We start from the raw sequence: 57,671 nt of genomic DNA on the forward strand, positions 1-57,671 counted from the left end.
CAGGGCTCGATCTGCGAAAAGACCTCATGCATTTTCGAACGCTTGACCTTGCGCGAGATTGACCGGCCGCCCTCGCTCTCGAGCCCATGAACCTGAAAATAGTTCTTGCCCAGATCAATCGCCGCTCTGATAAACTTCGCCATGGACGGCTCCCCTCTTTGTGGCGCTCCGGCGACCACGTTTTGGCACTTGATGCCGTTCAGGTGGGGCCGTCCACAACATCATTGCGAGCGAAGGGAAGCAATCCAGACTGTTTCGGCGGAAAGATTCTGGATTGCTTCGTCGCAAGGGCTCCTCGCAATGACGGGAGAAAGCGATCCCTGCCCTACTCAGCTCGTGGCCCGGATGGAGCCCAGCCTGTAGGATGGGTTGAGCTCTTCGCGAAACCCATCACCACCGCGGCCAAATCAATCGTTTCGCTTCCGCTCTTCCCATCAAACCATCCAGCCGATTTGGCGGGCAATCGGTCAGATGATGACCGCGACTGCGGAGAGCGGCGACCGGGAAGAGATGGGTTTCGCAAGAGCTCAACCCATCCTACGAAGATCGCTCCGCCCCAACGAAAAAGGCCCGGTCGCACGACCGGGCCTTGTCTTCGTCAGCTCTGCGCCCCCGCTCAAGCCGCCTTCGAAACCAGCGCCTCGCTCTCGATGAGCTCCGTCCCGATCAGATAGTCCCGGCAGCCGCGCAGCGACCGCAGCGCGCGGTTGAAGTCGATGCCGGTCGAGACCAGCGCATGCAGGGTTGCCGGATTGCGCACGATGCCGCGCAGCACGGCGGCGAGGTCAATCTGGCCGTTCGGCTTGATGGCGGCGCGGGCGATCGCCGGCAGCGCACGGTGGGCGGGGTCGCTGATGACGCGGACCGCGGCGAAGGGCAGCCCGGCCTCGGCGGCGTAGGCGGCCGCGATGTGGCTTTCCATGTCGACGGCGGCAGCGCCCGTCTCCGAGTGCAGCGCCGCCTTGCAGGAGCTCTTGGTGACCACTTCCTCGGCACCGGCGAGGCTGCCGCGCACCACGCGGCGGCGGCCCGAGGTCAGGCGGTCGATGAGGTCGTCGCCGAGCGACAGGCCGGCGGCCCAGCGGGCATCGCCGGACAGCACCTCGGTCGCCAGCACGACGTCGCCGGAGCGCAGCGTCGGGTCGAGCCCGCCGGCCACGCCGAACGAGATCACGCCGCGAATCGTCTCAGGATCCACCACCGTCAGCAGCGCCCGCAACTGGGTCGGGCTGCTGGACGAGCAGATGACGGCCATGCCGGGGCCGGCCGCGATACGGGCCTCCTGAACCAGTCCAGTCACGATCAAGATCGGCCGCGGATCAATGGCATTGCCCGCGGTAAGATAGCCCCCCGTCCCCAAAGTCACATTCCGACCCCTACCACCCTGCTGTTGGTGTTCCGCAAGTTCCGATACCGCGCCAGCGCCCACAGCGGGAAGAACTTCGGGTAACCATGATACCGTAGATAGAATACACGGGGGAAGCCTGTGGCGGTGTACCGCTGCTCGTCCCACAGTCCTTTTTCGTTCTGTGTTGCAATCAGGTACTCCACCCCGCGGGCGACGGCCGGGTGATCAACCTCGCCTGCCGCCATCAGGGCAAGCAAGGCCCATGCCGTTTGCGAGGCGGTCGAGGGGGCGGCCTCCCAGCCCCGGTAGTCCAGCCGGTAGCTGACGGCGTCCTCGCCCCAGCCGCCGTCCTTGTTCTGGATCGACGCCAGCCAGGCGGCGGCCTTCCGGATCATGGGGTCGTCGTGGCGAACACCGGCCATGTTCAGGGCGCAGAGCACCGACCAGGTTCCATAGATGAAGTTCATGCCCCAGCGGCCGTACCAGGAGCCCTCGGGGTGCTGGGTCTTCCTGAGGTAGGCGACCCCGTCGGCAACGTGCTTGCTCGTCTTCTCGGTCTCGCCGAGCTGAGCCAGCATCGAGATGCAGCGGGCCGTGACGTCCTCGGTCGGCGGATCCAGCAACGCGCCGTGGTCCGAGAACGGGATGTTGTTGAGGTAATATTCGAGATTGTTGACGTCGAAGGCGGCCCAGCCGCCGTCGTCGCTCTGCATGCCCTCGATCCACTCCCGGCCGCGGTCGATCGCCGCATCATAGCCGGTCGCACCGTGCTCCCGGCGCATGCGGTCCATCGACATCACCACCACGGCGGTGTCGTCGAGGTCAGGATAATGCGCGTTGTTGTACTGGAAGGCCCAGCCGCCCGGGCGCACGTCGGGCCGCTTCGCGGCCCAGTCGCCCTTCACCTCGAGCTCCTGCTTCGGGATCAGCCAGTCGAGGCCCTGCTTGGCCGCCGGCACCGCCTTGTCGCCGCCGGCTTCCAGCAGCGCATGCGCCGTCAAGGTCGTGTCCCACACCGGCGAGACGCAGGGCTGGCAATAGGCCTCGTCGTCGTGGATCACGAGCAGCTTGTCGATGCCCCGGCGCGTGATCGCGCGCGGCGGGAAGCTCTCGTCCTTGCCGAGCGCGTCGTACATCATGACGATGTTGGCCATGGGCGGATAGATCGCGCCCATGCCGTCTTCGCCGTTGAGCCGCTCCTCGGTGAAGGCGAGCGCGGCGTCGATCGCGCGCTTGCGCAGGCTCTTCGGAAACATCGGCTCGATGACGCGCAGGATCGCATCGAGCGACCTGAACAGCAGGAACCAGGCCATGCTCTGGTGCGGCGCCTTGGCGGTCATGCCGATCGAGCGCGGGTCCTGCAGGAACAATTCGTCGATGCCGACGCCCTTGGGATTTTTCGCGAGCGGCTTCAGCGCGGCGAGCACCATCAGCGGCACCATGGTGGTGCGCGCCCAATAGGAGATCTTGTTGAGGTGGAACGGCGACCAGAACGGCAGCAGCACGATCTCGATCGGCAGCACCGGCACCGCGCGCCAGGTCACGACGCCGTACATCGCGAGCAGGAAGCGCGTGAAGACGTTGCTGTTGATGGCGCCGCCGCGGGCATGGATCGCCTCGCGCGCGCGCACCATGTGCGGGCTATCTGTGGAATCGCCGATCATCTTCAGCGCGAAATAGGCCTTCACGCTGGCGCTCATGTCGAACTCGCCGTCATGCACCAGCGGCCAGCCGCCATGGGCGCCCTGCACGCGGCGCAGATAATTGGCGATCTTGGCTTCGAGCGCGGTGTCGACGGGCTCGGCGAGATAGTGGCGCAAGAGAACGTATTCGGCCGGAATCGTGCAGTCGGCCTCGAGCTCGAACACCCAATGGCCGTCGGCTTGCTGGAAGCCGATGACGCCTTGCGTGGCCGACGCAATGCTCGAGTCCAGGATGCTCGATTCCAGGACTTCGCGGCTGGTCGCGTTCACGGAATCCATCACGCTCGATTGCTCCGATAGTTGATTTGAATTGACCGGGACTTTGCCCGTCAGGGCCGCATTTCAAGATCTCTTGGCGGCCAAAACCAGATCGGCGGCGCGATCGCCTGATCGAACCGATCCCTCGATGGTTGCAGGCAATCCCGTAGCAGTCCAGTCACCGGCGAGGAACAGGTTTTTCAGCGCGGTGACCGGCTCCGGACGCAGGGCATTCTGCGCAGGCGTTGCCGCAAATGTGGCACGGCGCTCGCGCACGATCTGCCAAGGGGGCAGCTCGCCGGACACGCCGCCCGCCTTGCAGACGTCGCTCCAGATCGCCTGCGCGAGTTCCTCGCGCGGCATCTCGACCAGGCGGTCGCCGTTGCTGATGGTGACGGACAGCCGGTTCGGGAACGCAAACAGCCATTCCACGACGCCGCCGATCACGCCGAGGATCGGCGGCGAACCCGGCGGCGGTGTGATGCGGAAATGCGCGTTCACGATGGCGCGGAATTCGGTCGGCGTCTTCACCCCCGGCAGCAGGCTCGCGGCCGCGCGCGGCGGCACCGCCATCACGACGACGTCGCCCGCACCCAGCTGGATCACATCCTCGCCGCCGAAATTCAGCGCGCTCGCCTTGCCGTCAGTGCTGACGAACGAACGCAGCTCGTGGCCGAGCTGAACGCTGTGGCCGCGCTCCTGCAGAAACTTCACGGCCGGCTCGATCAGCACCGCGCTGAGACCGTCGCGCGCGATCAGGGGACGGCAGGCCTGCCCGCCGGCGAGCAGCGTCTCGCGCACGATGGCGCCGGCGAGCCCCGCCGAGCCCTCGGGCGGATCGACGTTGAGCGCTGCGAGCAGCAGCGGCTGCACCAGGCGCTGATAGAGCACGCCTTCGCACGGAATGGATTTGCCGACCAGCGTCTCCTCCGACGCCCAGATCAGCGGCGCCAGCTTGAGATAGTCAGTGAGGCCGGTGTCGGGCACGCGGCGGCCTTCGTCGAGCACCCAGGTCGGCAGACGACCATTGCCGAGATCGATCTGCCAGCGCTGTCCGGTCTTGATGTCGACGAAGGGAAACTGCGCGCTCTCGGGGCCGACGAGACCCGCCTCGGTGCCGATCGAACGCGCATAGGCGCGCGCATGGCTGTTGCCCGACAGCAGCAGATGATTGCCATTGTCGATGGTGAGATTGGTGGCGCCGTCGAAATAGGAACGGCAGCGACCGCCGGCCTGGTGCGTCGCCTCGTGCACGGCGACCTTGAAGCCGGCATTGGCGAGCCGCACGGCGGCGGAGAGGCCGGAAATCCCGGCGCCGATGATGTGAGCTGTGTTTTGCATCAGATGAAAGCGTAACGGAGCAGGATGGCGATGCGTGTGATCTTCGACACACGCACCGGCTCGCGCGGCGCGTTGAACCCGCGGGCGATCAGGAGGTCCAGAATGGAGTGGTAGTATTTCGACATGATCCGCGGCGCGCGCACCGCGCGGCGCTTGTTGCGGTTCATGATCTCGTCCGACTTCTCGAAATGCGCTTTCGCACGCTGCGTCAGCGGCAGGCAGACCTTCGGCAGCGCGCGCTCGGTGATCACGCGGTTCGGATCGTTGGAGGTGATGCCGGCATGCAGCAGCGCCTCGCGCGGCAGATAGAGCCGGCCGAGGCCGGCGTCCTCGTCGATGTCGCGCAGGATGTTGGTGAGCTGAAGCGCGCGGCCCAGATGATAGGCGAGCTGGATGCCGTCCTCTTCGGGCAGGCCGAACACCCGCACCGACAAACGACCCACGGCGCTGGCGACGCGATCGCAGTACAGATCCAGCGTCGCCATGTCGGGCGCGCGGATGTCCTGCGGCACGTCCATCTCCATGCCGTCGACGATGGCAAGAAAATCCTCGCGCTTCAGGCCGAAGGTCTTCACCGAGGCGACGTAGTCCTTCAGCCGCGGCGGCGGATTGCCCTGGTAGAGCGCGTCGATGTCGTTGCGCCATTCCTGCAGCGCGGCGAGCCGCTCGTCGCGCGGACCGTCGGAATCGGCGATGTCGTCGACCTGGCGGCAGAAGCTGTAGATCTGAAACATCGCTTCGCGCTGGTCATGCGGCAGGATGCGCATCGCGGCATAGAAGGAGCTGCCGGATGCGGTCGAGCCATAATTGGCGCCGGGCGAGGCCGCCTCAAGCGTCATGTGCAGTCCCCGGTCTGGAAATGGCCTTGCGTCCGATCGCGCGGCGGCCGACTTCGCCGATCATGCCGGCGAGGCTGAAGGTGAGAAGCTCGAACTTGTTCAGGTGCACGCGCTCGCGCAGGGGATCGCGCATCTTCAACAGGCGCACGATGCGGTCGGCATAGGCCTGGATCACCGCGACGTCGATGCCGAGGCGGACATCCCGGATCTCCGCAGCCAGCGACCTGCCCTCGTCGAGCAGCGCTTCGTTGCGAACGGCAAGCGCCTGCAGGCAGGCCAGCATCGCCGGCGGCGATTGCGTCAACCCCAATTGCTCGACCGAGGCGCCGTGTGCTGCCAGCGCATCGCGCGGCAGATAGGCGCGGTTGAGCTCGCGGAAATCCTTGCCGCAATCCTGAAGGTGGTTGTTGATCTGAAGCGCGGCGCAGAGCGCATCCGATGCGGCCCAGGTCGCGGTGCTCTCGCCATGGACGTCGAGCATGAAGCGGCCGACCGGCATCGCCGAATAGCGGCAATAATGGATGACCTCGTCCCAGTTCTCGTAGCGCAGCTTGGTCACGTCCATGCGGAAGGCGATGAGCACGTCCAGGGCATGGCGCGGCGCCATGCCGCGCTCGGCCAGCGCGCGCCGCAAGGTGACGGCCTCAGCCTGGGTGTCGCCCTTGCCGAGCAGCTCCGCCTCGAGCAGGTCGAGATAGGCGAGCTTCTGGTCGGGGGGCAGGGTCGCGTGGTCGGCGATGTCGTCGGCGGTGCGGACGAAATTGTAGTACGCCAGGATCAGGGCGCGATGACGCGGATGAATGATCCAGGACGCGACGGGAAAATTCTCGTCGCGGTCACCCTTGCCGGATCGCAATTCGCTCGCAGAGGTCATCGAGGGCTGGTCTACAATCGTTTGGACAGGAAGGGCTTTTTCGCTCGCGCGGGCTCATGCCGGCGATGCCCGCCGCGGCCCCCATATAGGGGAATACGGCCGCAAAACCAATCCTGTCTCTCGATGGCAGCCCTGCCGGATCCGGCCCGAGAAAAGGCGGCCCCGTGGCCGCCTTCGTGGGCCAGTGGCCGAGCTTACTGGTTGTGGTTCTTCAGGACCTGGTCGCAGGCCTGCGAAATCTTGGCCCGGTTCTCCTTGAGGCAGGCCAGGATGGTGAAATCGCCCTGGTCGATGACCGGACGGCAGAACTTCTGCACATCGCGCGTGCAGGCCTTCTGCTCGGAATCCGTGCCGCGTCCTGCCTGGGCGAATGCCGCGGTCGAAAGGGATGCCGACAGCAGGGTGAGAGCGACGAGAAGCTTACGCATTGTATTCCTTCATTCTGACGGCAGAATCGCACCGATCCCGGACAGCACAGGGCGGACGACCGGAACGGATTGTTCTGATGGCAAGGCGCCGCGAAAGTGGCGGCCTCGGAGAAGGCACAAGCACTGGCAAATGCGGCCAAATTGGCGCCGCACCGCCAGATCAGGTCTTCCCTGCATCTTCCTTGGCAGATGTAAGAGGTTGATACTACGTCATAATTCAGGAGACCTGCGTTTTACTGCAGACCTGTTGCAGAGCTGCATCTGTCCCACCTGACTTTGTCGTCAGAAACATATCGAAACACGGCAAATTGCCGTGTTTGACCATGGCGCGAGGCGCCGTGAACCGCCATCTCTGGCGGCCGGGCTTTGAACCTGACACCGGCTCGGAGCACTAAACCTTCGATGTGGCGAGACGTTCTTCATCGGAAGCGAACGTCGTTCCAAAACGGGATATTTTGAGATGAAATTCTTTGGGCGATCTGGACTGGCAATCAAGGCGGCCGGCATCGGGGCGGCGCTGTTCTTCTCGGTTTCGGCAAGTCAGGCTCAGTCGTCCGGACCGTTTGCCGGTTTCGACGGCGCGTGGACCGGCACCGGCACGGTGTCGCTGTCCGACGGCTCCACCGAGCGCATCCGCTGCAAGGCCGACTACAAGGTCGCGGGCAGCGGTCTCAACCTGAAGCAGGCGCTGCACTGCGCCTCCGACAGCTACAAATTCGACCTCACCAGCGACGTGACGAGCCAGGGCGACCGCATCTCCGGCAACTGGAGCGAGGCCAGCCGCAACATCTTCGGCAATCTGCAGGGCACCGCCGGCGGCGGCCAGATCGAGGTGTTCGTCGAGGCCAACGGCTTTGCCGCCAATCTGTCGCTGCGCACCAACGGCACCAAGCAGACGGTGCAGATCTCTTCGAAGGGCGAGATCCGCGGCGTCAACATCACGATGACGAAGGGCTAACGCTCTTCCCACGTCGGACGGAACACGCCCCCGGTTCTCGCGAGCCGGGGGCTTTTTGCTGACATCGTTGCTGACATCGTTTGGTGACATGGACCCAATTCGCAGACATCTGCTCAAGGCCGTCGGCCTGTTCGCGGCCAGTCGCGCCTTCGCCGAAGATCAACCGTCAATCCAGCGAGGGGCGAACATGCAACCGTCGTCCGTAAAACCGCGTCACGTGCTCTGCTTTCTCGGCAAGGACGAAAGCCTGCTGCAGCCGCCGAAGGCGGCGGCGCGGGCGATCGCCGATTTCAACTTCGAGATCGACCGCACCTATTCGCAAGCGAGGCCCGATCCGCACATGGAGCGGTCGTTCGGCGTGTGCTGGGACCGCGTCTTTCCGAAGGCGTGGTCAGCGGCGGACGAAGCCGCCGTGGCCAACCACAAGGCGGTGCTCTACGTGCTGAGCCCGCCGCTGGAGCAGCAGAAGTCGGTGGCGTATTCGGCGGCGGCCTTGCGCATCGCCGAGGAGATGATCGAGGCCGGCGCCACCGCCGTGAAGGGCGAAAGCGCGGGCGTCGCCCATGGCCTCGCGCGATGGCGCAGCCTCGCCGATCAGGCGCGCAAGGGCGCGAGCACCGGTCAGGATCTCGCCGTGACCCCGGCCCTCGCCAAGGCGTGTCGCCTCGCTTTCGCCAAGCGTCCGCTCGGCGGTAACAGCTACTACGAGACCGTCGGCTATCACCTCGTCGGCCTGCCGGAGGTCTATGTCGCGAAATCGCGCGGCAACGAATGGACCGCGGTGATGCTGATGGAGGAGATCGCCAACGCGATGGTCGAGCGTGGGATCGATGCAACGCTGCGCGACCGCAAGCTCTCGCTCTCGCGCGAGCAGGACTACGCCGAGGACGACTTCAAGTTCAATCCGTACGGAATCATCCGCGTCGAGGCGTGAGTGTGGGGCCGCTTTCGCGGCCCCACCGCTCAGATCGCCCGCTTGTCCGCGCCCTGCAGCTTGGCGTGCAGGTTGATCAGCCACATCGCCGTCGGCCGCAGGATGAAGAGGTCGGCGACGAGTGCCATCACCATCGAGAAGGCGCTGAGCCAGCCGAACAGCCTGAGCGAGGGCAGGTCGGAGAACACGGTGACGACGAGGCCGCAGGCCAGCACCACCGTGGTCAGGATCAGAGCCGGGCCGACCAGCACGGTCGCGCGCTCCACCGCGAGCGCCGAGCCGACGCCCGGCTTGCTCTCGAGCCTGAGGCGATTGAGGAAGTGGATGGTGGCGCTTAAACCCAGGCCGAACGAGACGGTGAGCGCGACGACGCTGGCAAATTGCAAGCCTTCGCCCATCGCCCACAGCACCGTTCCCGACATCACCACCGGGAAGATGCCCGGCAGGATGCAGGCGAACATCACCACCCAGGAGCGGAAGGCGAGGCCGATGAAGATCGCGACCAGCGCGAATTCGACGGTGAGGCCGCGGTTCAGCTTCTCGATCATGCTGGCCGAGTTGCGCGCGGCGATCGCGGCAAGACCGGTCACTGCGACCTCGTAGCCGGGATGCTTCTTGCGGACGGCGTCGAGCTCGGCATCGAGCTTGTCGACGATCGGCAGGAGCTGACTGGAATCCTTGTCCGGCACGCGGCCGGCGACCACGACGGCGTCCTGCTCGGCGTCGATGAAGCGCCGCACCAGATGCTCGGGAATGACGCTGACATATTCCTTCAGCGTGGCCACGTCGGCGCTGCCGGCCTTTTCCGCGAGCCAGCGGCGCAGGGTCTCGACCGACCAGACGTTGCCGACACCGGCCGCCTTCTCCACCGTCGCATGCACGTCGGCGATGGTCTGGAGCGTCTCCGGCGAATAGAGCGTTTCACCCTTGGGGAACTGGACCAGCACGTTGACCGGATTGGCGCCGGTGAGCTTGGCGTCGAGCCGGTCGCTGGCGGCGACCGCCTGGCGCTTGTCCGGCACCTGGTCGGCGAGGCGATAGCGCGGCTCCAGATTGGCGTAGATGACGCCGAGGCCACCGACGAACAGCACCGCGATCAGGCTGAACAGGCCGGGCCGGCCCACCATGCGGACCGCGATCCAGTAGCAGAAATTGCGCAGCGCCTGCACGCCGGCATCCGCGCTCTGGAACTTGACCGCGAACGTCTTCTCGTTACGGACCAGCAGCACGCCGAACACCGGCACCAGCGACAGCACCGCGACCAGCGCGATGATGGTGGCGGCAAGCCCCGCCTCGCCGAACTTGCGGATCAGGTCGGAGTTGGAGAACTGGAGCGCGATGAAGGAAATGCCGGCGGTGCCGTGCGTCAGCACGCAGGCCGGCCCCACCACCAGCACGGCGTTCTTGAAGGCGGTGAACTTGTCCTGGCCCGCGATCAGCCGGTCACGCGCGGCGAAGGTGAGCTGCATCGAGTCAGAGAAGCTGATGACCATGATGAGCGGCGTCATCACGTTCAGGAACATGTTGAGATTGAAATTGGCCCAGCCGAGCGCGCCGAGCGCCAGCAGGATCGCGATCATCGGCGGGAACGCCGCCGCCACCATGAACGAGATCTTGCGGAAGAAGATGATGGCGATGATGCAGCCGGCGAGGATGCCGAGGATGTTGTAGGTCAGCCCGTCGCGCTCGACGGCGTTGCGGATCTCGAGCTGCATCACCGGCACGCCTGAGAGCTGCACGTTGAGCCCGGTGTCGGCGAGATCCTCCTTCATTAGCGCGCGGATGTCGCCGACGGTCTTGGTCAGCTTGTTGGAGGCGACCACCTCCGGATCGAGCGACAGCACGATCAGCGCGAGCGTGCCGTCCTCCGACAGCAGCTTGCCGCGGATGATCTCGTTGTTTTTGACGGTCTCGATGAACTTGTCATAGGCCGCGCCCTCGGGCAGCTCGGCCGGGAACAGCGCCGCCGGAAGCTTGCCCGGCGCGGGCGCCTGGCGCGCGGAGAACAGCGAGACCAGGCCGCGCGTGCCTTCGACCAGCTGCACGTCGGTGATGAAGTCGCGCAGCTTCTCGAGGTTGTTGCGTGCCAGCAGGGTCTTGCCCTCGACCACGACGAGGACGTCAAATTCCTCGGCCGGGAACTTCTTGGTCACCTCTTCATACTGGTGGAATTCGCGGCTGTCGGAGCGGAACAGCTGCGAGAGCGAATCGTCGATCTTGATCCGGTAGATGCCGAACACCGCGCCGACGATCAGCGCCAGCAGGACGATGCAGGACAGGATCGGCGCCCGGACGGCGATCAGGCCGATGCGCTCCAGCCCGAAGGCGATCGAGGACGCGGGCCCCTGCTCGACCTTGTCGACATGAACCTCATTCTCGCGGTGCTTTTCGAGCATGCCTTGTCCAGTTCCTAAATCGGCTCGGTTTGTGAGCTTATTGCGCCCCGCGAACGGCTTGAAAACGCCATACCAATGGGAGGCTTGCCCGTTGAAAATGCGCGGAAAATCGCCGGCAGCGGTTTAGCAGGTCCATCACCCTTCTCGCAAGCAGGGCAAGTGTGGCCGAATCGATCAAGATGTGGCGATTTTACGGGAATGCCCGTCATTCGGGCAAAGCCGTGCCAATTCGACGCGGAGCCCGGTCCGCGCTCTCGTCCTTTAGCGCCACGCCCGTGGCCTCCCGGGCCAGTCCCTCGCGGACCAGCCAGGCGATCTTGAAGGCGGCCTCGTCATAGCTCAACCCAGCGTGGTGGATGTTCGACACGCAATTTCGTTCTGCATCGGTGCGGCCGGGCTTGGGCGCGAAGGTCAGATAGGCGCCGAGACTGTCGGGCGCCGACAGGCCCGGCCGCTCGCCGATCAGCATCACGATCATGCGCGCGCCGAGAATGGCCCCGATCTCGTCGCCGAGGGCGACGCGCGCGCCTGAGGCGACGATGACATGGTCGATCGCGACGCCATCGTCAGCCGCGAGCAACGGCAGCAGACACTTCACCACCGCCACTGCATGGGCGTGGACCGCCGCCGCCGACAGGCCGTCGCCAATCACGACCGCGAGCCGGCACGGCCCCGGGGCACCTCGTGCCAGAAGCTCCGCCGAGCCGGCATCGAGCTGCCGTCCCAGATCGGGACGCCGCAGATAGTCGCGGCGGTCGACCGCCTGGCTCCTCGCCTCGGTGACGACGAGCCCGAGTGCGCGGAGATCGGCGAGGAGCCGCGGCGCATCGAAGGCGGCATGCACGGCATCGCGCGCGCGGGCATGGTCCAGCGTGAAATCCAGCAGCGCTCTTGTCGGCACGCTCGCGCCGCTGCGTCCCAGCGCGACGCGCGCAGGCGTGAGCGACCGCAGATCGAGGGTCGGGCGGCGCGGGACGGCCGAATCAGACATGTCGCATCATTCGGCGGGAACGGAGGCCTCGCGCAGCCGCAGCGAATAGTTCGAGGCGTTCTGCTTGCCGCTGGAGGCCGCGCGCGCAAAGGTGATGAGATGGTGCGCGATCAGGGTGCAGCCGATCAGGCCTTCGAGGTCGCCGCGCTTGATGCGACCGAGGGCAAACTTCCAGAACACGCGCTTGTAATCGCCGAGCACGCCGACCTTCCAGAAAATGTTGCGCAGCATGACGAGACCGCGCCTGATGTTGGGCCAGGTCTTCATCTCGTCCGGCGTCGGCATCTTGAGGCGATGCACATAAACCTCGTCGCATTGATACTGGAAGCGCGCGTAGACCTTCTCGGGCTCGTAGGCGACGCCCATGGCGTGCTTCCAGGAGGCGACGACGTCGTCATAGGGCAGCAGGAAGTCGACGTTGGAATCGCGCCCCTCGTCCTCGATCAGGCGCCCTTCCCGCTCCAGCCGGTCCCACAGCGGCGTCTTCGGCAGCGCCTGAAGCAGGTTGATGGTGAGCAGCGGAATCCGGGATTCCTCGACGAAGGCGAGCAGCGCCTCCGAGGTGTTCGGCTTGTCGGTGTCGAGCCCCATGATGATGCCGGACACGACCTCCATGCCGTAGGAGTTGATGGTTTGCACGCCCTCGAGGATCGGGACCATCATGTTGTGGTCCTTGTGCATCGCCTTCAGCGCATCGGGGTCGGGCGTCTCGATGCCGCAGAAGATGGTGATGAAATAGGCCTCACGCATCTTCTTGAGGATCTCGGGACGCTTGGCGATGTTGAGTGTCGCCTCGCAGGCGAGCCGCACCACGTAGCCGGTCTTCTTCTGCCATTCGATCAGATGCGGCAGCAAATCCAGCGCCGCCTTGCGGTTGCCGATGAAATTGTCGTCGACGAAATAGACCGTGTCGGTCATGCCGCATTCGCGCAGGCGGTCGAGCTCCGCGATGATCTGTTCCGGCGTCTTGATGCGCGGATTGCGGCCATAGAGGCCGGGGATGTCGCAGAACTCGCACTCATACGGACAGCCGCTGGAATACTGGATGCTGCCGAGGAAGTATTTCTTCACGTCGGCAAGCTCGTAGGCCGGGATCGGAAACTCCGTCATCGGCACGCGGTCCTTGGTGGTCAGCACCACCTGGGCCTCGGGACGCGAGGTGTCGCGCGACAGTATCTCGAGGAGCTGATTGGTGGCATCGCCAAGTTCGCCGACATGGAGATAGTCGAACGAGGGATAGTAGTCCGGACAGGCGCTGACCGAGGGACCGCCGAGCGCAACAGGCAGATCGAGCTCATGGGCGCGGCGGCAGATGTCGTTCATCTGCTGGCGCTGGATGTGCATGCCGCTGACGAACACCGCCTCCGCCCATTCGAATTCCTCTGTCGTCGTGCGGCGCAGGTTCTCGTCGACGAATTTGACCTGCCAGTCTTCCGGCAGATAGGCCGCGAGCAACAGCAATCCCTGCGGTGGCATGAAGGCGCGGACGCCATCGGTCAGGGGATAGGAGTGCTCGAAGGTCCCGAACGAGGATGTGTAACGCGGAAACACGCAGAGAATCCGCCGGGCCGTCCCGTTGCTTTCAGCTCGCATCAAAGCTCCCCCGCCACGCTCGACCTGGTTGCGGAAATTGCCAGCCAGACACATAGCGTAATGCTGTCGCCGGAATTTCTCAATATTGTGGCCTGAGCATAATTCCGAGGGAGACCAATGGTTTCCCAGGGGGCCGGAGGCCCCGTGGCGTCACGCGATCAGCCGCGAGGCAAAATCGGGCAGCAGGCCTGCGTCGCCGGCAAGACGGAAATCGGCGCCCGCAAGGCCCGACTGCACCAGCCAGTCGTCGAATTCCGGCGCGCGGCGCAGCGAGAAGACGTCACGGACATAGAGCGCGTCGTGAAAGGACGTCGACTGGTAGTTCAGCATGACGTCGTCGGCGCCGGGGACGCCCATGATGAAGGTAACGCCGGCGGCGGCGAGGAGCGTCAGGAGATTGTCCATGTCGTCCTGGTCCGCCTCGGCATGGTTGGTGTAGCAGATGTCGATCCCCAGCGGCAGGCCGAGCAGCTTGCCGCAAAAGTGATCCTCCAGCCCCGCCCGGATGATCTCCTTGCCGTCGTACAGATATTCCGGACCGATGAAGCCGACCACGCTGTTGACCAGCAAGGGCGCAAAGGCGCGGGCCACCGCATAGGCGCGCGCCTCGCAGGTCTGCTGGTCGACGCCGTGGTGGGCGCCCGCCGACAGAGCCGAGCCCTGCCCGGTCTCGAAATACATCACATTCTCGCCGACCGTGCCGCGCTTCTGCGACAACCCGGCCTCCTGCGCCTCCTTCAGAAGCGAAAGGTCGATGCCAAAACTGCGGTTGGCAGCCTCGGTGCCGGCGACCGACTGGAAGACGAGATCGACCGGCACGCCCTGCCCGATCAGCGACAGCGTCGTCGTGACATGGGAGAGCACGCAAGCTTGCGTCGGAATCTTCAGTCGCGCGATGATCTCGTCGAGCAGCCGCAGCAACTGCCCGATCACGGCCGGATCGTCGCTCGCCGGATTGATGCCGATGCAGGCGTCACCGGCACCGAGCAGAAGGCCGTCGAGGATCGAAGCGGTGATGCCCCTGGCGTCGTCGAACGGATGGTTGGGCTGGAGCCGCGTGCTCATCCGCCCCCTCAAGCCGATGGTGTTGCGGAAGGCGGTGGTGACCTCGCATTTCCGCCCCGCCAGGATCAAATCCTGGTTGCGCATCAGCTTTGACACCGCGGCCGCCATCTCCGGAGTGATGCCGGCTGCCAGCCTGCGCAAGATTTCGGGCGTGGCGGCATCCGACAGCAGCCAGTCGCGAAAGGCGCCGACCGTGAGCGAGGCCACCGGCGCGAAGGACGTCGCGTCGTGACTGTCGATGACGAGGCGGGTCACCTCGTCGGCCTCATAGGGGATGACGGCTTCCTGCAGGAACTGGGCGAGCGGCACATCGGCCAGCGCCATCCGCGCCGCAATCATCTGCTCGGCGCTGGCAGCGGCAATTCCGGCCAGCCGGTCGCCGGAACGCGGCGGCGTGGCCTTGGCCAGGAGGTCGCGCAGGTCGGGGAAGGTGTAGGTCGTGGCGTCGATGGTGTGGCGGTAGACCAAGGGTGTCTCCGGGGTGCGTCGGCCAACGGCCGACTGCAAGACTATCCTGAAACTATACCTTCGGATCAAGACGCTGAAATATCTACCTTTCCTTCGACCAAGGACCAAGGCGGTCAAACGGGCGCGTTAACGCCCCATCCATCTTCGTTCTGCATAGTTTTGCATCAATTCTATACGACCGTGCTCACCGGCCGCCGCAGGCCGTTCCAGGCCCCTGAACACCATGACATCAGACCGATCCGGGAATGCCGCCAAACTGGCTGGCCGTTTCTCACTTGCGACCAAGCTCTATGCGATCTTCGCGCTGTTCGCGCTGCTCACGGCGGCGATCGCGATGCTGTCCGACTACAACAGCCGCCGCGGCGCCGAGCTGACGAGTGCGATCGAGACGGCGAACGCCGCCGCGCTGAACGTCGAGCGGGTCAACTCGCTGGTCTATGCGGTGGTGATGGAATCGCGCGGCGTCTACATGTCGACCGAACCCGCCGTGGTGAAGAAATACGGCGAGGGCCTGCTCAAGTTCAACGCCCAGATCCTCGACGTCGTGAAGCGCTGGGAGACCATCGTCAAGGCCGACGATGCCGAGCAGTTCGCGACCTTCAAGAAGCGCATCGAGCAGTTCGTCGACTTCCGCAAGGAGCTGGTTCGCCGCGGCGTCGAGATCAATGCGGCCGCGGGCCGCGAATGGGGCGACAACGACGCCAACCGCGCCGTGCGCTCGGCGCTGAACAAGGATCTCGAGGCGCTGTCCAAGGTCTATGCCGAGCGCGCCAGGCAGATCGCACGCGAGACCGAGACCAATCGGACCCTCTCCTTCGTGCTCACCTGCCTCGGCGGCATGGCGCTGGCCCTCGTCGTGATCGGCATCGTCATCATCGCCCGCTCGATCGCCCGGCCGCTCTCGGCCATCACCGCGACCATCAAGCAGGTGGCCGACGGCACTGAAGACGTCGTGGTACCGCACAGTGACCGCGCCGACGAGATCGGCGCGCTGGCCCGCGCCATCCAGATCTTCCAGGACGCGATGGGCCGCAACCGCAATCTCGCCACGCAGGTCTCGCAGGACTCCGCAGCACGCGAGGAACGCGCCCGCCACATCGAACAATCGGTCGAGCAATTCCGCGAGGCGATCGGCGCGATCATGCGCGGCCTCAGCGACAACGCCACCGTCATGCGCGAGACAGCCCAGACCATCACGCGCGTCACCGCGGATGCGAGCAGCCGCGCCGGCACGGCGGCGAACGCCACCGAGCAGGCCTCCCACAACGTCACGGCGGTCGCAGGCGCGGCCGAGGAATTGTCGGCGTCGGTGGTGGAGATTGGCCGCCAGGTGCGGCAATCCGCCAGCGCGGTCGAGCAGACCGGACAGCGCACCGAGAAATCGATCTCCGAGATCGAAAGCCTTGCTGCCGCCACACAGCGCATCGACGGCGTGCTCAATCTGATCCAGGCGGTCGCCGAGCAGACCAATCTGCTCGCGCTCAACGCCACCATCGAAGCCGCCCGCGCCGGCGATGCCGGCCGCGGCTTTGCCGTGGTGGCGCACGAAGTGAAGGCGCTCGCGGGCCAGACCGCCAAGGCCACCGCCGAGATCGGCGAGAACGTCTCGATGATCCAGGCGTCCACGCGCAACGCGGTCGATGCCGTCCGGGAGATCGGCGGCGCGGTGCGCGAGATCAACGAGGTTACCTCGGCCATCGCCGGCGCCGTCGGCCAGCAGGACCAGGCCACCCGCGAAATCTCCTCCAATGCGCAATCGGCCGCGCAGGGCAACGAGACACTCGTCGCCAACATCACCTCGCTGCGCGACGCCATCGGCGAGACCGACACGGCGGCGACTTCGGTCCTGACGGCAGCGAGCAGCCTGACCGCGACGGCGGATACGCTGTCGCGCGAGGTGGAGAAGTTCTTCCAGAACCTGCGATCAGGGGCTGCGGACGGCCGTATCGCCAAGGCGGGGTGACGGCCCGCGTCCACCGCTGCGGAGCCGGCGGTGGGAGCGCTCCAGCAAAAGGATGGTCCCGTTCACGGCGGCAGCCGGGCTGCTGCCTGCTCGACGAGCTCGGTACTGGATAGGGATCGACGGGACCGCGCGAAAACGAAACGGGATGTCGCCGGTATGTCCGCTTCCGCTCTGCCGTCCTGCCCGATCAGGATCAATCCGGCTCCGCCATTTGCCACGTTCAGAATGACCGGTTCGCCACCCCATGTCTTGATCGGCTCCATTCCGATGATGAGAAATTCACCCATCGGCTGGTCGAGATACTGAATACGCAATTGCGCGCCGACCTCGGCCGCAACGAGTTCAAGGCCGAACTGCCGCGCGCGCGCGTAAACGTCGGCCAGGGTCACGGTGTCGGAGGTGAACCCAAGCTGGGCTGGCGATACGACCACGAGCTCCACGTCGGTTTTTCGAGAGCTGACGGTGAATGCCGGTCGAGCCAGGATTTCAGCGGCCTGCCCACCGACATTGCAGCCCATTCCATGCAGCTCGTTGCGCAGCTTGATCGGGTCGGCGAAGCTGCCGATTGCAATCGTCTTCCATGTCGCGACATCGCTGACCGATTTGATGGGCTGAAGGGACGCTAGCGCGGAATGTGTCTTGAACGTCGCCTGGTTCTGCAGAACATCGCGGGCGGCACATTGGGCCGACGCGGTGCTTGCGAATTGAACGAGGCAGGCTGCACATAGCAGGGAAACCACGGAGCAGCGGCTGAGCAGTCTTGCATTCGAATGATCCTTGCCTGCCCTGCAATTGGCTCGGCTTGTCGGAATCAACATGGCGAAATCGCTTTTCGACAGCGCTTGGCAAAAAAGCCCACCTCCGGGTCAATCGAAAGCACGGAGGGAAACGACGTCCATCAACATCTCCCGGCCGACACTGACATGCGTCTGGAGCCGGGCTCGAGGTATTCAAATACTGCAATTTCCAAATGGCAGGCGGCGGTCCGTAAGCCGATCACCCGCCTCATCAAACCTAACAGAATGATGGAATCGAAGGATAGCACCGAGGTCACATCGGCTCAACAGCACAGTGCGCACTCGGTCGGTCAAGTCTGCCGCGGGTAAACTCGGGATTGGCAGGCTCGCCGATCATGATACGATCACCGATATTGAAGTGCCGTCGTCGGACAACAAGGCGATAAGGCAGTGACCATGTCATTCCGCTCTCCCTGGTCCACATCCGGGATCGACAAGTTCGTCACCAAGAATGCTGACCTGCTGATCCTGGTCGGCCGCATCCTGCTTGCATGGATCTTCGTTGGAAGCGCGTACGGCGCACTTGCCAACTTCGGCGGCTCGGTGGGCTATTTCAGATCGCTGAACGTTCCGGCGCCCCAGCTGTTCACCGCGGTCACCGTCGCGCTGGAAGTGCTGATGTCGGCCAGCTTGATATTCGGCATCGGCACGCGCTACTGCGCAATTCTGGTTTTTCTGTTCGTGTTCTCGGCGACCGCAATCGGACATCGTTACTGGGAATATCCCGCCGGAGCGCAACAGATCGGGCAGTACAATCATTTCCTGAAGAACATCTCGATCATGGGAGGCGCGCTGTTGATCCTGGTCACCGGAGGAGGCCGGTTTTCCCTCGATCGGAGGCTGGCAGGCTAGCGGCATCGTTCGTCTCGGCCTGGCCTCGTAGCGCGCGCGTCCCTTGCCCCGCACAGCGGCGAGAGATTGCGGCCGCACGATGTGCCTGCCTGGTCCGTTCGTCTTGACGCGTCATCGCGACGCACAGCTCCGCCAGCTGCGCAGCCGACAAGCCGCGCCTTGCAGGCCGCTACGGCATCACTTCGCCCTGTGCCTGAAAGCAACATCGAGCAGATGGCCGACGCGCTTCAAGAGAGGCTTCAGGAACTCACCGACGACTCCGAAGAAGAGCATCAGCCACGTCGCGAGCGCGGCACACCACAACAGGATTTCCAATGTTTCGGGCATGAAGGCCCCCTTTAAAACAACTACTTGAAATCCGATCAGTGTCGCCGAACGGGACCGGCGCGGCAAGTCCTCCGAAAAGTGGCAAGTTGCCGAAACACTCGGAGCCGCAGCTTGGCTCACGAAGACAATCCGCCAGGAGCACAGCGTTCTGGGTGTGCGCCATGGAAGCAGCGAGCTAGAGGCAATCCGCTACCGGCTGATTCCGTCAAGACCATTGTGCGCGGCCCGTCCGGATCCATGGCGCCGCCGGCGTCTCGCAGGACTGGGCCTCGAAAACGAAAAGCCCCGGCGCGTGGGCCGAGGCTTGCGATACAGTCCGCGTACATCCGGCGAACCGATCGTCAGACGGAAAGCTAGCAACGAATTCTGAACGGATGATGACAGGGGTGGCGCTGACAAAATGCCGCTGCGGGTCGGAACCATCACCCGATCCCGTCGCGAGCATAGGTCTCCACCCGATCGAGCAGGCGATCAATCGAATCATCGGCGGTATCGAGCACCAGATGGTCTCGGCCCGCCCTCCGACCTAGTCGTGCCGCGCCGGGAGCGGCTGCACGCGTCCAAACAAGATGCGCTCCTGCATCGCCGCGAAGGTCGCATCCGCATTCGTCTCGGTCGTCATCAGCGAGACGATGATCGCGACACAGAACGATAGCGGCATGCAGATGATGGCCGGATTGCGCAGCGACACGAACCACCAGGCGCCTTCGACCTGCGTCAGCGCCTTGCCGAGGACGTCGACCTGAATGGTCGGCGACAGCACGATCAGAAGCAGCGAGCTCAGCGTTCCCACCAGGATGCTGGCCACTGCGGCCTGTGTCGTGAAGCGGCGCCAGGTGATCGCGAGAACGAGCGAGGGAAAGTTGGCCGCACAAGCCACCGAGAAGGCAAGCCCGGCCATGAACGCCACGTTCTGACCTTCGAACGCGACACCGAGGACGACCGCGAGCACGGAGATCACCACGGTTGCGATGCGCGCGACCTTGAGCTGTTCGGCCTCCGATGCAGTGCCGTTGCGGACGACGTTGGTCCAGACGTCATGGCACAACGTCGCGACGCCGGACAGCGTCAGGCCCGCGACAACCGCAAGCATGGTCGCGAACGCCACCGCGCAGATGAAGCCGAAGAAGGCGTTGCCACCAACGGCGAGCGCGAGCAACGGGGCCGCCATATTGCCGCCACCGCCCGCCTTGGTCACGGCCTCGGGGCCGACCAACACCATCGCGCCGAAACCGATGATGAACACCATGAGGTGGAAGAAGCCGATCAGCCCCGTCGCATAGAGGATTGACAGGCGCGCGGCCTTGAAGTCCGGCACCGTGTAGGCCCGCATCAGCACATGCGGCATGGCCGCGGTTCCGAACATCAGGCCGAGGCCGAGCGAAATGGCGTCCCATTGCCCCGAGACCACCCGCGAGCCGGGCTGGAGCACCCTGGCTCCGTATTTCTCCGATGCCGCAGCAAACAGCTTCAGCGGGTTCATGTCGAAATGGGTGAGCACGAGAAAGGCGAGCAGCACGCCGCCCGCCATCAGGAGCGCCGCCTTGACCACCTGCACCCAGGTGGTGGCGAGCATTCCGCCGAACAGCACGTAGACCAGCATGACGCTGCCCACGAGCACCACCGACCATGAATAGGACAGGCCGAACAGCAGCTTGATCAGCGATCCGGTCGCGACCATCTGCGCGATCAGATAGAACAGGATCACCGCCAGCGTTCCGACCGCGGCCGCGACCCGCACCGGCCTCTGACGCAAACGATAGGCCACCACGTCCGCGAAGGTGAAACGGCCGACATTGCGCAACGGCTCGACGATCAGAAACAGGATGATCGGCCAGCCGACCAGCCACCCGATCGAGTAGATCATGCCGTCGAAACCGTTCGACGTCACGATGCCGGCGATGCCGAGCAGCGCGCCGGCGCTGAGGAAGTCGCCTGCCAGCGCCCAGCCGTTCTGCCACGGCGTCACCTCGCCGCCCGCCGTGAAGAAATGGTCCGTGGTGCGCGTGCGCCGCGCCGCCCAGTAGGTGATCAGCAGCGTGAGTGCCATGAAGGCGAAGAAAAAGCCGATCGAGATCGCGTTGCTGCTCATGTCGTTCCCCTATCGATCGAGATCGCGCAAGGCCGGGTCGAACACCCGATTGGCCCACAGCACGTAGACGAGGCACAGCAGGAACGAACTGACGATCACGAGCGGGCCGAGCAGGATACAGAGCGACAATCCCGGCGCCAGCAGCAGACCCAGGAGCGGCTTGTCGAACGCAAACATCCCCATGAACGTGAAGTAGATGCTCATCATTGCAGCGCTCAGGCCGAGCGCGACCCGGAGCCTTCGCTTCGCCAGCGCTTCGGCTTGCGCCCCTGCCGCGGTCGCCGTGTCAGTCCGTGCGTCCATGATCGTCCCGATATCGCCAAATTGGCCGCCCAACGCAGCCGCCAGCCGTTGGAGGCAGCTTCCGGCGTGCCCGCGGCAAAGGGAATTATGGATTTTTGCAATCTGCCGTGCGCGTCTGCGGCATGGCGGCAAGCCCCACCTGCATATCCGGGTCGTTCTTCAGCGTGCTGCGGAGGAACGCGCGGACAGCGCGAATGCGAGGGGCGAACTGAAGATCGCTGTGCACATTCAGCCAAACCTCGCGGCTGGTGGAAGCGAGCCCGGGCAAGACGGGAACGAGGTTCGGCATGCCGGCGATCGCGAAGCTCGGCAACAACACGATGCCGAGACCGCCGGCAGCAGCATTCATCTGCGCGATCATGCTGTTGGAGTGGAAGGCGATGCGAGGCTCCTCGATGACGTCGTCGAGCCAGCGGACCGAATCCACCTGGATCAGGTCCTCGATATAGGACACGAACCAGTGCTTCTGAAGATCGCGCAGGCTTTCAGGCGTGCCGTGATCATCGAGATAGCCACGACTGGCGTAGAGTCCGAGCCCGAACTTTCCGATCCGTTCCGATATCAGCCCCGGCCCGGGAGGTTGGAAGAACGACACGAACAAATCGGCCTCACGCTTGTGGACGTAGACCGTCTGCGCCGAGGTTACGAGCTCGACCGTCAGTTGCGGCATGGCCTTGCGCAGATTGCTGAAGCGTTGCGCCAGGTACAGCGAGGCGATCCCCTCCATCGTCGCAAGCCGGACCGTTCCGGCAAGCCCTTCGGTATCGCCGATGCTGGCCTCCTCATGGATGGCAATCACGGCGCTTTCGACCTTCTCGGCGTGACGCAACAGCCGCTCTCCGATCTCGTTCAGCTTCAGGCCGGTGCGGTGGCGCTCGAACACGGCAACGCCGAGCGATGCTTCCATCTGGGCGATGCGCCGGCTCACCGTGGAATGGTCGAGCCGCAAGCGTTTGGCGGTCTGGCTGAGATTGCCCGCGCGGGCGGCGTGCAGGAAGACGCGCAGGTCATCCCAGTTGAGCGTTTCGAACATTGCGGGCTCCAGCATCTCGTGAATTTACGGGAGGGGTTTGCAATTCCTGTTCCAGTCGCAGCGACCGATCCTCTGCAACCGGGCTTGCGATAATTCCTATGCGCAGGACGGATCAGACAATGATACCGGACCGGTCGATCAGGACGCCAGGAAGATCCCATGCTCCCCCGTTTCAAGGCTGCCGCCGTTCACGCCGCGCCCATCTTTCTCGACCGCAATGCAACCACGGAGAAGGCCATCTCGATCATCCGCGAGGCCGCCAAGGCCGGCGCGGAGCTGATCGCCTTTCCGGAGACTTTCATCCCCGCCTTTCCGGTCTGGGCCGCGCTATGGGCGCCGATCGACAACCATGATTTGTTCGTTCGCATGGCCGAGCAATCGGTCCTGATCGACGGTCCGGAGGTCACGCGGCTGCGCGCTGAAGCGCGAGCGCTGGGGGTCGTTGTCTCGATCGGCATCAGCGAACGCTCTCCGGTCAGCACGGGCGGGCTATGGAATTCGAACCTCCTGATCGGCGACGACGGCGAGATCCTGGTCCATCACCGCAAGCTGGTGCCGACGTTCTACGAAAAGCTGGTGTGGGCGTCGGGTGACGGCGCCGGCCTCAAGGTGGCGGAAGGACGGCTCGGCCGGATCGGATGCCTGATCTGCGGCGAGAACACCAATCCGCTGGCCCGGTTTTCGCTGATGGCCCAGGGCGAGCAGGTGCACATCTCGAGCTGGCCGCCGATGTGGCCGACGCGCAGGCCAAGCGGCGGTGGCAATTTCAACAACGTCGCAGCCAACCGCATCCGCGCCAGCGCGCATTCGTTCGAGGCCAAGGCATTCGGGATCGTGACCGCGGGATACATGGACGCGCCGATGCGCGCGTTCCTGATCGCGCGGGACCCCAAGGTGGCCGAGGTGATCGATCAGACCCCGCGCGCGGCGAGCTTCTTCGTCGATCCGACCGGTGACGTCTTCGGCAACGCACTCCAGGACGAAGAAGGCATCGCCTACGCAGACATCGACCTCAACAAATGCGTCGAACCGAAGCAATTCCACGATGTCGTCGGCTACTACAACCGGTTCGATATTTTCGACCTGTCCGTCGACCGGACCCGCCTTGCTCCGGCGAAATTCCTCGACGAGGCCGCGCGGCCATCGGCTGGCGCCTCGCAGCCATCGGCCGATCACGTCGAAATCGGGAACGGGTTGGGGTAACTGTCTCAACGCGCGGGCCGTCACCCCATCACGCCGCCGCGCTTGATCAGCTCCTTGCCGACCGCGGCCAGATGCACCTGGTCCGGGCCGTCGCCGATGCGGATGAAGCGGGCATAGACATAGGCGCGGGCGAGGAACGTATCCTGCGAGACGCCGGCAGCACCGTGGATCTGGATGGCGCGGTCGATGACGCGCGCGGCCATGCTGGGCACCACGATCTTGGCGGCGGCGATCAGGTCGCGCGCGGCCTTGTTGCCTTCGCGGTCCATCCTGTCGGCGGCTTGCAGCGTGAGCAGGCGCGCCTGCCCGATCTCGCAGAAGGAGTGCGCGATGTCCTCGCGCACCGAGCCCTGCTCGGCGAGCGGCTTGCCGAACGCCGTGCGCGAGACCGCGCGCTGGCACATCAATTCCAGCGCGCGCTGGGCGCAACCGATCAGCCGCATGCAGTGATGGATGCGGCCGGGGCCGAGCCGGCCCTGCGCGATCTCGAAGCCGCGGCCCTCGCCGAGCAGGATGTTCTCCGCGGGCACGCGGACGTTCTCGTAGACGATCTCGGGATGGCCGACCGGGGCGTCGTCATAGCCGTAAGTGAGCATGTCGCGGACGATGCGCACGCCGGACGTATTTCTCGGCACCAGGATCATGGATTGCTGGCGATGGCGGTCGGGATCGTCGGGCGCGGTCTTGCCCATCACGATCAGGATCTCGCAATCCTCGTTCATCGCGCCTGACGTGAACCACTTCCGCCCGTTGACGACGTAGTCGCTGCCGTCGCGCCTGATCTCGCACTGGATGTTGGTGGCATCGCTGGAGGCGACCTGCGGCTCGGTCATCGAGAAACCCGAGCGGATGCGCCCTTCCAGCAGCGGCTTCAGCCAGCGTTCCTGCTGCGCCTTCGTGCCGTAATTGGCCAGCACCTCCATGTTGCCGACATCGGGCGCCGAGCAGTTGAAGACTTCCGGCGCCCAGAGGATGCGACCCATGATCTCCTTCACGGGGGCGTATTCGAGATTGGTGAGGCCCGGACCGTGTTCGCCCGACAGGAACAGGTTCCAGAGCCCCTGCTCGCGCGCCAGCCGCTTCAGGTCCTGCAAGACGGCCGGCGTCCTGTAACGCACCGCTTCCGGCTTGACCTGGTCGTAATAGAGCTCCTCGACCGGCTCCACATGCACCCGCATGAACTGACGAACGCGCTCCTGCAGCTCCAGCGAACGAGCGGAGTGTTGAAAGTCCATGGTGGTCTCCTCTTTCCTTCTCCCCTTGTGGGAGAAGGTGGCGCGAAGCGCCGGATGAGGGGTTGTATCCGCGAGTTCAAATGTCGAGACGACTCGCGGAGAGATACCCCTCACCCGGCTGCGCTTCGCGCATCCCCCCTCTCCCGCAAGGGGAGAGGGTGCAACCGTCTCCGTGGTCGCTATTTCACGCCTCACGTCCCGCGCAAGAGCTCGCTCGCCACGATCCAGTCGTTGCCGTCGAACTGGAGCATATAGCCGTCCTTGATCGGGCGGAAATCCTGCGGCGTGGTGTTGAGGGTGATGCCGGGCATCAGGAGCGACAGCGGCACGTTCTTCAGGTTCGCCGCCTGCGCCATGATGTTCTCGCGCGTCAGATTGTCCTTGCATTGCCTCAGCAGGACGACCAGCGCCTCGGCGACGGTGTAGCCGTAGAGGCCCGCGACGTTGTTGATGTCGGCATTGGGCAGGCGGCGCTTCATGAAGTCGATATAGGCCGACATCGCCGGATCGTCCTTCGGCTGCTCGACAAACGGCTTGAGCGCACCGAGCGACAGCACGCCCTTGCCGGCGTCGAGCCCGGCCGGGACCATCACCGTCGCCTTGTTGGCGCAGCCGGAGGCGAGGAAGCGCGTCGGCTGCCAGCCGACCTCGTGGGCTTTCCGGATCGCCTGCGCGCAGGCGCGCGGCGTCACCGAGTAGATCATGAAGACGTCGGCCTTGGTGTTGGCGAGCGTCAGCACCTGGGAATCGACCGTGGGATCGGCAACCTCGAAACTCGAGGCCATCGCGATCGCCTTGTCGGCATCGGCGCCGAGCGCCTCCCGGACACCGCGCAGATATTCCTTGCCGGCGTCGTCGTTCTGGTAGAGCACCGCAAAGCGCGCATTCGGATTCTTGGCGCGGGCATAGGCGACGTCGATCGCGGCCTCGCTGGTGTAGTTCGGCGCCCAGGGCAACGCCATCGACCAAGGCATGTTCGCGGGGTCGTTCCACTTCGAGGCCGAGCTGATCAAGAAGAGCTGCGGCACCTTGTTGCTGTTGAGATATTTGGCGATCGCCGAGCTCGGCGCGGTGCCCATGGTCGCGAAGATGAAGGCGACGCCGTCGCCTTCGACCAGCCGCCGCGCCGCTTCCATGGTCTTCGGCGGCGAGAACGCATCGTCCAGCGAGAGCAGGTTGAGCTTGCGGCCGCCAATGCCGCCCTTCTCGTTGACCTCGTCGAAATAGGCCAAGATCACCCGGCCGGTGATGCTGAGAGGCGAAGCCGGCCCGCTATAGGGCATGGTGTTGCCGATCTTGATCTCGGTGTCGCTGACGCCGGGACCATAGGATTTTTGCGCGGAGGCAGGCGTGGACAGGGCGGCAGCCAACGCTGCGGCCAGGACCAAAGCGACTTTCATGGTTTCTCCCCGGTGATCATCGTCGGCGCGGGACGAACGCGCGGCGTGCTGCTTTTTTGTCAGCGCGTCAGATCAGCGGAGTTCCGCAAGGCGGTCTTGCGTCGAGTTGCTGATGCGCTCGCACATGAGTCCGTGCTTCACCGCCCCCCAACGGGGAGAGGTGGTCCGAGGTCTACGCGCTCTGTCCGCCTAGCCGCGCCGCTTCAGGCTGAAGCCGAGGCTGATCCAGCCGGCACCCGCCATGATCAGGTCGATGCCGAGGAACAGGCCGAGGATATAGACGCTGTTCACCGGCCAACGCGCCACGATCAACAGCCCGAGCAGCAGCGTGATGACGGCCGACAGCGCCACCCAAACCCAGGGACTCTCGCGCTTCATGCTGAAGGCGAGAAACAGCCGGACGGCGCCCGAGGCGATCAGCGAGGCGCCGAGGAACAGCGTCAGCAGGACGGCCGCAAACAGCGGATTCTCGAAGGTCAGGAAGCCCGCGATCACGTAGAGCACGCCGAGCAGCGCCCAGATCAGGAACTTGCCCCAGCTCTTCATCTGGAACGCGCCGATGATCTCGGTGACGCCGGCGACGATCATCATCGCGCCGACCACGATCACGCTCGCCACCGTCGCCATCACCATGCTGCCGAGCGCGACAAAGCCGGCGATGAGGTAGACGACACCGAGCGCGACGATCCAGCCCCATTTGGCATGAAGCGTCGCAATACCCGAGCCGAGGCTGGAATGATGAGACGTGTCCGAAGCACTGGTCATGACGGCCACTCCTGCTTGCGAAGCCCGGGGGCACGCGCCAGAATAGCACGCACGCCGGGATGACAGCCAGCAGAGCACCCGTACCGGCAGCAACATTGACGCAAATCAAGCTCGAATGCGGCGCATCATCCGCGCGAGCGCTCCATCTCGAGCTCGGCCTTGAGATTGTCGAGATCGCGATAAATTGAAGCGACCGCGAGCACGCGCCCGCCCTTGCGGTACTTCAGCAGGCAGTCCTTGCCGGAAATGCTGCCATCGATGGCGACGTCGTCGAAGCTCTCGGCGTGGCCGACATAGTTGATCGGGACGTCGTAATGCTGGGACCAGAAGAACGGCACGGCGTCGAAGCGTTCGCGCCGGCCGAGCATGTTACGCGCCGCAGTCTGGCCCTGGCGCTCCGCCACCACCCAATGCTCGACGCGGATGGTATGCCGCGAATGCGGATCGGGCCAGCGCGCGATGTCGCCGGCGGCGAAGATGCCGGCGATGCTGGTTTCGAGATATTCAGTCACGCTGACGCCGCGATCGGCGGCAAGGCCCGCCTGCTCGGCCAGCGCAATGCGCGGTCTGACGCCGATGCCGACCACGACCAGGTCCGCCTCGACGACGGCGCCGCTCTTCAGCGTGGCGCGGGTGCCATCGAGCCTCTCCACCGTGTCCTCGAGGTGGAAGTTGACGCCGTTCTCTTCGTGCAGCGCGCGAATGAAGTCGCCCATCTCGGAGCCGAGCACCTTCTGCATCGGCCGCTCCTCCGGCGCAACCACGTGCACATCGAGCTTGCGCGCCCGCAAGGACGCCGCAACTTCCAGGCCGATGAAGCTGGCACCGATCACCAGCGCGCGCTTCGCGCTGCCGGCGGCCTTGATGATGGCGCGGCTGTCGGCGACGGAACGCAAGGTGTGAACGTGCGGCTGCTCCGCACCCGGGATCTGCAGCTTGACGGGCTCGGCGCCGGTCGCGAGCAGCAGCCGGTCGAACGGCAGGCTGTCGCCATTGCCGAGGGTCACGCTGCGGGCCCTCGGATCGATCCCCGCAACATTCGTGTTGAGCCTGAGATCGATGCCGGCGCTCTGATAGTAGTCCTCGCCCCGCAGCGGCAGCCAATCCTCCGGCGCGTTGCCGGCAAGGTAATCCTTGGAGAGATTCGGCCGGTCAACCGGCATCGCGCCGTCATTGCTCAGCATGGTGATGGCACCGGCAAAGCCTTCGCGCCGGAGCGTCTCGGCCGCAGCGAAGCCGGCGGCGCCGCCGCCGACGATGACGAATCTCTCGGGCGCCGGCGCGCTGCGGTGCGACGCCGAGGGCGTCGACGCCTCGCGCTTGCGCTGAACCAGAATCCTGTCCTGGTCCTGCGTGATCTCCCACACCGCCAGCGCATTCAACGCCGGCGGACGGGTAGCCTCGCCCGACCGCAGGGAGAAGCAGGCGTGATGCCAGGGGCAGCGGATGGTGTCGCCGACCACGAGGCCCTCGGCGAGCGGACCGTGATAGTGGCTGCAAGCGGGCTCGATCGCGAAGATTTCGCCGCCGGCCTGCACCAGCAGGACCTCCTCGCTCCCGACATGTCCGAGCAGCTTGCCGTCCTTGAAGTCGGCCAGCGATACACCCTTGGCCAGATCGGGCCCGCTCGGCGTCTTGTCCTCGCCCATGGTCGCCTCCTGACAGCTTGACGCGCAACTCAGGAATTGGACGGCGGGACGCGCGAAAGGTTCCAGCGATTGAGAAAATCAGGACCCGGCTGCGCGCACATCGCACACCGCCTGCGCCCATTCGGCCGGACGCTCCTGCGGCAGATTGTGACCGGCGCCCGCGAACACGCGCCGCTCGAAGAAGCCCTCGAACTTGCGCGCGTGATGCGCGGTGCCGGGATTGACGCCGTCGCTGTCGCCGTCGATCGCGATCGTCGGGACGCGGATCGGAGGCTGCGCGGCGAGCTGCGCCTCGATCGCGGCATAGGCCGGATCGCCCGCGACCAGCGCATAGCGGTGGCGGTAGGAGTGGATCACGACATCGACGAAATCAGGATTGTCGAAGGATGCCGCGCTCATCTCGAACGTCGCATCGTCAAAAGCCCATGTCGGCGACCACATCGCCCAGAGCTGGCGCGCAAAGCCGCGCCGGTTGCGCTCGAGCGCCCGGCGGCCGCGCTCGTTGTGGAAGAGATATTGATACCAGAGCGCGGCCTCTTCCGGCGGCGAGGCCGGCTCCATGGCGCGGGCGATGTTCTGGACGTTGTAGGAATTGCCGGAGACCAGCCCGATCACGCGCTCCGGATACAGCGCGGAGACCACGCAGGCGGCGCGGCCGCCCCAGTCATAGCCGCCGACGACGGCACGCCTGATGCCGAGGGCGTCCATGAAGCCGAGCAGATCTGCGCCGAGCGCCGCCTGTTCGCCGGATCGCAGCGTCTGCGCGAAACGAAATCGCGTCGGCCCGTAGCCGCGCAGCCAGGGCACCAGCACCCGCGCGCCCGCCTCCGCAAGGATCGGCGCGGTCTCGGCATAGGCGCTCACGTCATAGGGAAAGCCGTGGCCCATGATGCAGGGCCAGCCGTCCGGCGCGCCATATTCGAGATAGGCGATGTCGAGGACATCCGTGGTGACGGTTTTTTGTTGCATGGATTGCTCACGGATTTGGGAGGTCGTAGCCCGGATGAGCGAAGCGATATCCGGGGATATGGCGGTACCGGCCCCGGATATCGCTGCGCTCATCCGGGCTACAAGGGTGCCGCTATTTCTGCGGCCCCGACAGCGAGATTTCGCGCTCGGCGCGGAAGACGTTGCTGTAGAGGTTGGCAATCCACTGCCGGCCGATCTCGGTCTTGTTGAGATAGCTGATCTCGGTGTGGATATGCGGGGCGACGCTGTTCCAGTAGAATTGTGGATAGCGGTTCACGATGTCGGCGGGCGAGTCGTAGCCGAGCTGCCGATTCATGCCCACTTCCTCGAACTCGTAGTAGAGCGCGTTGGCCTTGCGCAGATAATTGGGATCGCCGAGCTGGCCGATGAAGTCGGCGGCGCGCAGGATCGAGGCGTCCTCGTCGTAGTCCTGGCCCTCGCGTGCCGGAAAACGCGTCCCCTCGATGGCGCGGGCAATGCGCTTGCTGTCGAGACCGGCGACCGGCTGGAGCCGCTGCTCTACGTAAAGCTTCGACCGATCAACGTGATACATCATGAGACTGGCATCCGATGCACCGCGCGGCAACGAGACCTTGGTCCCGGCCGCATCGATCACGAAGCCGTCCTCGTCATCCTCCTCGAACAGGCCTCGGACATAGCCGATGTCATGGGCGAGGCAGGCGACCAGGATGTGGGTGTAATCCTCCGCCGAGAGGTGCGCATGCAGATGGCGGCCCTGGAGGATCGCCTGGCCCGCCAGCGTCACCAGCATGGTATGCTCGATATTGTGGTAGAGTGCGTCACTGTTGCCAATGCACTCAAGTGCCGTACGCGTCGCCCCCTCTACAATCCTTGCAGAGTCCTCGTCGTACCTGCGACGCATGAACGAGCCCAGCAACTTCTCCAGGGATTCAGCCGCCAGTCTCGGTAACGTCATCATGGATGCAGCCCCGCTAGTCGGTGGTGTCCCACGCCAACTCCCGACGTCTCGCTCTTGTTCTCGACGCGAGGCTAGCATAGCTTATCCTGGGCCGACTGACCAAACTCCGCGACCAGATTAAGAAAAAATGTTGCAGTTGGGCCCCGCGACATCGCGGTTGCGTTAACGGATCGATACACCCTGCGCGCGGGCTGCGCCGGGACGATGAACCGTGGTCACTCCACCAGCGCTCACTCCACCAGCAGCACGTCCACGGCGACGCCGAGCTTCTGCTTCGGCGAGCCCACGATGATGCCGTCGACCGGCGAGACGTCGGAAAAGTCGCGCCCGACCGCGAGCACGATATGGTCATTGGCGACCAGGAGATCGTTGGTCGGGTCGAAATCGACCCAGCCGAGTTCTGCGCCGCACCACAGCGAAACCCAGGCATGGGTGGCGTCGGCGCCCTGCAGGCGTGGCTGGCCCGGCGGCGGAATGGTACGCAGATAGCCGCTGACATAGGCCGCCGGCAGGCCGAGCCCGCGCAGCCCCGCGATCATCACATGGGCAAAATCCTGACAGACGCCGTGGCGCTTGTCGAAGACCTCGTTGAGCGGCGTCGAGATCACGGTCGCCTTGGGGTCATAGCGAAATTCGGTGCGGATGCGATGCATGAGATCGACCGTGCCGGCGAGGATGCCCGCGCCAGGCGCAAAACTCAAAGCCGCATAGGCGCTGACCGGACGCAGCACAGGCACCAGCGGGCTGGCAAAGACATAGCCGACCGGCGAGGCCGGCCCGAGGCTTGTTGCTTCAAACGCGATGTCGCGGATGCTCTCCCAGGACGGGCTGAGGGCGTCGCGCGCCGGCGGCTGACGCGATACGGACACGCGCGATCGCGAGTCGATGCGCAAATTGCGATGCGCGGCCTCGATCACGACGCTCTCGGTCAGCGTGCCGAAGAAATCGCGGCGGACGTTGCGTTCGGCCGGGCGCGGGCGGATCTCGACATTGTGCGAGATCAGCTCCTGGCCATTACCGTTCTTCGGCTCGAGCCGCAGCGTGCAGCGGGCGAAGCTGACCGGACTCTCGTATTCGTAGGTGGTGACGTGACGGATGTCGTAGATCACGCCAGCCCCGTCAGCTTCTCCGGCCGGCTGGCGTTGGGGCCGTGCGGGAAGTAGTGCAGCCCGATCGCCTCGGCGAGGCTGAGCAGATCCTGTTCCAGCGCGAACAGGGTCTTCACCTCGAGCCGCTCGGCCTCCGCGGTCGCAAGCATCGCCTGCATCGCGACCGCAAGGCGCTGCGGCTTCTCGATCAGGCCGTGCTCTTTCAGGCTCGGCAGCGCCGCAATGTGCTCGTTCAGCGTCATCACCTGGAACGCCACCGAACGCGGATTGTAGCTGTCGAGCACGGCGAGGTCGCGCACCGGGGCGAGGATCGGGGCCAGCAGGTAGCGCGAGCGGTAGGTGATCTGGCAATCCACCAGCGTCAGCAGGATGTCGAGATCCTCGTCGCCGGCCTCGTCATAGGCGAACTGGCGGGCAAAGCGCGTGGTGTTGATGGCGCGCTCGGTGCGGCGGCCGATGTCGAGGAAGCGCCAGCCGGCGGCACGGTTCATGTTCTCCTGCGCGAGGCCCGCAAAGCTCGCGAGTTCCTGCAACGTCAGTTCGGCCGCGCTCAGCACGCTGTCGTCGCCCTCAACCTCCCAGGCGAGGCGGTCGGCCATCTCGGTGATGACCTGCCAGGCGTCGGGCGACAGCCGCTCGCGCAAGGAGGTCGCCGTGCGCTGCGCGGCACGCACCAGCGACAAGGCTGAGCCGAAACGCTCCGGGCTCTGCAACGCTTCGGCGACGATGCGCCCGGGCGCCGCACGCGAGGTCTGCGAGATCGCGCCCCAGGCCACCAGCAGGCGCTGGATGCGTTCGGCCGATTGCAGCGAGGCCGCGGTGCCCTTGTTCGGCCCGCTCGGCGAACCCAGCGCGCGCACCAGGCGCAGCGTGGCTTCGGCGCGTTCGAGATAGCGGCCGAGCCAGAACAGATTGTCGGCGGCACGGCTCGGCAGCACACCGGCGATGCGGCGGATGCGGACCTTGTCGGTCGCCGGCAGCAGCGTCGCAGTCGAGACCTGCTTGCCAGAGACGACCCAGACGTCGGCGGCGCGGGCGCCATCGCCCATCGAGACCGCGCGCGCATCCGCCTGCTCGGCGATCCGGCAAAAGCCGCCGGGCATGATGGCCCAGCCGTCGGGCGTGGCGGCAGCAAACACGCGCAGCACGAAGGGCCGCGGGGTGATCTGGCCCTGCTCCCACACCGGCATGGTCGAGAGCCGCACCACCTCCTGGCCGACATAGTCCATGCCGCGCGCGCTGATCGCATCGATCAGGCGTTGACGTCCGGATGCATCGAGCTCGCTCGCGAGCACCGGCCCGCTGCGCTCGAAGCCGGGCACGCCGCGCCGGTAGGCGCCTTCGATCGCGACCTCGTCGAGCCGCGACAGCACCTCGTCGCGCGCGTTGCGCTGACCGCACCACCAGGTCGCGATATGCGGCATCTTCAGCTCTTCGCCGAGCAGGCGGCGGCTGAGGGCCGGCAGGAAGCCGAGCAGCGCCCGCGCCTCCAGGACGCCGGAGCCCGGCATGTTGGCGACGACGACGCCGTCCTTGCGCAGCACGTCGATCAGGCCGGGCACACCCAGCCGCGAGGACGCATCGAGCTCGAGCGGATCGAGCGAATTGGAATCGACGCGGCGCAAGAGCACGTCGAGCCGCTTCAGGCCGGCGACGGTGCGGATATGGATGCGGTTGTCGCTGACCGCGAGATCGTCGCCCTCGACCAGCAGGAAGCCGAGATAGCGCGCCAGCGTCGCATGCTCGAAATAGGTCTCGCTGAAACTGCCGGGCGTGAGTACGCCAATGCGTGGTTCATCACGGTCGGCGCGCGCGCGAAGACTGTCGCGAAACGACTCGAAGAACGGCGCGACGCGCGGCACGTTCATCGACTTGTAGAGATCGGAGAGGGCGCGCGAGAGCACCAGGCGGTTCTCCAGCGCGTAGCCCGCCCCTGACGGCGCCTGCGTGCGGTCGCCGAGCACCCACCAGCGGCCGTCGGGGCCGCGGCCGACATCGGCGGCATAGATCGAGAGATAGCGCCCGCCGGGCGGCGGCATGCCGCAGACGGCGCGGAGATATTCGGGGCTGCCGGCGATCGCGGCCGCCGGCAGCGCGCCTTCCGCGACCAGCCGGCCCTCGCCATAGATGTCGCGCAGCACGAGCTCGAGCAGCTCGGCGCGCTGGGTGATGCCGGCGGACAGCTGCTTCCAGTCGGCCTCGTCGATCAGCAAGGGCAGATGGCTGATCGACCAGGGCCGGTCGGCGCTGTCGCCGGGCGCGCGGTAGGTGACGCCGGCCTCGCGGAGGTGACGGTCGGCCATGCCGAAGCGACGCTCGATCTCGTCGGGCGCCAGTGCACCGAAGGCATCGAAGAAGCGGCTCCAGACCGCGCGCGGGGCGCCGTCGGGCCCCAGGAACTCGTCGGGAATGCCGGGCAGGCGGCTATAGTCGCGGACCCATTGCGCGAGGCGGCGCTGGGCTTCGCGCTGGCCTTGCCCCTTACCTGCCTTGTCCTGTTCGGCTGCGCCCTCGCCCATGCGCCTCTCCCTGCCCCACCCTCATACTCATTGCAGGAGCGGGGTCCGCAAGTCGAGGGTCAGCGGAAACTCATTTGTGCGTTCCTCGGGCGGCGGCTGCATCGGACCCGGCGTATGACCGTGGTCCTGGAAGCGCGCCAGCCGCCGGGCCTCGGCCTCATAGGTGTTGACCGGCTTGGTGTCGTAGCTGCGCCCGCCCGGGTGAGCGACATGGTAGACGCAGCCGCCGAGCGAGCGGCCGTTCCAGGTGTCGATCAGGTCGAAGGTCAACGGCGCGTGGACGGGGATGGTCGGGTGCAGGCCGGAGGCCGGCTGCCAGGCCTTGAAGCGGACGCCGGCCACGGCCTCCGCGGAGCGGCCGGTCGAGGTCATCGGCAGGCGGCGGCCGTTGCAGGTCACGATGTGGCGGCCCTCGACGAAGCCCTCGGCCTTGACCTGGAGCCGCTCGACCGACGAGTCGACGTAGCGCACGGTGCCGCCGGCCGAACCCTCCTCGCCCAGCACATGCCAGGGCTCCAGCGCCTGGCGCAGTTCCAGCGTCACGCCGCCATGATGGATGCGGCCGAAGGCGGGAAAGCGGAATTCGAGCTGGGCCAGATACCATTCCGGCTCGAACGGATAGCCGAACTGCTTGAGCTCGGAGAGCACGTCCAGAAAATCTTCCCAGATGAAATGCGGCAGCATGTAGCGGTCGTGCAACGCGGTGCCCCAGCGCACGAACTTGCCGGTTTGCGGCTCGCGCCAGAACTTTGCGATCAGCGCGCGGATCAACAGCTGCTGCGCCAGCGACATGCGCGGATCGGGCGGCATCTCGAGCGCGCGGAATTCGACGAGGCCGAGCCGGCCCGTCGGGCCCTCCGGCGAATAGAGCTTGTCGATGCAGATCTCGGCGCGATGGGTGTTGCCGGTGATGTCGACGAGCAGATGCCGGAACAGCCGGTCGACCAGCCACAGCGGCGTCTGGTAGCCCGGCGGCGGCACGTGCGAAAGCGCGATCTCGAGCTCGTAGATGCTGTCGTGCCGGGCTTCGTCGATGCGCGGCGCCTGGCTGGTCGGGCCGATGAACAGGCCGGAGAAGAAATAGGACAGCGACGGATGCCGCTGCCAGTACAGCACGAGGCTCTTGAGCAGGTCGGGCCGGCGCAGGAACGGCGAGTCCTGCGGGCTCGAGCCGCCGATCACGACGTGATTGCCGCCGCCGGTGCCGGTGTGGCGGCCGTCGACCAGGAAACGGTTGGCGCCGAGGCGTGTCTTGCCGGCATCCTCATAGAGCCCGACGGTGATGTCGACCGCCTCGCGCCAGCTCTTCGCCGGCTGGATGTTGACCTCGATGACACCAGGGTCTGGCGTCACCTTGATCGTCTCGATGCGCGGATCGAAGGGCGGTGGATAGCCTTCGATATGGACCTGAATCTGCATCTCCTCGGCCGTCGCTTCGAGGGCGGCGATCATTTCGAGATAATCCTCGATCCGCTCGACCGGCGGCATGAAGGCGCAGAGCACGCCGGCGCGAACTTCGACCGACATCGCGGTACGGACGGGGATGGACGTGTTGAGATGCTCGGGCTCGACCTGCGGCGGCGATTCCGGACGCGCCGGAAGGCTGAACACCGGCAGCTTGCCGCGAGCCTCCATCGGGTCCCGTTCGACGATATAGGGATATTGGTTGGGCGGGATATAGCCGAGCGAACCGATCGGCAAGCGCAAGCCCAGCGGTGAATCGCCCGGCATCAGGAACAGATGATTGCGCCGGAGTTGCCAGCGCTCACTGCGCCAGCGCGGCGGCGCGTTCCAGCGTTGCACCGGCAGCACGAAACCACGCGGCGTGTTGAGGCCCTCGTCAAACACGCGCGCCATGCGCGCGCGGGCTTCCGGATCGGATAGTTTGGAGTCGGCCGGATCGACGTTGACGGGAAGCTCGGCTTCCTTCTGGAGCCAATATGCGGTGTCCTCATAGGCCGGGATGATGTAGCCGGGATCAAGTCCGAGCCGCGCCGCCGCGCCTTCCACGAAGGTCTGGGCGTCCTTGACTTCGGCGCGCCTCGGATTCTCGATCTTGGCGATCAGATCTGCATTCTTCCAGATCGGCACGCCGTCCTTGCGCCAGTACAGGCCAAAGGCCCAGCGCGGCAGGCTTTCACCGGGATACCATTTGCCCTCGCCGAAATGCAGCAGGCCACCCGGCCCGAAGCGCGTGTGCAGGCGGCGGATCAGATCGTCAGCGAGCGCGCGCTTGGTCGGACCGACCGCCTCGGTGTTCCATTCCGCCGCCTCCAGATCGTCGACGGAGACGAAGGTCGGCTCGCCGCCCATGGTGAGCCGGACATCCTGTGCGGCGAGATCGCCGTCGACCTGCTCGCCGAGATCGTCGAGCCGCGCCCAGGATTCGTCGGAGAACGGCTTTGTGATGCGCGGCGCCTCGCGGATGCGCTTCACGCTCATGTCGAAGGCAAATTCGACCTCGGCAAAACCGGCGCCGCCGGAGATCGGCGCAGCCGAGCGATAATGCGGCGTGGCGGCAACCGGGATATGCCCCTCGCCCGCGAGCATGCCGGAGGTCGCGTCGAAACCGATCCAGCCCGCGCCCGGAAGGTAGACCTCGGCCCAGGCGTGCAGATCGGTGAAGTCGTTCTCGACCTCGGGCGGCCCTTCGATCGGATCGATATCGGGACGAACCTGGATCAGATAGCCGGAGACGAAACGCGCCGCGAGGCCGAGATGCCGGAGCGTCTGGATGAGCAGCCACGCGGAATCCCGGCACGAGCCGGCGCCAGAGGAGAGCGTCTCCTCCGGCGTCTGCACGCCGGGCTCCATGCGGATGATGTAACGGACGTGCTTCTGGAGCTCGCGATTGAGGTCGACCAGGAAGTTGACGGTGTTCGGAGCTTCGTGCGGGATCGTGTCGAGAAATTTTGCGAACAGGCGATCGGGCTTGACGGTCTCGAGATAAGGCGCAAGCTCCGTCTTCAGATCCTTGGGATATTCGAACGGAAAACTGTCGGCATAGGGCTCGACGAAGAAATCGAACGGATTGACCACGGTCATCTGCGCCGTGAAATCGACCTCGAATTTCAGCTCGGTCGTCTTCTCCGGGAAGACGTAGCGGGCGAGCCAGTTGCCTTGCGGATCCTGCTGCCAGTTCACGAAATGGTTGGCCGGGGTGACCTTGAGCGAATAGCTCAGGATCGGCGTGCGCGTGTGCGGCGCCGGGCGCAGACGGATGGTCTGCGGGCCGAGGTCGATCGGGCGGTCGTATTTGTAGTGTGTGACGTGGTGTAATGCGACGTAGATCGACACGGGGTACGGTGCTCCAGCAGCTTTTTTGAGCAGAACACCTGATGTCTGCGCGATCAAGCACTAACAACGGGCAGAGGGTGCCTACGCAAAGTGCGGGCCGAGCGTTTCCTTGCGAAAGGAACGCGCTTCTCACCCTCTCCCCCTGTGGGAGAGGGTGGCTCGCCGCAAAGCGGCGAGACGGGTGAGGGGTTGTCTCCGCGAATGCGTCTCTCTGTGGTGCGCACGGAGAGAGACCCCTCATCCGGCGCTTCGCGCCACCTTCTCCCACAAGGGGAGAAGGAAAGATAGCGTGCGACTTCTCGGAGACAGCCTCACGCCGCCGACGTCAGCCGCTGCAAAAACTGCGTCACCTCGCGCCTGAGCGTCTCGACTTCGCCGTGGACGCGCTCGGAGGCGCTGTTGACGCGGCTTGCCACACGCCCCGTATCGGCCGCGGCATCGCTGATGCCTGTCACGTTGGAGGAGACCTGCGAGGTGCCGGCCGAGGCTTCCTGGACGTTGCGGGCGATCTCGCGTGTCGCGGACCCCTGCTGCTCGATCGAGGCTGCGATCGAGGCGGTGATGCCGTCGATCTCGGCGATGGTCTGCGCGATCGCCTCGACGGCCGCAACCGAGTTGGTGGTCGATTGCTGCATCTCGCCGACCTTGGCGCTGATCTCCTCGGTCGCCTTCGCGGTCTGATTGGCGAGGCTCTTGACCTCGGAGGCCACCACCGCGAAGCCGCGACCGGCTTCGCCCGCCCGCGCCGCCTCGATGGTGGCGTTGAGCGCGAGCAAATTGGTCTGCTCGGCGATCTCGCTGATCAGCTTGACGACGTCGCCGATCCGCATCGCCGCGTCCGCCAGCGTGCGGATCTCACTGCCGGCACGATTGGCTTCGTTCACCGCCCGCCCCGTGCTCGTGGTCGAGCCGGCCACCTGGCGGCTGATCTCGGCGATCGATGATGCAAGCTGCTCGGCCGCGCTGGCAACGGTGGCGACGTTGCGCGAAGCCCGGTCGGAGGCGCTGAGCACGCCGGAAGTCTGCCGGCTGGTCTTCTCGGCCGCCGCCGCCATCTGGCCGGCGTCGGATTCGAGATCGGTCGCGGCACCCATGAGGGTGCCTGCAACTTCGTCGAGATGCGTGCCGAACTGCTTTGCGAGGTCCGCGATCTCGACGACGCGGCGACCGAGACTGTCGGTGCCGGAATTGATGACGGCGGCCGAACGGCGGAACGAGCCGGGCAGACCGCGCGCGAGGATCTTGCGGAAATACTTGCCGCGGCTGGCATAGTCCATCGACGCCGAGGCTTCACGCTGGAAGGCATCGGTGATGTCGAGCATGTCGTTGACCGATTTCTGGATCGACCCGATCCGCCCGGCCTGACGATCGCTCAGGATGCGGGCTTCGAGATCGCCGCGTGCGGCCTTGCGGCACACATCCGCGACCTCATCGACGGCTGTGGCCGTGCGATGCTGGCACCAGACGGCATAGCCGAGCAGAACGACCGTCATACCGAGCAACGCCGCGCAGGAGAGCCCGGTCACGCCGAGGAGCGAGAGCACGAACGCAACAGTGGCAAGAACACACGCGAGCGCGGTCGCTCCCTGCGCCTTAGAGAGAGAGCACAAATTCATCGTAACCGACACCCTGTTGCTTGAGCAGCCCGACCATCGCCTCGAAGCTCGCATGCATGCCGTCCTTGGCATTGGCATGCCGCGCCTCTTCGGCGCACAGCGTCCTGTAGATCGGCTTGATGCGCTCGATCTGCGCGGGATCGGGCTTGCGACGATTGGAGTGATAGCCGACGATATTGCCGCGCTCGTCGAAGGTCGGCGTGACGTGGGCGAACACCCAGTAATGGCTGCCGTCCTTCGCCAGATTGACGACGTAGGCGAAGATCTCCTGCCTGGCCTGAAGCGTATCCCACAGCAGCTTGAACACTGCGCGCGGCATGTCGGGATGGCGGATCAGGCTGTGGGGCGCGCCCATCAGCTCCTTCCAGGAGTATTTCGCCATGCGGAGAAAGACGTCATTGGCGTAGGTGATGCGGCCCTTGAGATCGGTCTTCGATACGATCAGCTCCTCCTCACTGAGGAGATTTTCCACCCCCGTGGGACGTATCGCTTGCATCGGCTCGATCCTCGAATATAGGCCGGTCCGCCACGTTGCGGAGCCGCATCACCCCCTGTCTACGGCAACAGTGTTAACCAGGTGTAATCCGGGGAACGGTTGCAGGAGGCGACCACCTACGTATCATTACGTAAGGAACGGTCGTTGTATTTCGGACGGCCACACGCGCTGCCGACATGCTCGCGAGATCAGCTTCCGACGGCCTTTGATTGCGTTTGCGCTGCGTCGCGCGCAGGGCGCGACTACATCGTCGCGCCAAGCACCCAGGGCGCGAACTCGGCGCCGCCGAAATCGAAGCTCTCGCTCTTGGTCGGCTGTCCGGAGGCCGTCTTGAGGATGAGCTCGAAGATGCGCTGGCCGCATTGCTCCACGCTCTCCTCGCCTTCGAGGATGGTGCCGCAATTGACGTCCATGTCCTCTTCCATGCGCTTGTACATGGGGGTGTTGGTGGCGAGCTTGATCGACGGCGCCGGCTTGCAGCCGAACACGCTGCCGCGGCCCGTGGTGAAGCAGACCAGATTGGCGCCGCCCGCGACCTGCCCGGTCGCCGCGACCGGATCGTAGCCGGGCGTGTCCATGAACACGAAACCCTTCTTGGTGATGGGCTCGGCGTAGCGCAGCACCTCGACGAGGTTGGTGGTGCCGGCCTTCGCCATCGCGCCGAGCGACTTTTCCAGAATGGTGGTGAGGCCGCCGGCCTTGTTGCCGGGGCTCGGATTGGCGTTCATCTCGGCGCCCTCGCGCTCGGTGTATTCGTCCCACCAGCGCATGAGATCGACCAGCTTCTCGCCGACCTCGCGACTGACGGCGCGGCGCGTCAGAAGATGCTCGGCGCCGTAGGTCTCCGGCGTCTCCGACAAAATCACGGTGCCGCCGTGGCGCACGATGAGATCGCTGGCAGCCCCGAGCGCGGGATTGGCCGACACGCCGGAATAACCGTCGGAGCCACCGCATTGCAGGGCGACGGTCAGCTCGCTTGCCGGCACCGTCTCGCGCTTGACCTTGTTGGCGTCGGCCAGCGCCTCGCGCACGAAGGCGATGCCCGCCTCCACCGTCTTGCGGGTGCCGCCGACCTCCTGGATGTCCATCGCGCGCAGGCGGCCGGCGAGCTTCTGCTCTTCCATCAGGCCGCCGATCTGGTTCACCTCGCAGCCGAGGCCGAGCACGATCACATGAGAGAAGTTCACGTGCCGCGCATAACCGCCGAGCGTGCGGCGGAGCAGCGCCAATGGCTCGTTCTGCGTCATGCCGCAGCCGGTCTTGTGGGTCAGCGCGACCACGCCGTCGACATTGGGGAAGTCGGCAAGCGGATTGTCGCCGGTGAACGGATTCTTCTTGAAGACGTCGGCGACGAGGCTTGCGACATGCGCGCTGCAATTCACCGAGGTGAGGATGCCGATATAGTTGCGCGTGGCGACGCGGCCGTCCGGCCGCCGGATGCCTTCGAAGGTCGCCGGCAGGTCGAAATTCGGCGTCGGCTTGACGTCGGCGCAATAGGCATAGTCCTTGGAGAAATCGCCCATGCCGATGTTCTGCACGTGCACGTGCTGGCCCGGCGCAATCGGAATGGTCGCGAAGCCGATGATCTGGCCGTAGCGGATGACAGGCTCGCCCACAGCGATCGGCTTGATCGCGACCTTGTGGCCGGAGGGGATGCGATCGACCGTGGTCACGCCGTCAGCCACCACCGTGCCGGGCGGCAGGCTGGCACGCGCGATCACCACGCCATCATCGGGATGCAGGCGGATGACGGGGCTGATGGTCATGACGAATCTCCTTCGAAGGCGAATAGCGAGTAGTGAGTAGCGAATGGAAAAAGGGGAGCAGCACTATTCGCCACTCCCCATTCGCCATTCGCGAGGTCTTAGGCCTTGCCGCCCGAATCCTTGCGGGTGGCATTGACCTGCATCTTGGCATAGGTGGTCATCAGGCCGACTTCGTTCGAGAGCGTCACCAGCTTGAAGCCCATGTTGATGGCGCGCGCAGCACCTTCGGCGCCGCTGCAATGGATGCCCGGGTTGAGGCCGCGCTTGCCGCATTCCTTGATGATCTTCTCGTAGATCGCGAGGATCTCGGGCTCGCTGCGGTCGAGCTTGGGCTCGAGGCCGTAGGAGAAGCCGAGATCGGACGGTCCGATATAGACGCCGTCGATGCCCTCGACGTCGAGGATCGCTTCCATGTTCTCGACCGCGGTCTTGGTCTCCATCATCGGCAGCAGGATGGTGTCGGCATTCGCGGTCTTCTGATAGGAGCCGGCGGTGCCGTACATGCCGGCGCGGATCGGGCCGTTGGAGCGGACGCCCTGCGGCGGATATTTGGAATAGGAAACGAGGTTCCTGGCTTCCTGCGGCGTATTGACCATCGGACAGATCACGCCATAGGCGCCGCCGTCGAGCACCTTGCCGATGATGCCGGGCTCGTTCCAGGGCACGCGGACCATCGGGGTGACCGGGTGCTTGTCCATCGCCTGGAAGCACTGCACCATCGACAGATAGTCCTGCACGCCATGCTGCATGTCGACGGTGACGCTGTCGAAGCCGCATTGCGCGATCATCTCGGCCGAGAAGCCGGAGGGAATTGCGAGCCACGCGTTGACCACGGCCTTGCCCGACTTCCAGATTTCCTTGACCTTGTTCGCCACGTTGCCTTCCTTCTTTGTTGTTGGACCCTTCGTCACCATGACGAGCGCCGCGACGGCACGCCCCCGCTGTTACCGCGAACCGGCTCGCCGCGCTACGCTCGCAATGACGCAAGACCTATGCGATCGCCTTCTGGATGCTGATTTCCGCTCGGGATCGCCGGGAATCAGCACCTCCCGATCCCCCACCATCGTTTTGGTGGCGCGCATGGGGTCAGTATAGCCTTTCTTGCATCGAGATGGCAGGCATCGACCACCTTCGAATCGACGTCAAAGCGCCGCCCGACGTCCCCAGGTTCCGGTCCTCGTGCCGTTCACTCCTCGGCACTTGCCTCCTCGCCCGCGCCAAGCCCTGCGAGACTCTGTTCGAGCTCGCCGAGCATCTCCTGCAATTCGGCGAGCTTGCGCGCGCCGAAGCGCCGCGTGATCTCCGCATAGATCGCTTCCGAGGACGGTGCGACGGAGGCCATCAGCTTCACGCCCTCCTTCGAGATCGAGACCATGCTGCGGCGCTGGTCCGTCTTCGCGGTCTTGCGCTCGATCAGGTTGCGCGCCTCCAGATCGCGCAGGATACGCGACAGGCTCGGTCCGAGCAGAAATGCGGTGCGCGCCAGTTCCGTGACCTCGACCGCTTCAATCGCCGCCAGGGCACGCAGGATGCGCCATTGCTGCTCGGTCAAGCCATGCCCGCGCAGCGAGGGACGGAACTGCCGCATCACGGCCTCGCGAGCCCGCAGCAGCGACATCGGCAGCGAGCGCGAGAAGTCGCGCATTGGTACCTGCCGCGCGCCGGCCCCGCTTCCGTTCGCTGGATCAGCCGATCTTTTCACCATGATGCCCCCTTCAAACCCCAAAATGTTTGCAGTGCAGCAAACCCAAATTGTGTTTGACGCATACACTTAACATGTTAAGTATCTCCGGGCATCCCAATTTGTAAGATCACAAATGGCGCTTTCCAACGACGATATCCAAGCTTGCGCGAAGCGTCTGCACCAGGCGGAGCAGACCCGCACGCAGATCCGGCAGCTCTCGCAGGATTTCCCTGATATCACCATCGCCGATGCCTACGCGATTCAGAAGGCATGGGTCGACGTCAAGATCGCCGAGGGGCGCATCGTCAAGGGCCACAAGATCGGCCTGACCTCGAAGGCGATGCAGAGCGCGCTCAATATCGACGAGCCCGATTCCGGCGTGCTGCTCGACGACATGTTCTTCGCCGATGGCGGGATCATTCCGACCGAGCGCTTCATCGCCACGCGCGTCGAGGCCGAGCTCGCCTTCGTCATGAGCAAGCGGCTCTCGGGGCCCGACTGCACGATGTTCGACGTGCTCAACGCCACCGACTTCGTCGTGCCGGCGCTGGAGATCCTGGACACGCGGATCGAGCGTGTCGATCCCGCGACCAAGGCGACCCGAAAGATCTTCGACACCATCGCCGACAATGCGGCGAATGCCGGCATCGTGCTCGGCGGACGGCCGATCCGCCCGCTGGACGCAGATCTGCGCTGGATCGGCGCGCTCTGCTTCAAGAACGGCCAGCTCGAGGAAACCGGCCTTGCCGCCGGTGTGCTCAATCACCCTGCGACAGGGATCGCCTGGCTTGCCAACAAGATCGCGCCGCTCGGACTTGCGCTGGAGCCCGGTCAGGTCGTGCTCGCCGGCTCCTTCATCCGTCCGATCGAGACCCGCAAGGGCGACACAATTCAGGCCGATTATGGCGCCTACGGCTCTGTGAGCTGCTACTTCGCTTAGGCCAATTAAGAAGACAGGGAGTGAAACCGCGATGCCGCATTTCACGATCGAATATTCGGCCAACCTCGATGGCCGCCTCGACATCGCGGCCGTCTGCGAAGTGGTGCGCAAGGCCGCGGTCGAGACCGGCATCTTCCCGCTCGGCGGCATCCGCGTCCGCGCCGTCAGGTGCGAGCATTATGCGATTGCGGATGCGCGGCAGGACTACGGCTTTCTCGACATGGTGCTGCGCATCGGCGAGGGCCGCGATCTTCCGACGCGCCAGAAGGCCGGCGAGCATGTCTTCCAGGCGCTATCAAAGCATCTCGATCCCGTCTTCGCCGCCAGCAAGTTCGCTCTGTCGTTCGACATGCAGATCAACGACAAGGACACCAGCTGGAAGCGCAACAACATCCACGACGCCCTGAAAGTCGAGGCCGTTCATGGATAAGCGCGCGACCGCGACGCGCCGCTGAACAACAACCGAAGTGGAATGATGCAATGACCACCCTCACCGGCGGCGAAGCGATCGTAAGCGGGCTCGTTGCTCACGGGGTCGACACCGTGTTCGGCCTGCCCGGCGCGCAAGTGTACGGCCTGTTCGACGCCTTCCACCAGGCCCAGCTCAAGGTGATCGGCGCGCGGCACGAGCAGGCCTGCGGCTACATGGCGTTCGGCTATGCGCGCGCCAGCGGCAGGCCCGGCGTGTTCAGCGTGGTGCCCGGCCCCGGCGTGCTCAATGCCAGCGCCGCGCTGCTCACCGCCTTCGGCTGCAACGAGCCGGTGCTGTGCGTGACCGGCCAGGTGCCGACGCAGTTTCTGGGCAAGGGCCGCGGCCATCTGCACGAGATGCCGGATCAGCTCGCCACCCTGCGCAGCTATGTGAAATGGGCGGACCGGATCGAATATCCCGGCAACGCGCCGACGGTGGTGGCGCGTGCCTTCCAGGAGATGACGTCCGGACGTCGCGGTCCTGCCTCGGTCGAGATGCCCTGGGATGTCTTCACCCAGCGCGCCGACACCGCCGCCGCGCAGGTGCTGGAGCCGCTGCCCGCGCCGCGGCCCGATCCTGACATGATCAAGCAGGCGGCCGCGCTGATCAAGAGCAGCAGGGCGCCGATGATCTTCGTCGGCAGCGGCGCGATCGAGGCGCGCGAGGAGATCCTCGAGCTCGCCGAGATGATCGACGCGCCCGTCGTCGCCTTCCGCAGCGGCCGCGGTATCGTCTCCAATGCGCATGAGCTCGGGCTCACCATGGCCGCCGCCTACAAGCTATGGCCGAATACCGACCTGATGATCGGCATCGGCACCCGGCTCGAATTGCCCACCATGTCGCGCTGGCCGTATTGTCCCGATGGCTTGAAGAGCATCCGCATCGACATCGATCCGGTCGAGATGCGGCGCTTCATCTCCGACACGGCCATCATGGCAGACGCCAAGACCGCGACGGCCGATCTCGCGGCTGCCGTCAGCAAGGCGGGCTACAGCAAGACCGCCGGCCGCCGCGGCGCGATCCGCGAAGCGACCGCCACGGCGCAAGCCGAGGTCCAGCGCGTCCAGCCGCAGATGGCGTACCTCAACATCCTGCGCGAGGTGCTGCCGGCGAATGCGATCGTGACCGATGAATTGTCGCAATTCGGCTTCGCCTCCTGGTACGGCTTCCCGATCTACCAGCCGCGGACCTTCATTACCTCAGGCTATCAGGGCACGCTCGGTTCGGGCTTCCCGACCGCGCTCGGGGCCAAGGTCGCCAATCCCGACAAGCCGGTGGTGGCGATCACCGGCGATGGCGGCTTCATGTTCGGCGTGCAGGAGCTCGCCACCGCCGTGCAGTTCAACATCGGCGTGGTGACGCTGGTGTTCAACAACAACGCCTATGGCAATGTCCGCCGCGACCAGCGCGAACGCTTCGACGGCCGCGTGGTGGCGTCCGACCTCGTCAATCCCGACTTCGTCAAGCTCGCGGAGTCCTTTGGCGTCGCGGCCGCGCGCGTCACCGCGCCGGATCAGTTCAAGGCGGCGATGGAGAAGGCGCTCGCCCATGGCGGGCCGTATCTGATTTCAGTCGAGGTAATGCGCGACTCTGAAGTCAGCCCCTGGGCATTCATCCACCCGCCGAAGCCTTGATGTCGTTCCGGGGCGATGCGGAAGCATCGAACCCGGAACCTCGAGATTCTCAGGTGCGCAATTGCGCACCATAGTTCGCGCTAGCGCGCGCCCCGGAATGACAGGTCCTTACCGCGTTCTGCGGAACGTCAGATTGATGCGCTTGCGCCCGAGCAGCGCGTGCTCGCCATCGGCGAGCGGCGCCACGCCGTGATAGGCGAGCCGCGACGGTCCGCCCCAGACCACGACGTCGCCATGGACGAGCCGGAAGCGGCGCGGCTTGTCGCCGCGCGCCAGACCGCCGAACAGGAAGGTCGCGGGCAGTCCGAGCGAGACCGAGACGATCGGCGCCGAATAGTCCAGCTCGTCCTTGTCCTGATGCAGGGACAGCCGCGTGCCGGGCTCGTAACGGTTGACGAGGCAGGCGTCGGGCGCAAAGTTTTGAAAGCCGCCCTGCTCCGCCGCGCGGCGGGCGAGATCGCGAAGCACCGGCGGCATTACGGGCCACGGCGCGCCGGTTCGCGGATCGACCGGATCGTAGCGATAACCGGTGTGATCGGTGATCCAGCCGCGCTCGCCGCAATTGGTCATCGCCACCGACATCTGATAGCCGCCGGGCGTGGTCATGCGGCGGAACGGCGACTGCGCCACGATGGCGCGCACGGCTTCGATCAGCTCACTCTCGATCGGCTTGACGAAGCCGCGCAGCAGCACCGCGCCGTCGGCGATCTCCTCGCGCGACGGCTGCGCCTCGGCGGCCGTGTCAAACAAATCACCCGTCAATCGCAGCGCTCATTTGGCATCATGAAAGATCACACCCAGCGTATGGCGCTGGCCGGACCTGATACGGCTGACACCGTGGCGCAGATTAACGCGATAGGTGCCGCGTGTCCCCTGCACCGGGCGGTGATGCACAGCGAAGGCGACGGCGTCACCCTGCGCCAGCGGCACGACCTCGGCGCGGGACTGCATGCGCGGGCGCTGCTCGGTCAGCACGAACTCACCGCCGGTGAAATCGCGCCCGGGCTCCGACAGGAGGATTGCGACCTGGAGCGGGAACACGTGCTCGCCATAGAGGTCCTGATGCAGGCAATTGTAGTCGCCCGCCTCGTACTGTAGCAGCAGCGGCGTCGGCCGCGCCTGCCCCGCCTCGTGGCAGCGCTTGAGGAACGCGGCATGTGCTGTGGGATAGCGGATGTCGATCCCCATCGCCTCGTTCCAGCGATTGGCGACGGTCTGGAGATGCGCATATATCGCCGGGCGCAATTGGGCGATCAGATCGGGCAGCGGGTAGGAAAAATATTTGTACTCGCCGCGGCCAAAGCCATGGCGGCCCATGACGATGCGGCTGCGGAAGTGCGTGTCGTCGGGATAGAACGCGGCAACGGCGCCGCACTGGTCCGGCGTGAGCAGGCCCTTGAGGACGGCGCAGCCCTGGGTGTCGAGCTCGCTGGTGATTTGGGACCAGTCTAGGGCGTCGACGTGGGCGGCGAGGTCGGGTCCAGAGGGGTGGGCTGATTTTCGTGCGGTCATTGTCATAACAATCACCTATGCAGGCCGACCTTCACCCCGCCACCCGATTTCCGATGAATTTCTCCTCGTCATTGCGAGCGTAGCGAAGCAATCCAGAGTCTTTCCGAGGAACCGGTCTGGATTGCTTCGTCGCAAGGGCTCCTCGCAATGACGGCAGAGAGAGCTGCGCTCACAATAACGGTGGGGAGCCCGCTAGCCCCGCACCGGCAGCGTCGTCACATCATACCCATGCTTGATCGTCCGCTTCAGCACGGGGTCTTCCAGCTCGAACTCGAAGCGGTCGGCGGGACGGATGCCGCCCTTGGCTGCAAACGTGCCGCCGAACATGGCGCAGCCGTCGGGGAACTTCTTGCCATCGAAACCGCGCGCGATGAGATCTTTAACCGGCAGCATCGCGTCGAGCGTGCCCTCCTGGTAGAGCACGCGCTCGCCCTTGATGGTGGCGTAGGAGCGCAGGATCATCTTGTCCCAATGGCCGATGACATCCTCAAGCTCCCACAGCGTGGATGCGATCGGCTTGTCGCACATCTGCTTGGACACCGTGACGTTGTAGGCCTCGACCTTGCGGTCGGTATGGTCGGAGCCGCAGCCGACGAAGATACGGCCCTGCCAGCCGATCAGCACGAACTCGACCTCGCCGGAGGAATCGCCGCCGGTGCATTCGATGCGGTCTTCCTGTGTCAACCGTCGCGCCGCGCCGCGGTAGTAGATCGGCGTCGAGGCCGGCGGGGCGATGCCCATCTCTTGCAGCTCGGCGATGTGCTTGTCGCGCGCGACGGGATCACGGCCGGTCCAGCCGGCGATGACCATCTGGTCGATCGCCAGCGTCAGCGGCGTTGTGGTGTCCTGGGCGTCGACGGTGAAAGTCAGGTCAAACACGAATTACAGCCTCCATGCCGGCAGCAAGTTCAAAAATGCGGCGGTCGGACCCGCCCGCACCCGCCAGCATCAGGCCGACGGGAACGTCGCCCTCGCGATGCGCAGGGATCGAAAGGGCGCAGCCGTCGATCATGTTGATCAGCGTGCAATTGCGCAGCGCGCGCAGGTTCTGGGTGGTGAAAGCCTTGTCGTCGGCGAGATCGGCGATCTTCGGCGGCGTGTTGGCGGTGGTCGGCAGCACCAGGGCGTCATAGGGCGCAATGCGCGCATTGACGCGGGCGATCAGCGAGCGGCGCTCGTTGAGAAGGTCGATGTAGTCGGCCGCGCTCTGCGCCTCGCCGCGCATGATGCGCACGGAGACCCGGGGATCATAGACGTCGCCCTTGGCGGTGATGAGATAGCGATGCCAGGCATAGCTTTCGGATGCGGCAAAGCCGCCCTTGGCGTTCATCGGGCCGATGTCGTGGAACTCCGCCATCTCGATGCGTTCGATGATGGCGCCATGATCGGAAAGCCGCTTCAGCGCGCGCTCGAAGGTCTCGGCCACTGCTGCATCGAGATCGTCGAGCGCGATCGTGGTCGGCACCGCGAGCCGCATGCCCTGGATCGGCCGCGGCCTCAGCGGGACGATGGGCTCGTTCGCGAGCACCGCATCCATTATGGCACAACAGCTGACCGACCGCGCCAGCGGCCCGATGCTGTCGAGCGAGAACGACAGCGGCACGGAGCCGTCGAGCGGCACGCGACGCTGCGTCGGCTTGTAGCCGACGATGCCGTTGAAGGCCGCCGGAATCCGGCAGGAACCACCGGTATCGGTGCCAAGCGCGCCATGCGCCATGCCGTCGAGCACGGACACCGCGGCGCCCGAGGACGACCCGCCGGGCACATGGCCCACGGCTCGGTTCCAGGCGCCCTTCGGCGTGCCATAGTGCGGATTGATGCCGATGCCGGAATAGGCGAACTCGGTCATGTTGGTCCGCCCGATCACGACGAAGCCAGCCCCGCGCAGCCGCGCCACCGCCGCCGCATCGTGCTCCGCCGGATCGGAATCATCGAGCGCGCGGGAGCCGGCGCGCGTCGTCTGCCCCTTGATATCGAAGAGGTCCTTGATCGAAATCGGAATGCCGGCATAGCGCGAGGGCGCGGCCTTCGCCTTGCGCAGGCCGTCCATCGCATCCGCGGCCGCGAGTGCGGCGTCCTTGTCGACATGGATGAAGGCGCGCTGGCCCTCGCCGGCCGGGTCGGCGATCCTGGCGATGCAGGCCTCGACCAGCTTGCGGGAGGTCGTGCGGCCGCTTTCGAGGTCTTCGGCGAGTTTTGCCAGTGTCGGAAAATCGGGCATGTCTGTCTCACGGAATATTGGTGCGCGCAATCTATAGCGCTGCCTCTGTTCGACACAAGCATTGTGCGCATGATGGCATGCATGCGCGTTGCTGGACCGTTGACGCACTATAGTCGATTGTCGCATCAAGATCGAAACAGGCGGGCGTGAAGCCCATGCCTGATTGAGGTTGCCTTTGGGAGGGCGTTCCGACATGGCCGAACCGCAGCGTGCGCGACCGAAACCGACGCCGGAGACCCAGCATTTCTGGGACGGCACGAGAGCGGGCGAATTGCGCCTGCAGCGCTGCGACGCCTGCGCGCATGTCTATTTCCCGCCGCGTCCGTTCTGCCCGTCCTGCGCCTCGCGCAAGGTCAGCATCTTCAAGGCGAGCGGCAAGGGTTTCCTCTACAGCTACGTGATCAACCACCGGCCCGCCGCCCCCGGCTTCACGCCGCCATACGCGATCGCGGTGGTCGAGCTCGAAGAGGGGCCGCGGATGATGAGCAACATCATCGACTGCCCGCAGACGCCGGAGGCGCTCGAGCTCGACATGAAGCTCGAGGTCGCCTTCGAGGCGCTCGACGACAAGATCACCCTTCCCGTGTTTCGTCCGGCGAAGGGGTAAGCCATGCGCAGAAACCAGGTTGCCGTCGTCGGCGCGGCCGAGACCACCGAGCTCGGCGTCGTCCCCACCATGTCGCAGCTCCAGCTTCACGCGGATGCGGCGCTCAATGCCATCGCCGATGCCGGGCTGAAGCTGTCCGACATCGACGGTTTCGCCACCGCGGTCGAAACGCCGCAGCAGGTCTGCCACTATCTCGGCATCAAGCCGACCTGGGTGGACGGCACCTCCGTCGGCGGCTGCTCCTTCATGCTGCACGTCCGCCATGCCGCTGCGGCGATCGAGGCCGGCCTGTGCAAGACCGTGCTGATCACGCATGCCGAGAGCGGCAAGTCGATGATCGGCAAGCTGCCGCGCGCGACACCGCCGGACAGCCTCAACGGCCAGTTCGAGGCACCCTATGGCGTCTACGGCCCGCCCAGCATGTTCCCGATCCCCGTGCTGCGCTTCATGAAGACCTACGGCATCACGCATGAGCAACTCGCCTCGGTGGCAGTCGTTCAGCGCGAATGGGCGGCGAAGAATCCGCGCGCGATGATGAAGGACCCGATCACGGTCGCCGACGTCCTCAACTCACGCATGATCGCCTATCCGTTCCGGCTTCTCCAGTGCTGTCTCGTCACCGACGGCGGCGGCGCGCTGATCCTGACCTCGGCCGACCGTGCCAAGGACTTTCCGCGCAAGCCCGTCTACATCATGGGCACCGGCGAGAGCGTGGAGACGCCGATGGTCAGCCAGATGGAGACGTTCAACTCCTCACGCGCGTTCAAGACGGCAGGCCCCCTCGCCTTCAGGGAAGCCGGCATCGCGCACGGGGACGTCGATCATCTCATGATCTACGATGCGTTTGCGCATCTGCCGCTGTTCGGCCTCGGCGATCTCGGCTTCATGCCGCATGAGGAGACGGGCAAGTTCATCGCGGACGGCAACACGCGCCCCGGGGGCAAGCTGCCGCTCAACACCAATGGCGGCGGACTATCCTACATGCACTCCGGCATGTACGGCATGTACGCGCTGCAGGAGAGCGTGCGCCAGATGCGCGGCATCGCGCCGGCGCAGGTCGCTGGCGCGAAGATTTCCGTGTGCCATGGCGTCGGCGGCATGTTCGCCGCGTCAGGCACGATCGTGTTTACGAACGAGAGGTAACCCACATGAGCAAATCACTGCAAGACAAGGTCATCATCGTCACCGGCGCAGGCCGCGGCATCGGGCGCGAGATCGCGCTGCTCTGTGCGGCGGAAGGCGCCAAGGTCGTCGTCAACGATCCCGGCGGGGCCTCGGACGGCGCCGGCTCGAATGCGGCACCCGCCGAAGAGGTGGTCGAGGAGATCAGGAAGCGCGGCGGCACCGCCGTCGCCAATTTCGAGTCGGTGGCGGAAGCGATCCCCGCCAGCAAGATCGTGAAGACCGCGACCGATCATTTCGGCCGGCTCGACGGCGTCGTCAACAATGCCGGCATCTTGCGCGACATGATCTTCCACAAGATGAGCGTGGAAGCCTTCGAGGCCGTCATCAAGGTGCATCTGATGGGCTCGTTCTACGTCAGCCACGCCGCGGCGCGCATCTTCCGCGAGCAGGAGTCCGGCTCCTTCGTGCACTTCACCTCGACATCAGGCCTGATCGGCAATTTTGGCCAGGCCAACTACGCCGCTGCCAAGCTCGGCATCGTCGGCCTGTCGAAATCGATCGCGCTCGACATGGGCCGCTTCAACGTCCGCTCCAACTGCGTGTCGCCGTTTGCCTGGACCCGCATGATCGGCACCATCCCGACCGAGACCGAAGCCGAGAAGGCGCGCGTCGAGAAGATCAAGCAGATGGGACCGGAGAAGATCGCCCCGCTCTGCGGCTATCTGATTTCCGACTCAGCCAAGGACGTCACCGGCCAGATCTTTGGCGTGCGCATGAACGAGATCTTCCTGTTCAGCCAGAACCGTCCGATCCGCTCGGTGCAGCGGAGCGAAGGCTGGACGCCGCAATCGATCGCGGAACACGGCATGCCGGCGCTGAAGGGCTCGTTCTACAAGCTCGACCGTTCCGCCGATATCTTCACCTGGGATCCCGTGTAAGCAGCCCGTCTAGCGGCAATTCCGGCATCCCTGCCCTGCGATCTCCGGTTGTCTTGTCCGGAGATCCGCCCCGGTTTACGCCTGAATGCAGGCGAATGGTGTCCTCCCAACACAACTTTGGGAGGAAACCATGACAAGAATACTGACCAACTCCGACGACACGACTGCAGGCGGCGGTCTCGGCCGCCGCTCTCTCCTCAAGGGCGCGGCGGCCGTGGCCGCATCGACCCTGCTCGCCTCCAATGCCGATGCCCGCGACTTCGGCGCCAATGCCGAGCCGCAGCGCTATCCCGACCCCGATATCATCGCCATCGATCCCAAGCGCTTCAAGGCCAAGGTCGGCAACACCGCGATCAAGCGGCTCTACACCGGCTGCCTGTGGGCGGAAGGGCCAGCGTGGAATGCGCAGGGACAATATCTCGTCTGGAGCGACATCCCGGCCAACCGGCAGCTGCGCTATCTCGACGACGATGGCCATATCTCCGAGCAATTTCACAAGCCGTCGAACGAGGCCAACGGCAATTCGTTCGACACCGAGGGACGCCAGATCAGCGCCGAGCGCACCCGCCTCGTCCGCTACGAGCATGACGGCTCAGTCACCACGCTGGCCGAGCAGGCCGGCGGAAAGCCGCTCAACGGCCCGAACGACATGGTCGTGCATCCCAACGACAAGGCCATCTGGTTCACCGATCCCGGCTACGGCGCGATCAGCATCTATGAGGGCAAGCTCGCCAATACCGGCTCGCTGCAGCCGCACCAGAAGGAAGCCGTCTATCGCCTGGACACCCAGACTGGACAGGTCGCGAAGGTCGCAGACGAGCCGTTCAAGCCGAACGGCATCGCCTTCAGCCACGACTACAAGAAGCTCTATGTCTGCGACACCGGCATCACGCATTACCCGCAGGCCGAGAACGTGGTGTGGTCCTACGATATCGACGGGGCGAAACTATCGAACCCGAAGCGGCTGATCGACATGAAGCTCGACGGCAAGTCAGGCTTCCCCGACGGACTGCGGGTCGACACCGAGGGCAATATCTGGGTCGGCGCCGGCTGGGTCGGCCCCGGCTATGACGGCGTGCAGGTGTTCGCGCCGAACGACGGTGCGCGCATCGGGCAGATCCTGCTGCCGGAGACCTGCGCCAATGTCTGCTTCGGCGGCAGGAAGCGCAATCGCCTGTTCATGACCGCGAGCCAGTCGCTGTATGCGGTCTATGTGGAGACGCAGGGCGCGCATTTCTGCTGAGGCTGCGCTCTTACCACGCGTCATGGCCGGGCTTGTCCCGGCCATCCACGAGTTGCCGCGCGCACGAGGAACGTGGATGCCCGGGACAAGCCCGGGCATGACGGCTGAGTGTGTGGTGGCGGCGCCGCCTTACCCCGTATTCCTCAACCCCGCCGAGATCCCGTTGATCGTCAGCTGAATCCCGCGCAGCACCTGCTCATCCGGATTCTGCGCGCGGTGCTCTTTCAGCAGTTCGACCTGCACGTGGTTGAGCGGATCGAGATAGGGGAAGCGGTGGCGCACGGAACGTTCGAGCAGCGGGTTGCCCTGCAGCAGCCGGTCCTGGCCCATGATGTCGAGCAGCGTCTCGATGCAGGAATGCCATTCGCGGCGGATGCGGCCGAAGATTTTTTCGCGCAAGGACTCATCCGGCACCAGCTCGGCATAGCGCGAGGCGATCGCGATCGAGCTTTTCGCCAGCACCATGTCCATGTTCGACAGCAGCATGCGGAAGAACGGCCATTCCTTGTAGAGTTCCTTCAGGAACGGCATGCCCTTGTCGGGATGCTCCGCGATCCACTGCTCGACCGCGCTGCCAAAACCGTACCAGCCGGGCAGCATCAGGCGGCATTGCGCCCAGGAGAACACCCAGGGAATCGCGCGCAGGTCTTCGATCGCGCGCGTCTTTTTGCGCGAGGCCGGACGGCTGCCGATGTTCAGCGTCGCGATCTCGTTGATGACGGTGGAGGCCCAGAAATAGTCGACGAAACCGTCGGTCTCGTAGACGAGGCCGCGATAGGCCTTGAAAGCGAGGTTCGACAGCTCGTCCATCGCGGTCAGGTATTCGCGGCGCGGCGCGCTCTGGCGCGGATGCAGCAGGCTTGCTTCCAGCGTCGCGGCGGCAAGGATCTCCAGGTTGTTGCGGCCGACCTCGGCGTTGGAATATTTCGACGAGATGATCTCGCCCTGCTCGGTGATGCGGATCTGGCCGTTCACCGCGCCGCCGGGCTGCGCGATGATGGCGTCATAGCTCGGACCGCCGCCGCGGCCGACGGAACCGCCGCGGCCGTGGAACAGGCGCAGGCGCACGCCGTGGCGCTCGAACACGTCGACGAGGCCGATCTCGGCCTTGTAGAGTTCCCAGCCCGAGGTGACGAAGCCGCCATCCTTGTTCGAGTCGGAATAGCCGAGCATGACCTCCTGCACGCTGCCGCGGCTGTCGACGAGGCGGCGGTAGTCGTGCAGCGAGAGCATGCGGTCCATGATGCCAGAGGAGGCCTGCAAGTCCTCGATGGTCTCGAACAGCGGCACGACGTTGATGGCGCTGCGGCCGGAGGGATGGACGAGGCCGACCTCCTTCAGCAGCACCGCGACCTCGAGCATGTCGGACATGCCCTTGCACATCGAGATGATGCATTGGGGGATGGCGTCCGAGCCGAACATCGCATGCGCTTCCGCAGCGGCATGGAAGACGTTGAGCTCGCCCATCGTCTCGTCGCTGTACTTGACGAAGGGCGAGACCAGCGCGCGCGTCGAGCGCAGCTCATTGGTCAGCAGCGAGATGCGCGCCTCCTCGCCGAGCGCGAGATAGGACATGCCGGGGTTGGCGGCGTCCATCAGCTCGGCGATCGTGCGTTCGTGCACCGCCGAGTTCTGGCGAATGTCGAGCCGGGCCAGATGGAAGCCGAAGCAATCCACCGCGCGCCTGAGCAGCCGCAGCCGGCCGCGCGCGATGACGCGGGCGTTGTTGGAGATCAGCGAGCGGTGCAGCACGTCGAGATCGGCCTGTAGCTCCCTCACGCTCTCATACGGCGCGCCCTTGCCGACCGGCCGGCGGGTGATCTCGACCGCGAGCTTTTCCGCGGTCGCGGTCAGGCGCGCATAGATGCCGGAGACCGCCAGGCGATAAGGCTCGCCGCTCCGGTGCGGCGAGGTGTCCGGCGAGCGTTCGGCCAGGTTACGCAGCTCCTCGGAGACGTCGGCGAGATGCGCCGCGATCGACAATTCCGAGCCCAGCACGTGCAGCTCGTTGAGATAGAACTGCATCACCCGGCTCGACTGCAGCCGCAGCGTGCCACGCATCACGTCGGCGGTGACGAAGGGATTGCCGTCGCGGTCGCCGCCGATCCAGCTGCCCATGCGCAGGAACGAGGCGAGCTCGCCGGCGGCCTGCTCGCCGCCCTCCTCCAGCCGGTCCTCCAGCACGTTGACCAGCCGCGGCACCTCGCGGAGAAAGGTGTAGTCGTAGAACGACAGGCCGTTGGCGACCTCGTCGAGCACGGTGAGCTTGGTCCGGCGCAAGAGGTTGGTCTGCCACAGCGTCAGCACCTCGCGGCGAAGCTGCTCGTCGCTGGCGGCGGCCTCATCCGCGGTCAGCGCGACCCGCTCGCGGCGGTCGAGCAGGCCTGCGACCTCCATCTCGCGGTCCATCGTGCTCTTGCGGCGGACCTCGGTCGGGTGCGCGGTGAGGACCGGGCTGACGAGCGCGCTCTTGAAAAAATTGCGCAGTGCATCGGCGCCGATGCCCGCCGCCTTGGCATGGGCCAGCGTCTCCGCCAGCACGCCGGAGCCGCCACCCTTGCCGGCCCGCATCTGGCGGATGTTGTTCTGGTCCTCGGCAATGTTGGCGAGGTGGGAGAAATAGCTGAAGGCGCGGACGATCCGCACCGTCTCCGAGGTCGACATGCTGTCGAGGATCTGTTCGAGCTCGCGGCGGGCGAGCCGATCCTCGTCGCGGTGGAACCGGATTGAGGTCTGGCGGATACTCTCGACCAGGTCGAACACATCGGCACCTTCCTGGTCGCGCACCGTGTCGCCCAGGATGCGCCCGAGCAGGCGGATGTCGTCGCGCAGCCGCGCATCCGCCTCCAGCGCCTGGACATCCTCAGGGCGATTGGCGCGATTCTCGGTGGCGTCGGATGTAACGGTCTGGAGGGACATGGTTCGCTCCCCTTGTAGAGCTCCCAACGGCGCCCCGGCGCGGCGATTGTGCGATATTTTTCTACCGCAGTGCAAGATGAACTTGGTGGCGGCGCACAGTGCCGTCAGCAATCGTGTCCCGGACGCGCTGCAACGCCCTTAAGCGTTGCTGCGCAGAGCCGGGACCCAGAAAGCCGCACCGCCCCTGCCGCGTTCTGGGCCCCGGCTCTGCAGCGCATCGCTAAAGAAGCGCTGCGCTGCGTCCGGGGCACGAGAGCTTTCTCTTCAATCTGTATAGGCATGCCTTCGCCTTCTCGCGGCGCAGGCGCCCGAGCTTTGCTGTCCGTTTCGCCCTCATCGAGAACAGAGGGCGCAGGGAAGACCGGGCGCCAGCTGGCACCCAAGGCCCGCACACGAGAGAACGCACGCGGGGTGACCACAGGTGACGCCGGGCATCCCGGCCTTCCCTGCGCGAATGGTTTTACGGCTTATGGCGCGCTCTCCCCGGGGAGCGATGCACTATTGCCCCCGTCGCCTTGCAGATCACTGATGCGCGCGCGCCCGGTCGGGCAGCTCACACCACCGCAAGCCTTGACGCACAGACCCCGGGCGTCAGGACCACACGCTTTTGCCGTCCGCGGACGTCCCTCCCCGAACAGTCAGAGGCTCGCGCGTGCTCACCCCCAACGCCGAAAAGAAACGCTGAGACCGCGCCGTGTCGTTCCGCGGATCGCGATGGCTCACAGGCGTAGCCCGCCCTGCCATCCCGTCACGCGCCGGCGCTGCCGCGTCCATCGCATCCCGGCCTACGTATCGTGACGATCGCGAAACGTCCCTTTGACGGGCCAGGATGGAATGCGGTTTAGCCGA

The 57,671-nt window shown here is 65.3% G+C and carries 46 protein-coding genes; 12 read left to right on the plus strand and 34 right to left on the minus strand.

The genetic code is table 11. The features are described from left to right. Positions 1 to 616 precede the first annotated feature (616 nt). The 6 genes from RAD15_RS20415 to RAD15_RS20440 all read right to left on the minus strand — a co-directional run bounded on the left by RAD15_RS20415 (position 617) and on the right by RAD15_RS20440 (position 6,791). Complete coding sequence (locus tag RAD15_RS20415) at positions 617 to 1,366, minus strand: phosphorylase (RefSeq protein WP_458179944.1); 750 nt, start codon at positions 1,364 to 1,366, stop codon at positions 617 to 619. Next, positions 1,363 to 3,330, minus strand: coding sequence for a squalene--hopene cyclase (shc, locus tag RAD15_RS20420; protein ID WP_458180179.1), 1,968 nt, complete (start codon positions 3,328 to 3,330; stop codon positions 1,363 to 1,365). Before shc ends, RAD15_RS20415 begins: the two co-directional genes overlap by 4 nt. Before the next feature lie 63 nt (positions 3,331 to 3,393). Further along, a complete protein-coding gene (gene hpnE / locus RAD15_RS20425; protein ID WP_458179945.1) occupies positions 3,394 to 4,650 on the minus strand; it encodes a hydroxysqualene dehydroxylase HpnE in 1,257 nt (418 codons plus the stop codon). Further along, positions 4,650 to 5,489, minus strand: coding sequence for a presqualene diphosphate synthase HpnD (gene hpnD / locus RAD15_RS20430; protein WP_458179946.1), 840 nt, complete (start codon positions 5,487 to 5,489; stop codon positions 4,650 to 4,652). Before hpnD ends, hpnE begins: the two co-directional genes overlap by 1 nt. Further along, complete coding sequence (hpnC, locus tag RAD15_RS20435) at positions 5,479 to 6,363, minus strand: squalene synthase HpnC (RefSeq protein ID WP_458179947.1); 885 nt, start codon at positions 6,361 to 6,363, stop codon at positions 5,479 to 5,481. Before hpnC ends, hpnD begins: the two co-directional genes overlap by 11 nt. A gap of 194 nt (positions 6,364 to 6,557) precedes the next feature. Beyond that, positions 6,558 to 6,791, minus strand: a complete 234-nt coding sequence (locus RAD15_RS20440; RefSeq protein ID WP_008144014.1) for a hypothetical protein — start codon at positions 6,789 to 6,791, stop codon at positions 6,558 to 6,560. 460 nt (positions 6,792 to 7,251) lie between these two features. On the opposite strand from RAD15_RS20440, the gene RAD15_RS20445 reads away from it, so the two are divergent. Both RAD15_RS20445 and RAD15_RS20450 read left to right on the plus strand, forming a co-directional pair. Beyond that, positions 7,252 to 7,749, plus strand: a complete 498-nt coding sequence (locus tag RAD15_RS20445; protein WP_458179948.1) for a hypothetical protein — start codon at positions 7,252 to 7,254, stop codon at positions 7,747 to 7,749. Between the two features lie 88 nt (positions 7,750 to 7,837). After that, entirely contained in the window at positions 7,838 to 8,683 is an 846-nt protein-coding gene (locus RAD15_RS20450; RefSeq protein ID WP_458179949.1) for a hypothetical protein, read from the plus strand. Positions 8,684 to 8,712: 29 nt separating this feature from the next. Here RAD15_RS20450 and RAD15_RS20455 read toward each other — a convergent pair whose 3' ends face one another. The 4 genes from RAD15_RS20455 to RAD15_RS20470 form a co-directional block, all read right to left on the minus strand. Continuing rightward, entirely contained in the window at positions 8,713 to 11,079 is a 2,367-nt protein-coding gene (locus RAD15_RS20455; protein ID WP_458179950.1) for an efflux RND transporter permease subunit, read from the minus strand. A 205-nt stretch (positions 11,080 to 11,284) separates the two neighbouring features. Next, positions 11,285 to 12,070, minus strand: coding sequence for an ethanolamine ammonia-lyase subunit EutC (gene eutC / locus RAD15_RS20460; RefSeq protein ID WP_458179951.1), 786 nt, complete (start codon positions 12,068 to 12,070; stop codon positions 11,285 to 11,287). A 6-nt stretch (positions 12,071 to 12,076) separates the two neighbouring features. Next, a complete protein-coding gene (locus RAD15_RS20465; RefSeq protein WP_458179952.1) occupies positions 12,077 to 13,663 on the minus strand; it encodes a B12-binding domain-containing radical SAM protein in 1,587 nt (528 codons plus the stop codon). Positions 13,664 to 13,813: 150 nt separating this feature from the next. Next, a complete protein-coding gene (locus RAD15_RS20470; RefSeq protein WP_458179953.1) occupies positions 13,814 to 15,196 on the minus strand; it encodes an ethanolamine ammonia-lyase subunit EutB in 1,383 nt (460 codons plus the stop codon). Between the two features lie 223 nt (positions 15,197 to 15,419). Here RAD15_RS20470 and RAD15_RS20475 point away from each other — a divergent pair, with 223 nt between their 5' ends. Beyond that, on the plus strand, positions 15,420 to 17,159 hold the full coding sequence (locus RAD15_RS20475) for a methyl-accepting chemotaxis protein (RefSeq protein WP_458179954.1): 1,740 nt from the start codon (positions 15,420 to 15,422) through the stop codon (positions 17,157 to 17,159). A gap of 62 nt (positions 17,160 to 17,221) precedes the next feature. On the opposite strand, the gene RAD15_RS20480 is transcribed toward RAD15_RS20475, so the two are convergent. Next, positions 17,222 to 17,977, minus strand: a complete 756-nt coding sequence (locus RAD15_RS20480; RefSeq protein WP_458179955.1) for a hypothetical protein — start codon at positions 17,975 to 17,977, stop codon at positions 17,222 to 17,224. Positions 17,978 to 18,352: 375 nt separating this feature from the next. Between RAD15_RS20480 and RAD15_RS20485 the strand changes: the two genes are divergently transcribed. Further along, positions 18,353 to 18,808 (plus strand): DoxX family protein, encoded by a 456-nt coding sequence (locus RAD15_RS20485; RefSeq protein WP_458179956.1) that lies wholly within the window; start codon positions 18,353 to 18,355, stop codon positions 18,806 to 18,808. Positions 18,809 to 18,985: 177 nt separating this feature from the next. Here RAD15_RS20485 and RAD15_RS20490 read toward each other — a convergent pair whose 3' ends face one another. The 4 genes from RAD15_RS20490 to RAD15_RS20505 all read right to left on the minus strand — a co-directional run bounded on the left by RAD15_RS20490 (position 18,986) and on the right by RAD15_RS20505 (position 22,563). Beyond that, positions 18,986 to 19,135, minus strand: coding sequence for a hypothetical protein (locus RAD15_RS20490; RefSeq protein ID WP_458179957.1), 150 nt, complete (start codon positions 19,133 to 19,135; stop codon positions 18,986 to 18,988). Between the two features lie 526 nt (positions 19,136 to 19,661). Continuing rightward, positions 19,662 to 21,227, minus strand: a complete 1,566-nt coding sequence (locus tag RAD15_RS20495; RefSeq protein WP_458179958.1) for a sodium:solute symporter family transporter — start codon at positions 21,225 to 21,227, stop codon at positions 19,662 to 19,664. A gap of 9 nt (positions 21,228 to 21,236) precedes the next feature. Continuing rightward, positions 21,237 to 21,530: a DUF485 domain-containing protein gene (locus RAD15_RS20500; RefSeq protein WP_458179959.1), complete on the minus strand. Its 294-nt coding sequence runs from the start codon at positions 21,528 to 21,530 to the stop codon at positions 21,237 to 21,239. A gap of 85 nt (positions 21,531 to 21,615) precedes the next feature. After that, positions 21,616 to 22,563 (minus strand): LysR family transcriptional regulator, encoded by a 948-nt coding sequence (locus RAD15_RS20505; RefSeq protein ID WP_458179960.1) that lies wholly within the window; start codon positions 22,561 to 22,563, stop codon positions 21,616 to 21,618. Positions 22,564 to 22,722: 159 nt separating this feature from the next. Between RAD15_RS20505 and RAD15_RS20510 the strand changes: the two genes are divergently transcribed. Next, a complete protein-coding gene (locus RAD15_RS20510) occupies positions 22,723 to 23,766 on the plus strand; it encodes a carbon-nitrogen hydrolase family protein (protein ID WP_458179961.1) in 1,044 nt (347 codons plus the stop codon). Positions 23,767 to 23,786: 20 nt separating this feature from the next. Here RAD15_RS20510 and RAD15_RS20515 read toward each other — a convergent pair whose 3' ends face one another. The 14 genes from RAD15_RS20515 to hpaR all read right to left on the minus strand — a co-directional run bounded on the left by RAD15_RS20515 (position 23,787) and on the right by hpaR (position 43,232). Beyond that, positions 23,787 to 25,001 carry an acyl-CoA dehydrogenase family protein gene (locus RAD15_RS20515; RefSeq protein ID WP_458179962.1) on the minus strand — a complete coding sequence of 405 codons (1,215 nt, stop codon included), beginning with the start codon at positions 24,999 to 25,001 and terminating at the stop codon, positions 23,787 to 23,789. 191 nt (positions 25,002 to 25,192) lie between these two features. Continuing rightward, positions 25,193 to 26,401 (minus strand): ABC transporter substrate-binding protein, encoded by a 1,209-nt coding sequence (locus tag RAD15_RS20520; protein ID WP_458179963.1) that lies wholly within the window; start codon positions 26,399 to 26,401, stop codon positions 25,193 to 25,195. 189 nt (positions 26,402 to 26,590) lie between these two features. Further along, positions 26,591 to 27,166: an HdeD family acid-resistance protein gene (locus RAD15_RS20525; RefSeq protein WP_458179964.1), complete on the minus strand. Its 576-nt coding sequence runs from the start codon at positions 27,164 to 27,166 to the stop codon at positions 26,591 to 26,593. A gap of 125 nt (positions 27,167 to 27,291) precedes the next feature. Next, positions 27,292 to 28,815 (minus strand): FAD-dependent oxidoreductase, encoded by a 1,524-nt coding sequence (locus RAD15_RS20530; RefSeq protein ID WP_458179965.1) that lies wholly within the window; start codon positions 28,813 to 28,815, stop codon positions 27,292 to 27,294. Between the two features lie 78 nt (positions 28,816 to 28,893). Further along, entirely contained in the window at positions 28,894 to 29,784 is an 891-nt protein-coding gene (locus RAD15_RS20535; protein ID WP_458179966.1) for an alpha/beta fold hydrolase, read from the minus strand. Positions 29,785 to 29,896: 112 nt separating this feature from the next. Beyond that, positions 29,897 to 30,724, minus strand: a complete 828-nt coding sequence (locus RAD15_RS20540; protein ID WP_458179967.1) for a metal-dependent phosphohydrolase — start codon at positions 30,722 to 30,724, stop codon at positions 29,897 to 29,899. Between the two features lie 230 nt (positions 30,725 to 30,954). Next, positions 30,955 to 31,833: a transglutaminase family protein gene (locus RAD15_RS20545; protein ID WP_458179968.1), complete on the minus strand. Its 879-nt coding sequence runs from the start codon at positions 31,831 to 31,833 to the stop codon at positions 30,955 to 30,957. Then, entirely contained in the window at positions 31,830 to 34,352 is a 2,523-nt protein-coding gene (locus RAD15_RS20550) for a circularly permuted type 2 ATP-grasp protein (RefSeq protein WP_458179969.1), read from the minus strand. The genes RAD15_RS20545 and RAD15_RS20550 overlap by 4 nt, the downstream gene beginning before the upstream one ends. A gap of 27 nt (positions 34,353 to 34,379) precedes the next feature. After that, positions 34,380 to 37,649, minus strand: a complete 3,270-nt coding sequence (locus tag RAD15_RS20555) for a transglutaminase family protein (RefSeq protein WP_458179970.1) — start codon at positions 37,647 to 37,649, stop codon at positions 34,380 to 34,382. A 311-nt stretch (positions 37,650 to 37,960) separates the two neighbouring features. Then, on the minus strand, positions 37,961 to 39,265 hold the full coding sequence (locus RAD15_RS20560; protein WP_458179971.1) for a methyl-accepting chemotaxis protein: 1,305 nt from the start codon (positions 39,263 to 39,265) through the stop codon (positions 37,961 to 37,963). After that, positions 39,243 to 39,761: a PAS domain-containing protein gene (locus RAD15_RS20565; protein ID WP_458179972.1), complete on the minus strand. Its 519-nt coding sequence runs from the start codon at positions 39,759 to 39,761 to the stop codon at positions 39,243 to 39,245. The genes RAD15_RS20560 and RAD15_RS20565 overlap by 23 nt, the downstream gene beginning before the upstream one ends. A 242-nt stretch (positions 39,762 to 40,003) precedes the next feature. Continuing rightward, a complete protein-coding gene (locus RAD15_RS20570) occupies positions 40,004 to 41,527 on the minus strand; it encodes a UxaA family hydrolase (RefSeq protein WP_458179973.1) in 1,524 nt (507 codons plus the stop codon). 98 nt (positions 41,528 to 41,625) lie between these two features. Then, positions 41,626 to 42,402, minus strand: a complete 777-nt coding sequence (locus RAD15_RS20575; RefSeq protein WP_008549964.1) for an HpcH/HpaI aldolase family protein — start codon at positions 42,400 to 42,402, stop codon at positions 41,626 to 41,628. A gap of 311 nt (positions 42,403 to 42,713) precedes the next feature. Continuing rightward, positions 42,714 to 43,232 carry a homoprotocatechuate degradation operon regulator HpaR gene (gene hpaR / locus RAD15_RS20580; RefSeq protein ID WP_458179974.1) on the minus strand — a complete coding sequence of 173 codons (519 nt, stop codon included), beginning with the start codon at positions 43,230 to 43,232 and terminating at the stop codon, positions 42,714 to 42,716. A gap of 112 nt (positions 43,233 to 43,344) precedes the next feature. On the opposite strand from hpaR, the gene hpaH reads away from it, so the two are divergent. From hpaH to RAD15_RS20595, 3 genes are read left to right on the plus strand one after another with little or no spacing between them, the layout of a single operon-like run. Next, positions 43,345 to 44,151, plus strand: a complete 807-nt coding sequence (gene hpaH / locus RAD15_RS20585; RefSeq protein WP_458179976.1) for a 2-oxo-hept-4-ene-1,7-dioate hydratase — start codon at positions 43,345 to 43,347, stop codon at positions 44,149 to 44,151. A gap of 31 nt (positions 44,152 to 44,182) precedes the next feature. Further along, the gene (locus RAD15_RS20590) at positions 44,183 to 44,581 is read left to right on the plus strand and encodes a 5-carboxymethyl-2-hydroxymuconate isomerase (protein WP_458179977.1); all 399 of its coding nucleotides are present in this window, start codon (positions 44,183 to 44,185) and stop codon (positions 44,579 to 44,581) included. A 50-nt stretch (positions 44,582 to 44,631) separates the two neighbouring features. Then, complete coding sequence (locus tag RAD15_RS20595) at positions 44,632 to 46,257, plus strand: thiamine pyrophosphate-dependent enzyme (protein ID WP_458179978.1); 1,626 nt, start codon at positions 44,632 to 44,634, stop codon at positions 46,255 to 46,257. Between the two features lie 108 nt (positions 46,258 to 46,365). On the opposite strand, the gene alkB is transcribed toward RAD15_RS20595, so the two are convergent. The 4 genes from alkB to RAD15_RS20615 form a co-directional block, all read right to left on the minus strand. After that, a complete protein-coding gene (gene alkB / locus RAD15_RS20600; RefSeq protein WP_458179979.1) occupies positions 46,366 to 47,019 on the minus strand; it encodes a DNA oxidative demethylase AlkB in 654 nt (217 codons plus the stop codon). A gap of 9 nt (positions 47,020 to 47,028) precedes the next feature. Further along, complete coding sequence (locus tag RAD15_RS20605) at positions 47,029 to 47,775, minus strand: 2OG-Fe(II) oxygenase (protein WP_458179981.1); 747 nt, start codon at positions 47,773 to 47,775, stop codon at positions 47,029 to 47,031. Positions 47,776 to 47,961: 186 nt separating this feature from the next. Continuing rightward, positions 47,962 to 48,648, minus strand: a complete 687-nt coding sequence (locus RAD15_RS20610; RefSeq protein WP_458179983.1) for a DUF2848 domain-containing protein — start codon at positions 48,646 to 48,648, stop codon at positions 47,962 to 47,964. Then, positions 48,641 to 49,990 carry an amidase gene (locus RAD15_RS20615; RefSeq protein ID WP_458179984.1) on the minus strand — a complete coding sequence of 450 codons (1,350 nt, stop codon included), beginning with the start codon at positions 49,988 to 49,990 and terminating at the stop codon, positions 48,641 to 48,643. Before RAD15_RS20615 ends, RAD15_RS20610 begins: the two co-directional genes overlap by 8 nt. A gap of 193 nt (positions 49,991 to 50,183) precedes the next feature. On the opposite strand from RAD15_RS20615, the gene RAD15_RS20620 reads away from it, so the two are divergent. The 4 genes from RAD15_RS20620 to RAD15_RS20635 all read left to right on the plus strand — a co-directional run bounded on the left by RAD15_RS20620 (position 50,184) and on the right by RAD15_RS20635 (position 53,903). Continuing rightward, the gene (locus RAD15_RS20620) at positions 50,184 to 50,597 is read left to right on the plus strand and encodes a Zn-ribbon domain-containing OB-fold protein (RefSeq protein WP_458179985.1); all 414 of its coding nucleotides are present in this window, start codon (positions 50,184 to 50,186) and stop codon (positions 50,595 to 50,597) included. Between the two features lie 3 nt (positions 50,598 to 50,600). Continuing rightward, entirely contained in the window at positions 50,601 to 51,740 is a 1,140-nt protein-coding gene (locus RAD15_RS20625) for a thiolase C-terminal domain-containing protein (RefSeq protein ID WP_458179986.1), read from the plus strand. Positions 51,741 to 51,745: 5 nt separating this feature from the next. Next, the gene (locus RAD15_RS20630) at positions 51,746 to 52,660 is read left to right on the plus strand and encodes an SDR family oxidoreductase (RefSeq protein ID WP_458179987.1); all 915 of its coding nucleotides are present in this window, start codon (positions 51,746 to 51,748) and stop codon (positions 52,658 to 52,660) included. Between the two features lie 130 nt (positions 52,661 to 52,790). Beyond that, the gene (locus RAD15_RS20635; protein ID WP_458179988.1) at positions 52,791 to 53,903 is read left to right on the plus strand and encodes an SMP-30/gluconolactonase/LRE family protein; all 1,113 of its coding nucleotides are present in this window, start codon (positions 52,791 to 52,793) and stop codon (positions 53,901 to 53,903) included. Positions 53,904 to 54,032: 129 nt separating this feature from the next. On the opposite strand, the gene ppc is transcribed toward RAD15_RS20635, so the two are convergent. Beyond that, positions 54,033 to 56,822: a phosphoenolpyruvate carboxylase gene (ppc, locus tag RAD15_RS20640; RefSeq protein ID WP_458179989.1), complete on the minus strand. Its 2,790-nt coding sequence runs from the start codon at positions 56,820 to 56,822 to the stop codon at positions 54,033 to 54,035. Positions 56,823 to 57,671 lie beyond the last annotated feature (849 nt).

This window comes from Bradyrhizobium sp. 14AA (assembly GCF_054185205.1).

Excerpts from the sequence above, each read along its gene's own strand:
- hpnC (WP_458179947.1), bottom strand. The coding sequence starts at position 6,363 with ATGACCTCTGCGAGCGAATTGCGATCCGGCAAGGGTGACCGCGACGAG.
- RAD15_RS20485 (WP_458179956.1), top strand. The coding sequence starts at position 18,353 with ATGTCATTCCGCTCTCCCTGGTCCACATCCGGGATCGACAAGTTCGTC.
- RAD15_RS20525 (WP_458179964.1), bottom strand. The coding sequence starts at position 27,166 with ATGACCAGTGCTTCGGACACGTCTCATCATTCCAGCCTCGGCTCGGGT.
- RAD15_RS20445 (WP_458179948.1), top strand. The coding sequence starts at position 7,252 with ATGAAATTCTTTGGGCGATCTGGACTGGCAATCAAGGCGGCCGGCATC.
- RAD15_RS20565 (WP_458179972.1), bottom strand. The coding sequence starts at position 39,761 with ATGCAAGCGATACGTCCCACGGGGGTGGAAAATCTCCTCAGTGAGGAG.
- RAD15_RS20475 (WP_458179954.1), top strand. The coding sequence starts at position 15,420 with ATGACATCAGACCGATCCGGGAATGCCGCCAAACTGGCTGGCCGTTTC.
- RAD15_RS20440 (WP_008144014.1), bottom strand. The coding sequence starts at position 6,791 with ATGCGTAAGCTTCTCGTCGCTCTCACCCTGCTGTCGGCATCCCTTTCG.
- RAD15_RS20450 (WP_458179949.1), top strand. The coding sequence starts at position 7,838 with ATGGACCCAATTCGCAGACATCTGCTCAAGGCCGTCGGCCTGTTCGCG.
- RAD15_RS20535 (WP_458179966.1), bottom strand. The coding sequence starts at position 29,784 with ATGCAACAAAAAACCGTCACCACGGATGTCCTCGACATCGCCTATCTC.
- RAD15_RS20465 (WP_458179952.1), bottom strand. The coding sequence starts at position 13,663 with ATGCGAGCTGAAAGCAACGGGACGGCCCGGCGGATTCTCTGCGTGTTT.
- RAD15_RS20595 (WP_458179978.1), top strand. The coding sequence starts at position 44,632 with ATGACCACCCTCACCGGCGGCGAAGCGATCGTAAGCGGGCTCGTTGCT.
- RAD15_RS20455 (WP_458179950.1), bottom strand. The coding sequence starts at position 11,079 with ATGCTCGAAAAGCACCGCGAGAATGAGGTTCATGTCGACAAGGTCGAG.
- shc (WP_458180179.1), bottom strand. The coding sequence starts at position 3,330 with ATGGATTCCGTGAACGCGACCAGCCGCGAAGTCCTGGAATCGAGCATC.
- RAD15_RS20515 (WP_458179962.1), bottom strand. The coding sequence starts at position 25,001 with ATGGACTTTCAACACTCCGCTCGTTCGCTGGAGCTGCAGGAGCGCGTT.
- RAD15_RS20500 (WP_458179959.1), bottom strand. The coding sequence starts at position 21,530 with ATGGACGCACGGACTGACACGGCGACCGCGGCAGGGGCGCAAGCCGAA.
- RAD15_RS20520 (WP_458179963.1), bottom strand. The coding sequence starts at position 26,401 with ATGAAAGTCGCTTTGGTCCTGGCCGCAGCGTTGGCTGCCGCCCTGTCC.
- RAD15_RS20590 (WP_458179977.1), top strand. The coding sequence starts at position 44,183 with ATGCCGCATTTCACGATCGAATATTCGGCCAACCTCGATGGCCGCCTC.
- RAD15_RS20495 (WP_458179958.1), bottom strand. The coding sequence starts at position 21,227 with ATGAGCAGCAACGCGATCTCGATCGGCTTTTTCTTCGCCTTCATGGCA.
- RAD15_RS20490 (WP_458179957.1), bottom strand. The coding sequence starts at position 19,135 with ATGCCCGAAACATTGGAAATCCTGTTGTGGTGTGCCGCGCTCGCGACG.
- hpnE (WP_458179945.1), bottom strand. The coding sequence starts at position 4,650 with ATGCAAAACACAGCTCACATCATCGGCGCCGGGATTTCCGGCCTCTCC.
- RAD15_RS20560 (WP_458179971.1), bottom strand. The coding sequence starts at position 39,265 with ATGAATTTGTGCTCTCTCTCTAAGGCGCAGGGAGCGACCGCGCTCGCG.
- RAD15_RS20605 (WP_458179981.1), bottom strand. The coding sequence starts at position 47,775 with ATGACAATGACCGCACGAAAATCAGCCCACCCCTCTGGACCCGACCTC.
- RAD15_RS20635 (WP_458179988.1), top strand. The coding sequence starts at position 52,791 with ATGACAAGAATACTGACCAACTCCGACGACACGACTGCAGGCGGCGGT.
- RAD15_RS20615 (WP_458179984.1), bottom strand. The coding sequence starts at position 49,990 with ATGCCCGATTTTCCGACACTGGCAAAACTCGCCGAAGACCTCGAAAGC.
- hpnD (WP_458179946.1), bottom strand. The coding sequence starts at position 5,489 with ATGACGCTTGAGGCGGCCTCGCCCGGCGCCAATTATGGCTCGACCGCA.
- RAD15_RS20620 (WP_458179985.1), top strand. The coding sequence starts at position 50,184 with ATGGCCGAACCGCAGCGTGCGCGACCGAAACCGACGCCGGAGACCCAG.
- hpaH (WP_458179976.1), top strand. The coding sequence starts at position 43,345 with ATGGCGCTTTCCAACGACGATATCCAAGCTTGCGCGAAGCGTCTGCAC.
- hpaR (WP_458179974.1), bottom strand. The coding sequence starts at position 43,232 with ATGGTGAAAAGATCGGCTGATCCAGCGAACGGAAGCGGGGCCGGCGCG.
- RAD15_RS20625 (WP_458179986.1), top strand. The coding sequence starts at position 50,601 with ATGCGCAGAAACCAGGTTGCCGTCGTCGGCGCGGCCGAGACCACCGAG.
- eutC (WP_458179951.1), bottom strand. The coding sequence starts at position 12,070 with ATGTCTGATTCGGCCGTCCCGCGCCGCCCGACCCTCGATCTGCGGTCG.
- RAD15_RS20530 (WP_458179965.1), bottom strand. The coding sequence starts at position 28,815 with ATGGGCGAGGACAAGACGCCGAGCGGGCCCGATCTGGCCAAGGGTGTA.
- RAD15_RS20510 (WP_458179961.1), top strand. The coding sequence starts at position 22,723 with ATGCTCCCCCGTTTCAAGGCTGCCGCCGTTCACGCCGCGCCCATCTTT.
- RAD15_RS20480 (WP_458179955.1), bottom strand. The coding sequence starts at position 17,977 with ATGTTGATTCCGACAAGCCGAGCCAATTGCAGGGCAGGCAAGGATCAT.
- ppc (WP_458179989.1), bottom strand. The coding sequence starts at position 56,822 with ATGTCCCTCCAGACCGTTACATCCGACGCCACCGAGAATCGCGCCAAT.
- RAD15_RS20550 (WP_458179969.1), bottom strand. The coding sequence starts at position 34,352 with ATGGGCGAGGGCGCAGCCGAACAGGACAAGGCAGGTAAGGGGCAAGGC.
- RAD15_RS20540 (WP_458179967.1), bottom strand. The coding sequence starts at position 30,724 with ATGATGACGTTACCGAGACTGGCGGCTGAATCCCTGGAGAAGTTGCTG.
- RAD15_RS20570 (WP_458179973.1), bottom strand. The coding sequence starts at position 41,527 with ATGACCATCAGCCCCGTCATCCGCCTGCATCCCGATGATGGCGTGGTG.
- RAD15_RS20505 (WP_458179960.1), bottom strand. The coding sequence starts at position 22,563 with ATGTTCGAAACGCTCAACTGGGATGACCTGCGCGTCTTCCTGCACGCC.
- RAD15_RS20630 (WP_458179987.1), top strand. The coding sequence starts at position 51,746 with ATGAGCAAATCACTGCAAGACAAGGTCATCATCGTCACCGGCGCAGGC.